43 protein-coding genes, 1 tRNA gene, 1 other RNA gene and 11 pseudogenes (1 of these 56 cut by a window edge) are annotated in these 57,671 nt (G+C 35.2%); 33 read left to right on the top strand and 23 right to left on the bottom strand.

The annotated features are described in order from the left end of the window. Positions 1-331: 331 nt before the first annotated feature. From NL281_RS04880 to pheS, 8 genes and pseudogenes are all read right to left on the bottom strand, one after another. Complete coding sequence (locus NL281_RS04880; protein WP_038249063.1) at positions 332-1,015, bottom strand: TenA family protein; 684 nt, start codon at positions 1,013-1,015, stop codon at positions 332-334. A gap of 126 nt (positions 1,016-1,141) precedes the next feature. Then, positions 1,142-1,987 (bottom strand): annotated as a pseudogene (metK, locus tag NL281_RS04875) (methionine adenosyltransferase); the annotation flags it as partial. Positions 1,988-2,215: 228 nt separating this feature from the next. Beyond that, positions 2,216-2,539: pseudogene (locus NL281_RS04870) on the bottom strand (S-adenosylmethionine synthetase N-terminal domain-containing protein); the annotation flags it as partial. Positions 2,540-2,596: 57 nt separating this feature from the next. After that, positions 2,597-2,673, bottom strand: a tRNA-Ile gene (locus tag NL281_RS04865). Positions 2,674-2,682: 9 nt separating this feature from the next. Next, the gene (gene rpmA / locus NL281_RS04860) at positions 2,683-2,952 is read right to left on the bottom strand and encodes a 50S ribosomal protein L27 (protein ID WP_006279564.1); all 270 of its coding nucleotides are present in this window, start codon (positions 2,950-2,952) and stop codon (positions 2,683-2,685) included. A 10-nt stretch (positions 2,953-2,962) separates the two neighbouring features. After that, positions 2,963-3,265, bottom strand: a complete 303-nt coding sequence (rplU, locus tag NL281_RS04855) for a 50S ribosomal protein L21 (protein WP_006279565.1) — start codon at positions 3,263-3,265, stop codon at positions 2,963-2,965. Positions 3,266-4,561: 1,296 nt separating this feature from the next. Beyond that, complete coding sequence (gene glmU / locus NL281_RS04850) at positions 4,562-5,854, bottom strand: bifunctional UDP-N-acetylglucosamine diphosphorylase/glucosamine-1-phosphate N-acetyltransferase GlmU (RefSeq protein WP_253303028.1); 1,293 nt, start codon at positions 5,852-5,854, stop codon at positions 4,562-4,564. Beyond that, complete coding sequence (gene pheS, locus NL281_RS04845) at positions 5,855-6,898, bottom strand: phenylalanine--tRNA ligase subunit alpha (RefSeq protein ID WP_253303027.1); 1,044 nt, start codon at positions 6,896-6,898, stop codon at positions 5,855-5,857. 146 nt (positions 6,899-7,044) lie between these two features. Between pheS and NL281_RS04840 the strand changes: the two genes are divergently transcribed. From NL281_RS04840 to ispG, 16 genes are all read left to right on the top strand, one after another. After that, positions 7,045-8,772: a hypothetical protein gene (locus NL281_RS04840; protein WP_253303026.1), complete on the top strand. Its 1,728-nt coding sequence runs from the start codon at positions 7,045-7,047 to the stop codon at positions 8,770-8,772. Positions 8,773-8,839: 67 nt separating this feature from the next. Further along, complete coding sequence (locus tag NL281_RS04835; protein ID WP_253303025.1) at positions 8,840-9,580, top strand: riboflavin synthase; 741 nt, start codon at positions 8,840-8,842, stop codon at positions 9,578-9,580. A 57-nt stretch (positions 9,581-9,637) separates the two neighbouring features. Further along, complete coding sequence (locus NL281_RS04830; protein ID WP_182318983.1) at positions 9,638-10,228, top strand: CvpA family protein; 591 nt, start codon at positions 9,638-9,640, stop codon at positions 10,226-10,228. A gap of 124 nt (positions 10,229-10,352) precedes the next feature. Next, positions 10,353-10,689, top strand: a transfer-messenger RNA (tmRNA) gene (gene ssrA, locus NL281_RS04825). Positions 10,690-10,712: 23 nt separating this feature from the next. Further along, on the top strand, positions 10,713-11,150 hold the full coding sequence (locus tag NL281_RS04820) for a ClpXP protease specificity-enhancing factor SspB (RefSeq protein ID WP_006279412.1): 438 nt from the start codon (positions 10,713-10,715) through the stop codon (positions 11,148-11,150). Positions 11,151-11,350: 200 nt separating this feature from the next. After that, positions 11,351-11,569, top strand: coding sequence for a hypothetical protein (locus tag NL281_RS04815; RefSeq protein WP_006279413.1), 219 nt, complete (start codon positions 11,351-11,353; stop codon positions 11,567-11,569). After that, on the top strand, positions 11,538-11,843 hold the full coding sequence (locus tag NL281_RS04810) for a type II toxin-antitoxin system RelE family toxin (protein ID WP_310732675.1): 306 nt from the start codon (positions 11,538-11,540) through the stop codon (positions 11,841-11,843). The genes NL281_RS04815 and NL281_RS04810 overlap by 32 nt, the downstream gene beginning before the upstream one ends. An 86-nt stretch (positions 11,844-11,929) precedes the next feature. Then, positions 11,930-12,163: a hypothetical protein gene (locus NL281_RS04805; RefSeq protein ID WP_370273913.1), complete on the top strand. Its 234-nt coding sequence runs from the start codon at positions 11,930-11,932 to the stop codon at positions 12,161-12,163. After that, on the top strand, positions 12,144-12,455 hold the full coding sequence (locus NL281_RS04800; RefSeq protein ID WP_253303024.1) for a type II toxin-antitoxin system RelE family toxin: 312 nt from the start codon (positions 12,144-12,146) through the stop codon (positions 12,453-12,455). Before NL281_RS04805 ends, NL281_RS04800 begins: the two co-directional genes overlap by 20 nt. Before the next feature lie 83 nt (positions 12,456-12,538). Beyond that, positions 12,539-12,760 (top strand): hypothetical protein, encoded by a 222-nt coding sequence (locus tag NL281_RS04795; protein WP_006279415.1) that lies wholly within the window; start codon positions 12,539-12,541, stop codon positions 12,758-12,760. Continuing rightward, the gene (locus NL281_RS04790; protein ID WP_015588829.1) at positions 12,751-13,026 is read left to right on the top strand and encodes a type II toxin-antitoxin system RelE family toxin; all 276 of its coding nucleotides are present in this window, start codon (positions 12,751-12,753) and stop codon (positions 13,024-13,026) included. Before NL281_RS04795 ends, NL281_RS04790 begins: the two co-directional genes overlap by 10 nt. Before the next feature lie 171 nt (positions 13,027-13,197). Further along, positions 13,198-13,473, top strand: coding sequence for a YggT family protein (locus NL281_RS04785; protein WP_253303023.1), 276 nt, complete (start codon positions 13,198-13,200; stop codon positions 13,471-13,473). Further along, a complete protein-coding gene (locus NL281_RS04780; protein WP_253303022.1) occupies positions 13,474-15,597 on the top strand; it encodes an FtsK/SpoIIIE family DNA translocase in 2,124 nt (707 codons plus the stop codon). Between the two features lie 154 nt (positions 15,598-15,751). Beyond that, positions 15,752-16,288 (top strand): hypothetical protein, encoded by a 537-nt coding sequence (locus tag NL281_RS04775; RefSeq protein WP_253303021.1) that lies wholly within the window; start codon positions 15,752-15,754, stop codon positions 16,286-16,288. 197 nt (positions 16,289-16,485) lie between these two features. After that, complete coding sequence (locus NL281_RS04770; protein WP_070356736.1) at positions 16,486-17,106, top strand: TRP75-related protein; 621 nt, start codon at positions 16,486-16,488, stop codon at positions 17,104-17,106. A gap of 25 nt (positions 17,107-17,131) precedes the next feature. Next, positions 17,132-18,412 carry a flavodoxin-dependent (E)-4-hydroxy-3-methylbut-2-enyl-diphosphate synthase gene (gene ispG / locus NL281_RS04765; RefSeq protein WP_253303020.1) on the top strand — a complete coding sequence of 427 codons (1,281 nt, stop codon included), beginning with the start codon at positions 17,132-17,134 and terminating at the stop codon, positions 18,410-18,412. A 186-nt stretch (positions 18,413-18,598) separates the two neighbouring features. Here ispG and NL281_RS09240 read toward each other — a convergent pair. Beyond that, positions 18,599-19,693: pseudogene (locus NL281_RS09240) on the bottom strand (IS3 family transposase). A gap of 1,008 nt (positions 19,694-20,701) precedes the next feature. On the opposite strand from NL281_RS09240, the gene NL281_RS04750 reads away from it, so the two are divergent. Beyond that, positions 20,702-21,658 carry an IS5 family transposase gene (locus NL281_RS04750; protein WP_253303019.1) on the top strand — a complete coding sequence of 319 codons (957 nt, stop codon included), beginning with the start codon at positions 20,702-20,704 and terminating at the stop codon, positions 21,656-21,658. A gap of 156 nt (positions 21,659-21,814) precedes the next feature. Here the strand turns inward: NL281_RS04750 and gyrB are convergent, their stop codons facing one another. From gyrB to NL281_RS04730, 4 genes are all read right to left on the bottom strand, one after another. After that, positions 21,815-24,202, bottom strand: coding sequence for a DNA topoisomerase (ATP-hydrolyzing) subunit B (gene gyrB / locus NL281_RS04745; protein ID WP_253303018.1), 2,388 nt, complete (start codon positions 24,200-24,202; stop codon positions 21,815-21,817). Between the two features lie 473 nt (positions 24,203-24,675). Further along, positions 24,676-25,284 carry an SCO family protein gene (locus tag NL281_RS04740; RefSeq protein WP_010962368.1) on the bottom strand — a complete coding sequence of 203 codons (609 nt, stop codon included), beginning with the start codon at positions 25,282-25,284 and terminating at the stop codon, positions 24,676-24,678. Between the two features lie 44 nt (positions 25,285-25,328). After that, positions 25,329-26,024: a DNA polymerase III subunit epsilon gene (dnaQ, locus tag NL281_RS04735; RefSeq protein WP_065094937.1), complete on the bottom strand. Its 696-nt coding sequence runs from the start codon at positions 26,022-26,024 to the stop codon at positions 25,329-25,331. Positions 26,025-26,041: 17 nt separating this feature from the next. Continuing rightward, positions 26,042-26,692, bottom strand: a complete 651-nt coding sequence (locus NL281_RS04730; RefSeq protein WP_010962367.1) for a Tim44/TimA family putative adaptor protein — start codon at positions 26,690-26,692, stop codon at positions 26,042-26,044. A gap of 164 nt (positions 26,693-26,856) precedes the next feature. Here NL281_RS04730 and secB point away from each other — a divergent pair, with 164 nt between their 5' ends. The 7 genes and pseudogenes from secB (at position 26,857) to NL281_RS04690 (ending at position 39,187) form a co-directional block, all read left to right on the top strand. Continuing rightward, positions 26,857-27,360: a protein-export chaperone SecB gene (gene secB, locus NL281_RS04725; protein WP_006279761.1), complete on the top strand. Its 504-nt coding sequence runs from the start codon at positions 26,857-26,859 to the stop codon at positions 27,358-27,360. A gap of 14 nt (positions 27,361-27,374) precedes the next feature. Next, entirely contained in the window at positions 27,375-29,960 is a 2,586-nt protein-coding gene (gene acnA, locus NL281_RS04720; protein WP_253303017.1) for an aconitate hydratase AcnA, read from the top strand. 134 nt (positions 29,961-30,094) lie between these two features. Then, positions 30,095-33,235, top strand: coding sequence for a bifunctional proline dehydrogenase/L-glutamate gamma-semialdehyde dehydrogenase PutA (putA, locus tag NL281_RS04715; RefSeq protein WP_253303016.1), 3,141 nt, complete (start codon positions 30,095-30,097; stop codon positions 33,233-33,235). Between the two features lie 272 nt (positions 33,236-33,507). Next, positions 33,508-34,576, top strand: a pseudogene (locus tag NL281_RS04710) (transposase); the annotation flags it as partial. A 1,216-nt stretch (positions 34,577-35,792) separates the two neighbouring features. Further along, positions 35,793-36,890: pseudogene (gene ltrA / locus NL281_RS09235) on the top strand (group II intron reverse transcriptase/maturase). Between the two features lie 106 nt (positions 36,891-36,996). Then, a pseudogene (locus tag NL281_RS04695) lies at positions 36,997-38,024 on the top strand (IS4 family transposase); the annotation flags it as partial. A 74-nt stretch (positions 38,025-38,098) separates the two neighbouring features. Further along, complete coding sequence (locus NL281_RS04690) at positions 38,099-39,187, top strand: IS481 family transposase (protein WP_253303703.1); 1,089 nt, start codon at positions 38,099-38,101, stop codon at positions 39,185-39,187. A 35-nt stretch (positions 39,188-39,222) separates the two neighbouring features. Here NL281_RS04690 and NL281_RS04685 read toward each other — a convergent pair. Then, positions 39,223-39,426, bottom strand: a pseudogene (locus tag NL281_RS04685) (IS5 family transposase); the annotation flags it as partial. Between the two features lie 230 nt (positions 39,427-39,656). Here NL281_RS04685 and tyrS point away from each other — a divergent pair. Then, positions 39,657-40,907 (top strand): tyrosine--tRNA ligase, encoded by a 1,251-nt coding sequence (gene tyrS, locus NL281_RS04680; RefSeq protein ID WP_007548582.1) that lies wholly within the window; start codon positions 39,657-39,659, stop codon positions 40,905-40,907. Between the two features lie 395 nt (positions 40,908-41,302). Next, positions 41,303-42,125 (top strand): annotated as a pseudogene (locus NL281_RS04675) (IS5 family transposase). A 590-nt stretch (positions 42,126-42,715) separates the two neighbouring features. On the opposite strand, the gene NL281_RS04670 reads toward NL281_RS04675, so the two are convergent. Both NL281_RS04670 and NL281_RS04665 read right to left on the bottom strand, forming a co-directional pair. Beyond that, positions 42,716-43,672: an IS5 family transposase gene (locus NL281_RS04670; RefSeq protein WP_253303014.1), complete on the bottom strand. Its 957-nt coding sequence runs from the start codon at positions 43,670-43,672 to the stop codon at positions 42,716-42,718. Then, positions 43,657-43,815: a hypothetical protein gene (locus NL281_RS04665; RefSeq protein ID WP_209472578.1), complete on the bottom strand. Its 159-nt coding sequence runs from the start codon at positions 43,813-43,815 to the stop codon at positions 43,657-43,659. The genes NL281_RS04670 and NL281_RS04665 overlap by 16 nt, the downstream gene beginning before the upstream one ends. Before the next feature lie 179 nt (positions 43,816-43,994). Between NL281_RS04665 and radA the strand changes: the two genes are divergently transcribed. Continuing rightward, positions 43,995-45,338 carry a DNA repair protein RadA gene (gene radA, locus NL281_RS04660; protein WP_253303013.1) on the top strand — a complete coding sequence of 448 codons (1,344 nt, stop codon included), beginning with the start codon at positions 43,995-43,997 and terminating at the stop codon, positions 45,336-45,338. Here radA and ftsY read toward each other — a convergent pair. Further along, positions 45,325-46,236 (bottom strand): signal recognition particle-docking protein FtsY, encoded by a 912-nt coding sequence (ftsY, locus tag NL281_RS04655; RefSeq protein ID WP_253303012.1) that lies wholly within the window; start codon positions 46,234-46,236, stop codon positions 45,325-45,327. The two genes, radA and ftsY, sit on opposite strands and share 14 nt — an antisense overlap. A 187-nt stretch (positions 46,237-46,423) precedes the next feature. Between ftsY and iscU the strand changes: the two genes are divergently transcribed. The 4 genes from iscU to NL281_RS08995 are packed head-to-tail and all read left to right on the top strand — an operon-like array spanning position 46,424 to position 49,629. After that, on the top strand, positions 46,424-46,807 hold the full coding sequence (gene iscU / locus NL281_RS04650) for a Fe-S cluster assembly scaffold IscU (RefSeq protein WP_253303011.1): 384 nt from the start codon (positions 46,424-46,426) through the stop codon (positions 46,805-46,807). A gap of 12 nt (positions 46,808-46,819) precedes the next feature. Continuing rightward, positions 46,820-47,233, top strand: coding sequence for a HesB/IscA family protein (locus NL281_RS04645; protein ID WP_038199190.1), 414 nt, complete (start codon positions 46,820-46,822; stop codon positions 47,231-47,233). After that, positions 47,226-47,678 carry an iron-sulfur cluster co-chaperone HscB C-terminal domain-containing protein gene (locus NL281_RS04640; RefSeq protein ID WP_370274063.1) on the top strand — a complete coding sequence of 151 codons (453 nt, stop codon included), beginning with the start codon at positions 47,226-47,228 and terminating at the stop codon, positions 47,676-47,678. The genes NL281_RS04645 and NL281_RS04640 overlap by 8 nt, the downstream gene beginning before the upstream one ends. Beyond that, a complete protein-coding gene (locus NL281_RS08995; RefSeq protein ID WP_253303009.1) occupies positions 47,656-49,629 on the top strand; it encodes an Hsp70 family protein in 1,974 nt (657 codons plus the stop codon). The genes NL281_RS04640 and NL281_RS08995 overlap by 23 nt, the downstream gene beginning before the upstream one ends. 7 nt (positions 49,630-49,636) lie before the next feature. On the opposite strand, the gene lepB is transcribed toward NL281_RS08995, so the two are convergent. The 4 genes and pseudogenes from lepB to NL281_RS04615 all read right to left on the bottom strand — a co-directional run bounded on the left by lepB (position 49,637) and on the right by NL281_RS04615 (position 54,879). Next, positions 49,637-50,383, bottom strand: a complete 747-nt coding sequence (gene lepB / locus NL281_RS04630) for a signal peptidase I (protein WP_077188309.1) — start codon at positions 50,381-50,383, stop codon at positions 49,637-49,639. A gap of 659 nt (positions 50,384-51,042) precedes the next feature. Further along, a pseudogene (locus tag NL281_RS04625) lies at positions 51,043-52,272 on the bottom strand (IS4 family transposase). A 106-nt stretch (positions 52,273-52,378) separates the two neighbouring features. Next, positions 52,379-53,476: pseudogene (gene ltrA, locus NL281_RS09230) on the bottom strand (group II intron reverse transcriptase/maturase). A gap of 1,103 nt (positions 53,477-54,579) precedes the next feature. Continuing rightward, the gene (locus NL281_RS04615) at positions 54,580-54,879 is read right to left on the bottom strand and encodes an NADH dehydrogenase ubiquinone Fe-S protein 4 (RefSeq protein WP_065094969.1); all 300 of its coding nucleotides are present in this window, start codon (positions 54,877-54,879) and stop codon (positions 54,580-54,582) included. 145 nt (positions 54,880-55,024) lie between these two features. On the opposite strand from NL281_RS04615, the gene NL281_RS04610 reads away from it, so the two are divergent. Continuing rightward, on the top strand, positions 55,025-55,636 hold the full coding sequence (locus NL281_RS04610; protein WP_010962412.1) for a 50S ribosomal protein L25/general stress protein Ctc: 612 nt from the start codon (positions 55,025-55,027) through the stop codon (positions 55,634-55,636). Further along, a complete protein-coding gene (gene pth / locus NL281_RS04605; RefSeq protein WP_006280288.1) occupies positions 55,636-56,184 on the top strand; it encodes an aminoacyl-tRNA hydrolase in 549 nt (182 codons plus the stop codon). Before NL281_RS04610 ends, pth begins: the two co-directional genes overlap by 1 nt. Positions 56,185-56,186: 2 nt before the next feature. Here the strand turns inward: pth and NL281_RS04600 are convergent, their stop codons facing one another. Both NL281_RS04600 and NL281_RS04595 read right to left on the bottom strand, forming a co-directional pair. After that, positions 56,187-57,149: an IS481-like element ISWpi4 family transposase gene (locus tag NL281_RS04600; protein ID WP_065094971.1), complete on the bottom strand. Its 963-nt coding sequence runs from the start codon at positions 57,147-57,149 to the stop codon at positions 56,187-56,189. A gap of 376 nt (positions 57,150-57,525) precedes the next feature. Continuing rightward, positions 57,526-57,671: pseudogene (locus tag NL281_RS04595) on the bottom strand (IS4 family transposase) (it continues 1,092 nt past the right edge of the window).

Genomic DNA, 57,671 nt, shown 5'->3' with positions numbered 1-57,671 from the left:
CTAGCTTTACTACGCTCGTTACCTTACGCAGCATAGTGGTTTGTTCCAGCCTGCTGGCTAGGCTTTGCCTGGGTTGGATTTTCACCAACTGGACTTTACGCACTTTGCTTGGCGCACGCATGTTTCACCTAAAAAGGACACATTTTAAACTTCTTTGTTGAAATAAAATAGAAACAAAAGTGCTGTTTATTGCACTCTTTGGATAATTTAATGATAAAAAATTTAGAGAGAAATTTTATACACTATCGCTGATATTTTTCCTTAAGTTGACGCCATTGACTGAACACTGTAGTTACCGATAAAAGATCAAGTTAACGTAAATAATCCGCTGCTAATATTCTTTGCTAGATATATTAGAGTAATATGCCTCATCCCAAAACATTATTTCTAATTCCAGCCCTTTCTTAAAAAACTCATACATCCTCTTTTTTTCACAGTCACTAGCTTTTTTATATAGCTTATTTGTAATATCAGTAACCTCATCAATTACAGCATTTACTGTTTCGCTACTATAAATGTTGATCCACTCTTTGTATTTGTTATTTTTAACCCCTTTAGTTGTTATCTCATTTACCATATGGCGTATAACGATTTGGTATATGTTAAAGCAAGAATAAGATGCTACTAAAGCTTCATTAACAGAATTGTGATATGCGGCACTCATGAAAAAGTCAGTAAAGGCAGAACAAGCTCTTGACTTTTTGTGATCATCAGATAGATCACAATCTTCAAAATATTTTTTATACTGTTCTCGAACATAAAATGCTCCTTGTGCCAAATTGATTAAACTACTCATCATTTCAATATCATCAACTCTAGCTGCAACAATTAAAAAAGCACGAGCGCAATCTATACAATACAGAAAATCCTGCTGAAGGTAGAATTTGAATTTTTCATAATCTAATGTATTATTTATCAATTCAACATTAAAAGGGTGTTCTTTTATTTTATCAATAAGATCAGAAAACTCTTTTACAATTACGTTGTACAGTTCTCCTTCTATTTCGTTATACACTTTATAAGCCTCACAATAAAAATTGAATATAAAAATTATTACTAATGTGGTATAATTATTATGAAAAAGCGTGCTATGCTTTAACAATAAGCTAGTATATAAATATGGGGCTGTAAATCAAAAATTTTAGCAATCTAAAGAAATTTTACTATTACCTTCTATATTGAATTCTCTACAAAGATCAGCAGACAAGTTCATGCTTTCCCAAGAAAATCCACCGTCCCTTTCCGACTGTTTACCAAAATGTCCATAACAGGCTGTACGTTTATATATAGGATGATTAAGCGATAAATGCTTGATTATGCCTTTTGTTGATAAATCTATATTATTCTCGATAAACTTTTTAATTACTCTTTCCTCTACCTTATTCGCACCAAATGTATCAATATAGAATGAAGTAGGTTTTGATACACCAATTGCATAAGAAAGCTGCACAAGACAACGTTCAGCCAAACCTGCAAAGACAATATTTTTAGCAAGATATCTTGCCATATAAGCCGCAGATCTATCAACTTTGGTTGCATCTTTTCCGGAAAACGCTCCTCCACCGTGTGGAATATAACCTCCATAAGTATCAACCATAATTTTTCGTCCGGTTAATCCACAATCACTAACCGGTCCACCAATAACAAATCTACCAGTTGGATTGACTAAGAGATTTTCCTCAGGACACATCCATCCTTCAGGTAAAGATGAAACTATGTAAGGGTAAATTATTTCTTTTACTTTTGATTGATCCAAATCCTCAGGGTGCTGTATTGAGACAATAATACTTTCAGCACGTACCGGGAGGTTATTCTCATATGCCAAAGTGATTTGTGACTTTGCATCTGGACCAAGTTTTGCTTCTTTAACTGCGCTCATGATATTTTTCAGAATCGAGTGTGCATAAAAAATGGGTGCCGGCATAAGGTTTTCTGTCTCTGTTGTTGCATAGCCATACATTATGCCCTGATCTCCAGCACCTTGATCCAACCCTTACTATTACCCACAAATATAAATGTTTGTTGCATAGCTCTTAATGGCATAACTTTTGCTTGAAATAACTGTTTATATGGTGCAATTTACAGCTTTTAGTTGCTAAAATTATAACTCTTAGTTTAATAATTTTAATCTAATAAGCTTTCAGGTTAATAAAATTAAATTATTTGAGTAAATACAATACTATGTTTTTATTTGTGGGTAATAGTAAGGATCCAACCCTATTGCAATGTCATTTGATTGCTCATGCAGCAATATATTTACTTTCACTTTTCTCCAGTGGAACCCATCGTGCTTGTAACCAATATCTTTTATTGTATTCCGTACAATACTTTCAATCCTGCTATTTTTGATGTTAGGCCCAAACACTTCCCCAGCTATAATAACGTTATCTTTGGTGACTAAAGTCTCTATTGCAGCTCGCGCAAAAGGATCAGTAAAAAGGTACTCATCAAGTATTGCATCTGAAATTTGATCTGCTACTTTATCTGGATGACCAGCCGCCACTGATTCACTGGTTACTAAATTTTTATATAAACTCATGTTTTTGCTTATACAATATCAAAACCGCTATAGAAAACACAGTTAGTAACTACTAAATGGTGGGTCTGGGAAGAGTTGAACCTCCGACCTCACGCTTATCAGGCGTGCGCTCTAACCACCTGAGCTACAGACCCATGATTTATTCAAGCTGAAGCTTTCATATTATCTGTAGGCACGATATCAATAAAAGTCTTTTTATTTGCTGACCTTCTAAAGCTGACCCAGCCTTCTATTTTAGCAAAAATCGTATGATCTTTACCTATACCAACATTCTTTCCAGGATGGAATTTTGTGCCTCTTTGGCGCACAATTATGTTACCAGGAATAACCTTCCCATTCTTCTTTATTCCTAACCTACGACCCGCTGAATCTCTACCATTACAGGAACTACCACCTGATTTTTTAGTTGCCATATCTTACCTCTTACTTTTGAAGACTAATTTCATTTATACGAAGAACAGTTATATACTGCCTATGACCAGTTTTCCTACGGTAATTTTTTCTTCTTTTCTTCTTAAAGATTATAATTTTTTCCCCCCTGCACTGCTCCAACACTTCAGCTTTAACAGTAGCATTAGATGAATAAGATAAGCCATTATTTGAAATACAAATCACCTTATTGATTTCCACCTCTTTTTTTTCTTCAGCTTCTAACTTCTCTACCTTTATTATACTACCTTCTTTTACTAAATATTGCTTTCCACCAGTCTCAATTACTGCAAACATGATAAATATAAATTATTGTTATTAACTTTAATCGTAAACGATGTCATATACGCTGTCAATATAAATAAAAAGCATGACTTAACGTTCTTTTTGAGCTACTAAAATACTTCTATCTGTTTTCATCTTTTATCTACCTTTTCTCAGACAGTAGACTTCTTGCATAACCTAAGCAGAAAAAAGGCAAATAGTTATTATAGCTCTAAGTTTACCGACACCGTCATGCAAGTAGCCCCTTCTCCTGTCATCCGAGTAGCTGACACTGGTTTACCTTATGATGATGTCATGAAAGTAGCTGACACTGGAATGGCTTTGTTGCATCGCTACTTATGAAAGGCTAACTATAGTTAGCCTTATAAGTAACCTATTGAAAATCTTGTTTTTTTGCAATCAATCTGATCAAATTTAAGAATAGTAATTTATTATTTACATTAATAAATTTAATTCTATTGAAAATAGCTAAAGCATTGAAATTCTTGAATTTTAGCCGGATTAGTGAGTGGTAGTGAAATTTCTTTTACTCAAATTTAGGTATTCACTGACCGTTCTTGTTATAAATACCAGAATAATAAGCTACTGATATTCTCCATCTTTTTTATCTTTAATCCATCATAGCTAGCGATGCAACAAAGCCCACTGGAATCCAGCCTTTTCATCCAAGACGGCAGCGCCTCCTTCTTCTGTCATCCCAGTGCCCAGACACTGGGATAGCACTGGAATGACACCTTCCTGCCCAATTCATGTTGCTATAAATATTAAGAAATTTACCAAGCGAAAAAAAAGGCAAAAGAAGCCCCGTGGTTATTGTCCGCTTTAAAATATTGGCGTTTTTTATGTTTTAAACGCTTGACAAGCGAAATTCAGCTGCTTTTAATTGCAACTAACCTACGCTGCAAATGTTTAAGAAATTTACTAAGCAGAAAAAAAGACAAAGGACCCCCGAGTTAGCTAGTCTTTTACTATCTCTGTCGAGTATTGGCATTTTTTGATGTCTTGTAACGCTTTATAAGCGCGTTCAGCTTATTTAGATAAAAATCTAGATGTAGATGAAGTTTTGTAAAGACATACAGTATCTATATACTGCAAAAAATTAAACATAAGACGCCGATACATTAAGTAATCCTTACCTTTTAATCTGCAGATTGGCGAAAGCAAATACAATAGCTTCACTGTTATGATAAGGGGGCTGGCGGAGTTTGTCAAGGAAGTTTTTTTGTTTCTATTCCCAATAAAAGTTTGTTATATGGTTATGCAAGAAGTCTAATATTAAAAATGACACAACAACATAATTAAATTAGACTACTTTATTCTCTTAGTTACTTGCTTTTCTCTTGCTATTGCAAGGCTTTTTTCTGGTACATCCTCAACTATAACACTACCTGCTGCAATTACAGATTCATCATGAATATTAAGCGGCGCAATTAGTGAGCTATTGGCGCCAACAAAGCAATTGCTCCCTATATTCGTTTCATGTTTATTTTTCCCATCATAATTACAAACAATAGTGCCTGCTCCTATATTACTCTCCTGCCCTACTTTAGCATTTCCTATATAACTTAAGTGTTTTATTCTAGTGTTTTGACCAACTTCACTTATTTTCACTTCCACAAAATTTCCTATTTTTGCCTTATTACCAATTGTTGTGTTTCCGCGTATTCTGGTAAATGGACCGACCTCAGCATTACTTTTAATTAAGCAATTTTCTAAATGCGAAAATGGCAGTATTTTCGCACCAGACTCTATTTTCACTCCAGTACCGAAAAAAACATATGGGTAAATAACTGAATCTCTGGCAATTTGCGTATCAAGAGAAAAGAAAACAGTCTCTGGTGCAACAAGCGTTACTCCGGAGTCGGTAAAAATTTTTCTTTTATTTTCTTGAAAGTAAAACTCAGCTTTTATAAGGTCATTTCTGTTATTTATTCCCGTTGCTTCTTCTCCACCGGTAATAACGTAACCGACATTTAAATTACTCTTCACTGCAATGGAAACTATATCGGTCAAGTAATATTCATGAGTTGAGCTATTGCACTCTATTTTCTCCACCAATTCACGTAAATTCTTTGCACATGCAACCATTATTCCAGCATTTGCAAGAAATTCTTCATGATTATTTTTATCACTCTTTGCTTCTACGATTTCTCTTAAGGAACCATTCTCAATAATTAACCTACCGTATTCTTTATTGCTTGTCCTAAAACCTAGGCAAACTAGAGCCTTGCCTTCTAAATAACTAATCATTTTAGTTATTGTGCTGCTTTTTATGAGCGGAGTATCCCCATACTGCACAACAACTATGCTTGAATCTGGCAATTCTCTTAGGTTTCTCATCGCAGTTTTGACCGCATCTCCCGTGCCAAGTGTTGATTCTTGTGTAATTAACTGTATATCCTCAAAGCACTTTAGTCTTTCAATTAAAGGCTGATCAACTACAACAGCAATATTTTCAGGATTTAACTGTTTTGCATTATAAATGACATGCTGAAGCATGGAAAAATTGCCTATTTCGTGCAGAACCTTAGGCAAATCTGAATTCATCCGCCTGCCATGCCCGGCAGCAAGTATGATAAAAGTATGAGCTTTATTTATCACTTATCTTAAAGATGAAAAATGAAAACCATAATGATCAAGCCAACTGATTTTGTTATCGTAAAAGCTTCTTAGGTCGCTGATTTGATATTTTAGCATCGCAAGCCTTTCTATACCAATGCCAAACGCAAAACCGTTGTATTTAGTATGGTCTATTCCAACATTTTGAAATACATTTGGATGCACCATACCACATCCAAGCACTTCTATCCATTTACTACCTTTATAACTTATGTCCACTTCCGCAGAAGGCTCGGTAAAAGGGAAAAAACTATTACGAAAACGTATCTTCAGCCCTTTATCGCCAAAGAACTTATTAAGGAAGTGATGAATAGTAAATTTTAACTGGCCCATATTGACATTCTCATCGACATATAACCCCTCTATTTGATGGAACATAGGGGTGTGAGTTGCATCAAAGTCGTTTCTGTATACTCTACCTGCGGCTACTATTTTAATTGGGAATTTTTTTGTTTTTTCCATGGTTCTAATCTGTACAGATGAGGTGTGAGTGCGCAGTACCATTCTTTTATCATCTATTTTATTCTTTAAGTAGAAGGTATCTTGCTCCTCTCGTGCAGGATGATGACTTGGAGTATTCAGTGCATCAAATACATGAAATTCATCTTCAATGTCAGGGCCATCAACTGCCTTAAAACCCATATGTGCAAAAATAAGCTTTACTTCATTTAGAACCTTACTGAGTGGATGGACCTTGCCCATTTTTTCTGGTCTAACGGGCAACGTGATATCAACCGCCTCGTTCTGCAATTTAAAGCTAACTTCTTCGGCTTTTAGTATATTTTCCTTATTCATTATAAGCTGATCTAGCTTATTACGTAAAACGTTGATAATTTCGCCTAAATTACGCTTTTTCTCTGCATTTTCTATCTTTTTTAAGTTATCAAAATACGCTCTAACTACACCCTTTTTTCCCAAATATAATAGTCTAACTTTTTCTAAATCTTGCAAAAAAGAAGCATTCTCAATTTCGGAAACTGCTTTATCTTCAAGTGAAAGTATGTCATCTAATAACTCTTTATTCATCTTAAAAACGCTGGCTTAAACTTTCATTATAGTGAAATTTTAAATATCATCAACAATTCGAAAAATTGCCCTATTCTGATTATTAATTTATTGACTGATTAATCTTTTTTATTTACCTTTGCGTTGATGAATTCACTGTATCAACTATGCACAACAGTAACACTGAAACTAAGAATAAGTATAAAATAGAGGATTTACCTAAGCTCTTTAAGGAAAAATCCAAAAACATAAGTAAAGCATTTTCTAGCGAAACAATTAAGATCAGTGCTATTCGCTCGAGAAGTATTGAAAGCAATATACAAAAATTTTCATTTGAGCTAACAGCAACAGATAAAGACACCTTTAATATAAGATTATTTCGAATAAACCCTTTAATTGATTTTTTCAAAATCTGTCTTCCTCAGGAAAAAAATTTTACAGTCAACATGAAAGTGCCGAAAGAAAGCAGTGAATTATATAATAACCACTGTAAAACTAACAGTTACAAAACTGTAGAAGAATTCATAAATAATGCTCCATCTCAAATTCTCTTACAAGGAGTAACAATAACACTACAAACAGATGTTAAAGACATTAACTTAGATAATTTGCACCAAATAGGGTCATTTTTAAATGAAAAGCTAAAACATGCAGAAAAAACTGAAAATGAGGAACGGAGTCAAGTTACACTACAAGTAAAAGAAGCAGAAAATAAAAACAGACAAGAACAGAGTGAAACTGAGCAAAAAAACGCACAAAATAGACAAATTGTACTATTTACAGGCTCGTTTGGCTTTAACATAGCAAGCAAAGTAAATTGTAAAGCTCCAGTGGTTACTGCTGCAATAAAAGCTAATATACCAAAATATAGAATCTTCCTTCCCTTATCTAATTTTTTTAATGATGTAATAAGGTTATCCCTTTTAAGAACACCAAAACTTTCTATACAGAGCAACAATATACCATTTGGTGTCATTCCAGCGCTTGACCAGAAAAAAAGAGACATGGATCCAAGTAGTATAGGAAATCTAATACCTCAAGAAGCAGAACAGAATGTAGGTCAAACTACTTCGCACACAGAGTATTTTAAAGCTAATAGAAAAAAATCGAAAAAGCAAGCTCAAGAACTACCAGAAGAAGAAAAACAACCTACCATAAAACAAGCACGAAATGATGCTAGAGTAGCTATGATAGATAACCAAATTGAGCACAGGGGAAAAAAACTCGATGAAATATTTATTGAAGTGATAAATGGATACAAAGATCAAGATCCAGAAACATTTCGCAATGTTTTTAACTCAATATTCAATATTATTTATTTTCAAGACAAACAATTACATGAAATCTTAGAGCCAGGCGAAATAACAGAAGTATTACAGATACTCGAAAGGCCACAACCTCTTAGTAACTCACTTTTAGGTAAAGAATATTTACAAAAACAAGTATATAGAAAAAAAGAGCAATTGCTTAAATTAGTTTCAGGTGTTTATATACAACAACCTTCTCCACAACATGAAAATACTCCTCATAAATCTACAAACCCTTTACCAATTAAAGATCCTTCACCAGCAACAAATGAAGCTAAAACTCTACCACCTACTAACATTGCACTCAAATCACCGTTAAAAACTGTATTTTCCTCAAAAAAGGCTTATTTTTGTCTATTTATAACAGTAGCATCTGCATCAACACTTTGCTTATGGCATTTTCCATCAGGAAAAGTGTCAATGTTAAAAGGATTAGTGCCACCAGAAAAAAGAGAAAGTATTGGGCTAGCATTGAACATAGGGTTACCAATATTAACTGCATTATGTGTTTTGAGTTTAGCTTACTTTATATATTCTGAGTATTCTATAGAATCTATTGAACAGAACAAATCTCCTTCTCGCATTTAAACTTATCCAAAATGTAAACAAGTTGTCCTAAGAGATCTTTCATGGTAAAATTATTTATTTTCACCATATGTTTAAAGGGATTATTACGGATATTGGAACTATAACTGATACTACCACTCACCCCAACTCTGATCAAATTTTCCATATCAAAACACAAAATTTATCCTCTATAAGTAAAGGAGATTCAATAGCTTGCTCTGGTGCGTGTTTAACTGTTGTTGATATAATGAGCGATATATTTACAGTCCAAGTGTCTCAAGAAACTATGAAGGTTGCTAACTTAAATACGTGGAAAATAGGGAAAAAAATAAACCTAGAACAAACAATGAGATTAAGTGATAAGATCGATGGCCACCTGGTTCAGGGTCATGTTGATGGGATAGTAAAAATTTTAACAATTAATCAAAATTTAGATTCTCATGAAATCAAGCTATCGTGCTCACAAGAATTAATTAAATTTGTTGCAAAAAAAGGCTCCGTTACACTAAATGGGGTTTCCCTCACAGTGAACTCAGTTATCACCAGACCCCTTTCGAAATTTGTTTGTGGTGAGAAATTTTTAGGAGAAGCACAGGCGAGCACCGCAGAATACTTAAATGTATTTGAGGAGCACAGTCAAGCTTTGACAACAAAATTGCCATCAGAAATCGAATTTCAAAAGGGGTCTGCCGAATTTACAGTAAATATAATTCCCTACACATGGGAAAATACAACTTTTCAGTACAACAAAGTAAATGATTATTTGAATTTAGAAATTGACATGATCGCTAGGTATTTAGATCAATTGATGCAGCATAAATACAATTAATTTTACAACCTTGTTATTTACAACTATTATATCTTGAAAACCATATAGATATAAAACATGCTTTTCGATAGCCTAATTATCTTCATTGTTGTCCTATGCGTAATAATCTCGGTAACTAGAGGCTTTATAAAAGAGCTATGCGCACTAATGTTTCTATTTTTATCGGTCTTTCTGACAGCTAATCACTATGATTTTTTCACTCCAAATTATAGTAAATATTTTGATTCTAAAGTTACACTAAACATACTTTCTACAATCTCTGTATTTATTATACTTAATCTTATATTCATGATAATAAATAACTGGCTAATGTACATATTATCACCCATAAGGTTGGGGTTTATCGATAGAGTTACTGGAATCTTTCTCGGAGTGCTTAAAGGAATATTGCTCTCTTATGTATTATTTTTTGCTGTGCACTTATATTGCTACACAGTATATGACAAAAAAGAGGGAGAGTATAAAATAGAAGCAGAAGACATATTGCCTAATTGGATAATAAATTCACACTCTTATCAGGCTTTATTTGTGACAGCAGAAGAAGTAATTGACATGTATGTACCAGAGTCGTTGATACTAAAAATAAAAGAGATCGGTGGAGAAATGGTTGATCAAGAAAAACCTAAAAACAATAAAAAAGAAGAGTAAATATTTATTTATAAATATTTTCATTGGGAGTATTCAAAAAGCCATATGTGTCAGGTTAAGAGCACAGAATTTTTTACTGGAAATATTAATTTTGTTTTAGCAATAAATCAACTTAAGGTCATAATATCTTGACATTTATTTAATGTTGCTATATAATAGCTATGTACATTTTGTGTACTATAGCAATAAAATTACCTTGTAATAGGTGTATTGGACCCGAGGGCAGTACTCGGCGTCTCCACCATGTTTTTTAATTTATACGGGGACGAATAAGGATCGACATGCATAGTAAAGATGGTAGCTTTGCTCGGTTAGACACCACCGCTAAGAGTTCATAATTTAAATGCAAACGATAACTTTGCTGCTGGTAGTAATGAATGTTGTGTTGCTGCTTAATTTAGCACAACCAATTTATTACTAAAGCACGGTTCAGGGAACGCCGGGTAACAGAAGTTCCCCCAAAATTTACGTATGTGAAAGTTATATGGAGCAAACAGATTACAAAAAACTGCTTAATTCTGCTAAGTTTCAAGTTATCAAAAAGACTTTAGATGTTATATCAGGTAATGGTTTTATCCCTCACTTAGAAATATTATTTTTCACATATTTTAATGGTGTGACCATGCCAGATCGTTTGAAAAAGTCATACCCTACTCAAATGCTTATTATATTACAGCATCAATTCTATGATTTAAAAGTTTCTGAGGATAAATTTAGCGTCAGTTTGAGTTTTCAAGGAAAACAAGAGCGAATTACTATACCGTTTTTTGCTATTAGTGAGTTTCGTGATAAAATTTCAGGAGATGTTTTAATATTTGACAAAATCAGTATCGACTCTGATAAAGAATACAAAAGTGAAAAATGTACTGAAAAACTATCAAACGGTAGTATTATATCCATAGATCAACTGCGTGATGAGTAACTGCTCATCTTTATAAACAAAAAATATTAATAGAAAAAAGTGGTCTAACTTAAGTAATAGAATAGAGGGTAGATAAATATGCTAAATCTTTAATTATTTATTAACGCAGGTGGCAAAATTTTTCTTACATATCATCAACTTCCTTTATTGAAAAATTCAGAAAAATGTTGTATAATTATTAGTAGACTTTGGTAAAACATATGACAGATTCAGGAATTAGTATAACTTTTGACCCAAAAACTTCACATAACCTTACTAAGTTAGCTGAAATCACCAAGGAATCCGTTCAAGAACTAGCAAAAAGGTTAGTCATCGAAGGAATCGAGTGCGAAGTAGAAGATATTGCGTTATATAAAACTATTAAGGAATGTGAGGATGTAGACTGGAATACAGTACTATCTGAAAGGGAGAGGACATAAACTGAAATACGATATTGTCTACTCAAAAAACTTTACTGAAAGAGATTTTCTAAATCTTCCAAAAACAATAAGATCAAGGATTACAAAAGCGATAAACGAGCGGCTTACAACTGATCCAATTAAATTTGGTAAACCATTACGTGGCAGGCTAAAAGGGTATAGAAGAATAAGGGTTAGTGATTATCGAATTATTTATACTGTAAATATTGCAAAACATAAGGTATTTGTTGCTACAGCAGGACATAGAGACACCATTTATGAGAAGGCTACTTGATAAACATTAAATATATTTTTATACAGCCCTCCTTCCTTTATTGAAAAATTAAAAAAAATGTTGTAAAATAGCTATAGTAGTAGACTTTGGTAAAACTTATGGTAAATTCAAAAGTTAGTGTAACTTTCAACCCAGAAACTTCGCAGCATCTTGTTGAACTAGCTAGAGCCACCAAGCAGTCTGTTCAAAAATTAACAGAAAAGCTAGTCAAGGAAGCAATCGAACTTGAAGCGGAAGATATTGCATTTTCCAAAATTATTAGGGAGTTAAATTCTGATGATGCAGAAGAAGTAGAGGATAGTGAAGACATCTGGAAATAAGCAATACACCATTAAATATCTAAAGCATGTTCTTAAAAGAAATTTGCCTTCCTTGCCGGAAGATGTAAAGCCAAGTATTAAAGATGCAATAAAAGAGTATCTTGAGACTGATCCTATTGGTAACGGTGTGTTGCTACGCAAGAGATTAAAGGAACATAGAAGAATAAAAGTTGCTGATGATTATCGTATTGTCTACCGTGTAAATATTGTAAAACGTATAGTAATTATTGTTTCAATAGGACACAGGGACAATATTTACAAGCAGGCAATATTGGACCTACTGAAACATTAAATATATTTTTATACACCACTCCTTTCTTTATTGAAAAATTAAAAAAAATGTTGTATAATTATTAGTGGACTTTGGTAAAACATATGGCAAATTCAGGCATTAACATAGCTCTTAGCGAAGAAACTTTAAAGCATCTTGCTGAATTATCTGAATTTACTAAACAGCCCGTTCAAGAATTAGCAGGAAAACTATTTAGAGAAGCAGTTGAGCTTGAAATGGAGGATTTTTTAGTATCTAAAATTTCTGATGAGCGTGATGTTGAAGGTGCAGAAACAGTTGATTTTGAAGATATTAAGTGGGATTAGAGCGTTACAAGGTTAAGTCTCTAAAGAGTGTTGTTGAAAAAGATTTACCAAACCTTCCAAAGACAATAAGGCTAAGAGTTCAAAAGGCTATAAAAGAACGTCTTACAGTTGACCCAATAAATTTTGGTGAACCACTACATCATAACTTAAAAGGATGTAGAAGGCTAAGAGTTGGTGACTATCGTGTAATTTACAGAGTAAATCAATTAGATCATATAGTAACTATCACAGAGATAGGACATAGAGATGATATTTATAAGAAATAAATATCAACATTAATATATATTATACACCCCTCCTTCCTTGTCCATTCTCTACTTTAGGTGGCTTTGCGCAGCTCAAAAAATGAAGTTTTTTTTGGTTCAGCAAAAACAACATTTTGAGTTTGAAAAGGCTAAATACTTGTCTTTTATATAACTTTCGTGTAATAGATATGTATGCATCCAATCATATATCTACTCAATACGTTAATTGATCTTTATAGCTTCATTCTAATATGTTGGGTTGTCCTAAACTGGCTGGTTAAACTTAATATGGTGAACATATATAATGAAACTGTCAGTAGCATAATGCACATCTTGCAATTGACATATCCACCACTAAAGATTATTAGAAGATATATACCACCGTTCAACGGATTAGATTTATCTATAATGATATTGCTAATAACAATTCACTTTGTAAAATATACAGTAGCTTACTACTTTAGGTAGATGTTAAAAAAATATCTAAAATCAGCAATATATCTATCCCTTTTAATATATATATATATATCAGTTTTTAGCTATAACTATAAAGATCCTTCCTTAAACACGGCTACAAATGAGGAAGTGACAAATTTAGGTGGAATAGTAGGTTCATATTTAGCTGATATATTGGTTCAATTTCTTGGATTAACTAGTGTTACAATAGCTACAACCATAGTTTACTTGTTGATCTTCAGGCCAGCAAAAATACTGCTGAAAATTCTCTATTTAATATTAATCAATTTAGGGGTATGTGCTATATTACCACAACTTTCGCTAGGCATCACAGCAAGGTACAGACACAGTGGAATAATAGGGAATGCACTCGTTAATAACTGCCTGTTTTATGTATTTGTGATAGTAACATTAATAGGTCTTGTAGGATCTGTTGGTTGGAAGAGAACAATTTACTCTCTATTCTTCTTATGTAAAAAAATAGCTTGCTTATTTGTAAATGTTCCATTCTTCAGATCACATAAAACTGCTGAATATTCAGTTGCACCATTAGTAGTAGAAGAAAAACATAAAACTAAAATCACTACTAAACAACAACCAAAAGAAAGACAGAAAAAAGCTACCGAAGAAATTTTTAAACCTTCCAGTGAGTTCGAATTTCCAAGCATTCATTTACTTTCCAAAGCAGAGGAGTCTTTGCAGAGAAAACAGCTGAATGAAATGGAGAGCAATAAAAATTTATCTCTGCTGGAACAAGTCCTGAGTGATTTTGGCGTGCAAGGAAAAATTATCAGTGTATGCTATGGGCCGGTTGTGACTTTATACAAACTTGAACCACAAGCTGGTACGAAATCTGCAAGAGTAATTGGCCTTGCAGATGACATTGCACGTTCGATGAGTGCACTCTCTGCACGTATTTCAATAATTCGTGGGCAAAATGCTATGGGAATAGAGTTGCCGAACAAGGAACGGGAAATTGTAATGCTGCGTGATTTGCTTGAATCACCAGAATACCAAAATGCAAACTTAAATCTTCCAATTGCGCTTGGCAAAGAAATAAGTGGAAAACCAGTTATTGCAGATCTAACTAAAATGCCTCACTTGCTCGTTGCTGGAACCACAGGGTCTGGTAAATCAGTTGCGATTAACACTATGATTCTTTCACTCGTTTATCGATTAAGTCCTGACGAATGCAAGATGATAATGATCGACCCCAAAATGCTTGAGCTTTCAATATATGATGCAATACCACATCTAATAACGCCAGTAGTAACAGAGCCAAAAAAGGCTGTAGTCGCTCTTAAGTGGATAGTGAAAGAAATGGAAAACCGCTATCGCATGATGTCGTATTTGAATGTACGCAATGTTATAAACTATAATCAAAAAATCACAGAAGCGATGAATAGTGGAATAGAATTGGAGCGCGTTGTGCAGATTGGCTTTAACTCAACAACAGGCAAACCTCTGTTTGAAAAAATACCAATCAAGATGGAAACATTTCCATATATTGTAGTGATCGTGGATGAAATGGCAGATTTGATGCTTGTTGCCGGCAAAGAAATAGAGTGCTCTATTCAACGCTTAGCTCAGATGGCTCGTGCTGCAGGAATACACATCATAATGGCAACACAACGCCCATCTGTGGATGTGATCACAGGTGTGATAAAGGCGAACTTTCCAACGAGAATCAGTTTTGCTGTTACTTCTAAGATAGATAGCCGTACAATACTTGGCGAACAAGGGGCTGAACAATTGCTCGGCATGGGTGACATGCTCTATATGGCCTCTGGTGGTAAGATCATTCGAGTTCACGGCCCATTTGTAAGTGATAATGAGGTGCAAGATATAGTTGATCATCTGAAAATGCAAGGTGAGCCAAACTACATGGAGGAAATCACTAAAGAAGATGAAAATTCTTCTACAGAGTCACACGATGAAACGGAGGATGAAGAAAATGACCTCTATAACCAAGCAGTGGCCATCATTCAAAGAGATCAAAAAGTTTCAACCAGTTACATTCAAAGGCAGCTTAGAATAGGCTATAACAGAGCAGCAAACATCGTTGAAAGAATGGAAAAGGAAGGTATTGTCAGCGCTCCAAATTACTCAGGGAAAAGAGAGATATTGGTTGAATAACAATCTTGTAATACCTTAATTTAAGTTTTCGCACTTTCAAAAAGCAAGTCAAACAAAATTATTAAAAGGTCAATACATAATGACAGTTAATTTAATAATAATTTAAACATTGGGAATGTAAAATTATAATATATTAATTAACTAGGGGGTTAAAATGGTAAAAGGAATTTTGTGCAATTGGTTAGGTGTAACAGAATTGCAAGAAAGTCAAAAAATCGATGCTGAGCAGTTTGAAAAAGTTTTTGGTGCATTAAAAGAATGGCAAGAAGCTCAAAAGATAGATGCTAAACAGTTTGAAGAGGTATTTAGTGCATTAAAAGAATGGCAAGAAGCTCAAAAGATAGATGTTGAGCAGTTTGAAAAAGTTTTTAGTGCATTAGAAGACAAGATTGGTACTAAGCAGTTTCAAGCTATGCAAGAGCACTTAAACGGCCTGCAAGAAAAAGTGGAAACACTTGCAGAGGCAGTAGCAGATCAACAAAAAATAATGGCAATTTGTATCATAGTCAGTGCTGTTGCCGCAATAGCAATAACTAGTTTTGTTGCATTCTGTATCTATCAGGGAGTTAAGCTTGATAAAGAGAAGAAAAACGACTTATCTAAAGGTACGCCAGACGCAAAACTTAGTAATGTAGATACTACCGATGGTACTGAAAAACTACAGAATAACTTAAAAGTTGCAAACATATAGCTGCATAACACTTTTCTTGAAAAGGTGTTACGCAACTTGTAACACCTTACTCTTCTCTTAGTCTGCGTAGGTTTTTTTGATAGCAAACATATCACTTTTTAGAAAAATATTTGTATTGTAAAGTTAGTAAAGATTCTGGTTTACTTAAAGTTTGTTAATTGCTATCTTTTAAAACACGATGTTTACTATAGCACCATATGCTTAGGGTTTTTTCTAAAATTTTATTTATATTAATGTTTTTGGTTTCTAGCTTTTTTACTGTGCATAGTGCTGAAGCTAAATCTAAGCTCAGTAAGAGATACATACCTCCTGGTAACCCTGGTGGTGCAAACTTTCATACAGATGAGGATTTTGCTGAGTCATATAAACTGTATGAGAAGCGTAGGGAATTGCTCAAGAAAAAAAAATTACAAGATCGAGCTATAAATAAAGAAGATCTAATCAAAAAATTAAAAGAGAAAAAAATTGCTAGTCTTGATAATGAGCCAAATGACATGGAAGCTTGCATAGTCGACGATGAAGAGAGCACTATGATAAATCAGCATGGTATTAATATCGCACGTTTAAGGGGTGCTGTATTTATAGATCAAGAGTCAGTTTTCCAGTATGAAAATAAGCAGCATGAAAGTGAACAACAAGAAGAGAAGAAAGTTACTTCAACACGAGAAAAGAAAGTTTCTCCTATAAATGTCACTATAAAAGAAACTCCATCAAGAAGAACGTGCTCACATGATTCTATTGCTAATTTGGATAACGTAGATGCTTATAGTTTGAATGGTTCAAGTTCATTTGGCAGTGTAGCTGACACAGTAAAATAGTATCACAATATTGGCCATTAATAATATGCTAGATAAAGACCTGATATTGAATGATAATACATATGAATTATCGCAGATTTCCAGGCACAAAACTCATGTTGTAGAAGTTGGAAAAGTAAAGATAGGCGGAAATAATCCTGTGGTTGTACAATCTATGGCGCTTGGCGTGCATATAGATGCTGATAATATAAAAAGTAGCGCAAAACATTATGCAAAAGAGATAATAGAACTAGCGCGTACAGGTTCAGAATTGGTGCGAATTGCCTTGAACTCAGAGGAGGTAGCAAGAGCAATACCTTATATAGTAGAAGAGATAAATAAAGAAGGTTTTGACGGTAAAATATTGGTAGGCTGCGGTCAATATGAGCTAGATAAATTAGTTCAAGATTATCCAGACAACATCAAAATGCTGGGTAAAATTAGAATCAATCCAGGCAATATAGGCTTTGGCGACAAACGTGATGAGAAGTTTGAAAGGGTGATAGAGTATGCAATAATGCACGATCTTCCGGTTAGAATTGGGGTAAATTGGGGTAGTCTTGATAAATACCTTTTGCAAAAATTGATGGATGAAAACTCTTCGCTTAGTAATTCAAGGCCTTCTGATGTTATACTGCGCAAAGCACTTGTAATGTCTGCTCTTGATAGTGCAAAAAAAGCTGAAGAAATTGGTCTAAATTCAAACAAAATAATCATTTCATGTAAAGTTAGCAAAGTACAAGATTTAATTTTAGTTTATATGGCACTTGCAAAATCTTCCAACTATGCGCTGCATTTGGGTTTAACTGAGGCTGGTATGGGCAATAAAGGTGTGGTAAATACCGCAGCAGGGCTTACTTATTTATTGCAAAATGGCATTGGAGATACAATACGGGCTTCTTTGACTCAACGTCCTGGTGAATCGCGTACTAATGAAGTGGTGGTGTGTCAGGAAATATTGCAGTCTATAGGCTTGCGACACTTTAACCCTCAGGTTAATTCATGTCCTGGTTGTGGGCGCACGAGTAGCGATCGTTTTCGTATATTAACTGAAGAGGTGAATGGCTATATAAAAACTCATATGCCGATGTGGAAGAAAAAAAATCCAGGTGTAGAGCATATGAACATTGCTGTTATGGGATGCATAGTAAATGGTCCTGGAGAAAGCAAACACGCAAATTTGGGAATCAGCTTACCTGGATATGGAGAAAAACCTGTTTCAGCAGTCTACAAAAACGGCAAATATTTCAAAACTTTACAAGGTGATAATGTCTCTGAAGAATTTAAGGCAATTATTGATAATTATGTGAAGAAGCATTACACGTAACCTTTCACGGTTAATTAATAGATAAATCGCAAATAAAAAAGAAAATTAAACCTTGTTTTTCTTTTTTCGTTGGGAATGTTCAAAAAAGTGTGTCAAACCGAAAAAAAAGTAATAAATTGATATAAAAAAAATGGAGGTTTGACTGACCTTACCCAGAAAAAGTGGAGAGAAAGTTTGGAATGTTTTTCACAAAGAGAATGATGAATCAAAATGCTCAGGAATGCAATAGTTAATAGTGACGTTGTTTGTTATAAAAAATTTCTATATATTCAAATATAGCAGTTTTGATATGCTGTTTAGAGTGCCGAGAGGTGTCTATTGGTAACTCCCTTTTTAGAGAACTGAAGAAGCTTTCCACAACAGAATTGTCGTAACAACAACCTTTATAACTCATCTATGTTTTTTATGGATAAGAGATATTGATAACCTTGCGAAGTATATTGTGAACCTTGGTCACTGTGCAGCAGTAGATTTTTAACAGGTTTACGCCTATTAATGGCCATTAATAAAGAGTTCATAACCAATTGTTTATTTATTGCACTACTCATTAACTACCATACGTGAGAATTATTGCTGCCAAATATAGCCATCCTTCTTTGGTTTTGATGTAAGTAATCCCATACTTTATTTGGTTGATCGACAATAAAGTTTTGGTCTAATATATTGGGAGCTACGACTCTACTGTCCGTTTGTTGTTTCTTAATTTTAAATTTTCTTCTCAATATAGCCTGAATACCATTTTTCTGCATAATACTTTGCACTGTTTTTAAGTTGCAACTTTTACCCAAAGCCTTCAATTCAGCATGAATTTTAGGAGCTCCATATCTACATTTAGAAACTTGATATATTTTTTGAATAGCTGCGAGTAGCTCTTTATTTGCTGATTCTCTACTGCTTATTTTTCTTGTGGTCCACTTATAGTAGCCACTAGCAGAAAATCCTACATAATTCCTGTACTTTATAGCAGTTACTATGCTCTTTTATAAAAAAATATTTTACTCTTTTTGACTGGCCAGGGCTTTTTTTTAAATGTCTCTTTCCCTTGTTACTCTTGCTTTGTAAATCAAACCTCTCTTTGTCGTAAGGAGCCATGTTACCTCTACCTGGAAATGCATCTGCTGCCGACTTTTTTTCGTTGTGTTTCTTTATCCATTTTCCTAATAAACCACCCTTTATTCCTAAATCCTTTGCTATTTTTGTAATTGTTTGACCTGCCTTTCTTTGTTCATTTGCCAGTTTAACAGCTTCCAATTTGAATTCTGCCGTATATTCTCTTGCCATTTCTAATCCTCCAAAATTTTATTTTACCCGAAAAAACTCCTTTCTTTCTCTCCACTTTTTCTGGGTAAGGTCACTTGGCAACAGTTGCTCTACTTTCTCCTTCATCCAATGCTTCCATTGCTTTTTTCCTTAAGTCGTAACTATACGCTGCTGGCATACAAACCCCTCTACCATAAATCCATTCTTACCTTATTGGGATTATTATGAGAAGAGCTATAACTCTATGGGAGGGAAGCAAAATCTGGGATTCGGCCTTAATGGCATTAGCGTTGCATCAGCTTCACCCTCCCTGTGAGGTATTTTAGCTCTAATGCCTCACATCATAAAGATACAAGTGTCAAGCTACTTGGATGACAGGGGAGGGAGGCACTGGGATGACAGGAGAAGGTAGTGGGATGACACCCTGACAACCGTCATCCCGCTGCTTGTTAGCGGGATCTAGAGATACCGCGAATGAATCGCGGCATGACGTAGGACTGCTTTCATTCCAGTGCTTGACACTGGAATGGCTTTGTTGCATCGCTAGCTATGATGGATTAAAGATAAAAAAGGTGGAGAATATCAGTAGCTTATTATTCTGGTATTTATAACAAGAACGGTCAGTGAATACCTAAATTTGAGTAAAAGAAATTTCACTACCACTCACTAATCCGGCTAAAATTCAAGAATTTCAATGCTTTAGCTATTTTCAATAGAATTAAATTTATTAATGTAAATAATAAATTACTATTCTTAAATTTGATCAGATTGATTGCAAAAAAACAAGATTTTCAATAGGTTACTTATAATCCTAACTATAGTTAGCCTTTCATAAGTAGCGATGCAACAAAGCCCACTGGAATCCAGCCTTTCTGCAATCTCATCGAAAACGTTGTAACCACTTTCTATGCTAGTTTGCTTGTGAGCAACCTGGATTCCAGTGGGCTTTGTTGCATAGCAACTGAAAAAATCTGGTGGCTACTGACAAAATTCATTATAAAATAGCCATTTAACCTTGAAAGAAAAAATATGCCACAAAAAATGAGGGTCAGTAACCATAGCGAATATAACAAATTTCTAGAAAAAAGAGGAAATATTTTTCATTATATCAACAAAGCCATAGAAAAGTGGTACGAGAATGGTCCAAAAATACCAGGTGGCAACAATATTTATAGCGATAAAGTTGTAATTTTGGTGCACATAATAACTTGTTTATTTAGAATAGGCCTGAGGCAAACAGTTGGGTTTATAGCAGGATACCTTGAGCAAATTGGGAAAAATTTGCAAGTTATCAGCTATTCACAATCATCAAGAAGGTTTAAGAAACTCAATATTAAGATCAATGATTGCAGAATTGATAAAAATAATATGGAAGATATCGAAATTACTATAGACAGTACAGGAATTAGTATATACAACAACACTCCTGGTCATAGCAAAGAAAATAGCGAAGATAGAAAGTATCGCAGCTATGAACAGACAAGAAAATTGCATGTAATGTTGAATACAAACAGCAAAAAAGCCATAGCTGTAAAATACAGTAACGGTGTCTACTCTGATCACTATGGAGCTTGTGATTTGCTAAAAGAAGTCGATTTTCAGTATGTCATAAAAGTACTATATGCAGATAGGGCATATGACAGAGAAAAGCTCTATAAGCTGTGTAATCAATATGGTATAAAAACGAAAATTCCTCCGAAAAACAACGCAGCAGAGCATCCAAAATTGGATTATATGCTTGATAGAAATGCCGCTATTCAGTTAATGAAATTACATGGTGAGAATGGTATAAAAAGATGGAAAGAAGAAGTAAATTACGGAAAAAGATCGTATATTGAAGGATTTTTCTCAAGGTTGAAGCGAATATTTGGGTTTAGTTTTAGGAGCAAATCTGAGATTAATCGTGAGAAGGAACTGCTACTCAAGTGTTATTTGCTTAACAAATTTACTGAAATAGGCATGGCTAAGTTTGAGATAGCTTCATGAATTTATTGTACGTTACCTACTATCCGAAGAGCGATACAACAAAGCCATTCCAGTGTCAAGCACTGGAATGACACCGTTATAAAGGAACCAGTATCAGCTACTTGAATGACACAGTCTTTGCTTAAACCCGTAACGTTCGTACATTTTGCTAAAAGTTCAAATATCAACATCATGCACATTAAGTGCATTGCTATTAATAAAATCACGGCGTGGTTCAACTATATCACCCATTAATATTGAAAATATGGAATCAGCTTCTTCACAATCTTTTATTTCAACCTTTAATAAAGTTCTAGCCTCAGGATTTAACGTAGTATCCCATAGCTGATCAGCATTCATTTCACCAAGACCTTTAAATCTCTGCAGAGTTAAACCTTTTTTACCATAGTCCATTATTATTTTTGCAAGCGTACTTGGAGAAGTGATTCTTATTTCAGTTTCTTGTGACTTTAAAAATGAATCACCATTAAATAAATTACTTATACCATCAAGCAAACTTAATATGTTTTGCATATCTTTGCCTTCAAGCATACTAAGTGCAAATATATATTTGTCTGCCAATCCTTGAAACAATTTAGAGATATGAATTTCTTTTTCTTCATCTTTTATTTCCACTTCCCAAGTGTATTCGCTGTACATTAACTTCAAATACTTTAATATCTCATCAGCCGATGATAGAGCATTCTTTTTACTTAAAATTAGCAATGACTCTAAGAGATTTTGTGGTATTTCTCTATCATAATTTTTGCTAATATTAGAAGTGCTAACGCATTTATTCAAAATAAGGCGCAAGTTGTTAAATTCTGTAGCTGTACCACTTAGTGTTAATCTTTTAACTGCTGAGTTTATTATATACTCTTCAAAAGTTTCGTCATCTTTAATATAAGTGTCTTTGGCATTCTTTGTAACTTTATAGAGGGGTGGCTGTGCTATGTATAAGTAACCTTTTTCAATAACTTCACGCATATGTCTAAAAAAGAAAGTTAGAATCAAAGTTCTTATATGTGAACCATCAACATCTGCATCTGTCATGATGATAATTTTATGATATCTAGCTTTTTCAATATCGAAGTGTTCACTCCCTATTCCAGCACCAATTGCAGTAATTAAAGAGCCTATTTCTGCAGATGAAAAAATACGATCTAAACTTACACGTTCTACGTTTAGAATTTTTCCTCTTAAGGCAAGCACTGCTTGTGTTTTACGATTACGCCCCTGCTTTGCAGTACCACCTGCTGAATTACCCTCTACTATAAATAATTCCGATAACTCAGGAGCTTTTTCCTGACAATCAGCAAGCTTTCCTGGCAGAGTTGCAATATCAATATTGTTTTTGCTTTTAACTAGCTCGCGCGCTTTTCTTGCAGCTTCTCTTCCTTTTGCTGACCTGATTGCTCTTTCTACTATGCTTGCTGCCAATTTGGGATCAGTTTCAAGGATTGTGCTCAATTTATCAGAAACTATACTTTCTACAACTGCACGTGCTTCAGAACTAACTAGTTTATCTTTTGTTTGTGAAGAAAACTTAGGATCAGGCATCTTAAGAGATAAAACACAAGTTAAACCTTCTCTAACGTCCTCTCCAGTTAAATTTACTTTTGCTTTCTTTAAAAACCCTTCATTAGTTGCATAGGTATTGATACATCTAGTTAGTGCAGATCTAAATCCTGCCAAATGCGTACCACCATCTCGTTGCCGTATATTATTAGTGAAACACAACATATTCTCATAGTAGGAATCATTCCATTCCATCGATATTTCCAAGCTGATGCCAAGATCTTCTGCATCTCCTTTCATACTGGCAATTTTAGTTACATGTGTCTTATTCTTATCTAAATACTGCACAAAATTTGCTGTACCAAAATTGTCTTTAGATTGATTGCTCTGATTGAAATGAGATTCTGTATATGGTTCATTGTGCAGATCACGTAAAGTAATGTCGATATTTGAATTTAAAAATGCTAATTCTCTTATACGACTTTCAAGCGTTGAGTAACTGAAATTAATGCCATTAAAAGTCTCTGTTGATGGCATGAACGTGACTTTAGTTCCTCTTTTGTTTGTATTTTCGTTGACTACCTTTAAAGGTTCAATAGACTCACCATCTTCAAAACGCATAAAGTATTCTTTCTTATTGCGCCAAATAATTAATTCCAACCAGCTTGATAATGCATTCACAACTGAGATTCCAACACCATGTAATCCCCCAGAAACTTTATAGGTATTGCTGTCAAATTTACCACCAGCATGGAGTTGAGTCATTATTACCTCTGCTGCTGATATTCCTTCTTCTTCATGAATGTCAGTTGGAATGCCACGACCATTATCAGTTACAGATACTGAACCATCTTTATTTATGCTAACTTCAATTTGATCACAATATCCAGCTAAAGATTCATCTATTGCGTTATCAACAACCTCATATACCATGTGGTGCAAGCCAGATCCATCGTCAGTGTCACCAATGTACATACCTGGACGTTTCCTTACAGCATCAAGACCCCTTAAGATTTTTATTGCATCGGCATTATAACTATTTTCCATGGTATTGCTTCGTTTATGAATGTTAATTAATATTACATTCATATATGCTGATTAGCAACATTTTTAAACTGATAACCCATATTAAAAGCACAACTTTACGAATGTTTATTTTTGAAGACAGCAAATAGTGTCATTCCAATGTGTCTTCCATAACTGTACGAACATTCATTTTTGAAGGTAAATTGCACAACAGATGATGTCATTCCAGTGCTTGACACTGGAATCCAGAAATTTTGCTTATAACTGAGCTGATGAGCTAAAGGTAGTTGTCTTACGCTAAAACAAACGTTTTTAATTAAGTTGCATAGAAGCTGGATCCCAGTGTCTGGGCACTGGGATGACACCCCACTGGTGGGAATTGCTCCCAAACTACAACGTTCGTACAGTTGTGTGTGTCTTCCCATGGAGATTGCTCTCAAATCATAATGCTCATGCAGTTGCATGCTCGACTAATTAACAGAAAAATCTATAATTCAGTTTACGTATTTTCTTATCTCAGCCAAAATCTTATCAGATTGACTTTCGTCTGAATTTAAATCAGCTGCAAAGTGTGTAACATATTTTCCTCCAGGGCCAATAAGGTACATTATTGAAGAATGGTTGATTTCTTCTTCTCCACCAACTTTGCTAGCATATACTTTATACTTTGCAATTACTTCGTCTATTTTTTCTCTTTCACCAGTTAACATTTGTATTCTGTGGTCAAATTGCTGCTGAAATTCTTTAAGTCTTTCCGTGCTATCGCGCTCAGGATCGACTGTGATGAAGAATGTTTGTAGCTTGTTGTTAGTTTTCTCATCTAACTTTGCAAGTGTTTCTGAAATTATTCCAAGGTTCATAGGGCAAATTCTTTTGCATGAGGAAAACCCAAAGAAAATCATCATGTATTTATCTTTAAAATCACTACTGCGCAAGATCTGTCCGTCCTGATTAATTAAAGAAAAATCTCCGCCTATCTTAACTTCTGCGTTGTGAATCGCTGCTGGGGCAAATATGCCTTTTTTAGTGAAATAACAATAACCTAAAAAAACAACTGCTAATGCTGCTAGCACATTAGATAATAATCTTATAAACCTTACCATTAGAATGCTCTCAGTAAAATTGAATTGTATCTTTATTGGTTAACCTATTCAATATATTTATTCCAAAGTGTATTGTTAATTTTGTCTAACAGTTTCTTATGTTCATCAATTTCTTCACTATTTGGTAAATGTTCTCTGGGAGTTAGATTACGTACTTTATGCTGAACGAATGTGGAGTTACTGTCCTGATTGCATTCATTATCAAACAGAAAGGTTTGTAACCCTCCTGTAAGTTCAACATATACCTTTGCAAGCAATTGAGCATCAACTAGTGCTCCGTGCAATTCTCTATTCTCTAGCGATATATCAAAACGCTTACATAATGCATTCAAAGAAGCAGGTGATCCTGCGAATTTTTTCCTCGCAAGAGGTAATGTATCTAGCACTCTGTCTGAGGAAATTAACCCAGCATTCAGCTTGCTTAACTCCATGTTAAGGAACTTAACATCGAATTCAGCGTTGTGAATTACCAAAATATCATTAGATATAAAGTCAAGAAATTCAAGTGCAACATCTGAAAATAATGGTTTATCTTCTAAAAATTCTTCACTAATACCGTGAATCTTAAACGAGTGATAAGGTATATCTCTTTCTGGGTTAAGGTACCGATGGAATACCTTACCTGTTGGAATGCGGTTAATTAATTCCACACACCCTATTTCAATAATTCGATGACCAGATTCAGTGTCAAGACCTGTCGTTTCAGTGTCAAGTACTATTTCGCGTAGCTTGCTTTCCATTTCAAATAAAACTCATCTTACTTATCATTTGTCTTATCGTTACTTGTCTTTTTATAGTGAATAGAAACAAGCAACCAGCTTGGGTCTGATGAATTAACATTTTTTTTGAATTGCCATACATCCTCAACTTTATTAATAGTGGATGTACTACCTGATATTATATCTCCTTCATTGTTCTTAACGAAGTTAATTTGCTCTGAAAGGAAATATACTGCAATAAACACTGCGTTTTTTACTAGCTTTATTTCTAAAATCTTTTGTGAAACGATAGAAACAATTATAGACTCGTGCACCTCTTTACGATGTTTAATCTTCTCTGCAAAATTATCATATAAGTCTTTATCGAGAAGTGGTTTTAACTGAGACAAATTTCCTTGATTGAAACATTTTATTATTAATTCAAAAGCTATGCTTGAACCTTCTATAAAGTGGGAAATAGAAAAATCTTTGTTTTTTTTTAATATTTGTTTATAAGTAACTTTTATTGAATTTTCATCATTGCTATCAATGTAACCCTCAATGTTTTCTACTACATCTTCTCTACTTCGGCTTACATCCAATACATTAGTTAGCTTTTTTAGGTTGAGGTTGGCTGACCTTCCTAAAGAATTATACAAACGTGAAAAAATGAACGCCGCTAATAAAGCATATATTACAAGCTCTATCATAGTAACTCAACTCCTTGGCATATAAAGTATCCGAACATTATTAATTATTAATGAAAATATGTTTTTCATATCAACTTATAATCAGGTTTGCTATTCGTTTGTAAATGAATATATTATATAAGAAAGTATTAAATATCTCAACTTAATTAAAGGAGACGTAAGAAATGCCACAACAAAAAATGAGAATTCACGGTCAATATGTTAAAGATCTATCATTTGAGAATCCGAATTCGCCATTCCTTTCTTCTAGTAAAGCTCCAGATATTAATGTAATGGTTAATATCAATTCAGCAAAATTAGAAGGGACGAAAAACAAAGAAGAAGTGAATGAAGAAAAATCTTTCCATGAAATTACTTTGCATATAGAAGTCAAAGCAACGGTAAAAGATGAAGGCATAAAGGATGGCGTAGCTTTCATTTGTGAAACGAAATATTGTGGCATTTTTTCAATAGAAAATTTAAAAGAGTTGAGTGAGGAAGAAGTAAGACAAGCTTTGTTTATTGGTGGACCTACTTTTCTTTTTCCTTTTGCAAGAGAAATAATTGCAAGAGTTACAAGTAGTGGTGGATTTCCCCCACTGATGCTAGATCCTATAGATTTTGAAACTATGTATGAGCAGCAAGGTCAACAACAAAAAAGTAACGGTAGTAATTCCAATTTTAACTAATATAGTGTGATAGGATGAACAATTCTTTAAACGCAAAAACGACTTTAAACATTGACGGGAAGTCATACAACTATTTTAGCCTAAGTAGTGCTAGTGAATTTTTAGGGACAGATGTAACTAAATTGCCCTGCTCACTTAAGGTGCTGCTTGAAAATTTATTGCGTAATGAAGATGGAGTAAACGTAAAGCTGGATGACATAAGAGTACTAGCAGACTGCGTTAATAAACACACTAATCACGAAATTAGCTATAAACCAGCAAGGGTGTTGATGCAAGATTTTACAGGGGTTCCTGCTGTTGTTGATCTAGCTTCAATGCGGAGCTATGTTAAGAAAAATGGAGGAAACCCGAGCAACATAAATCCTTCTGTACCGGTTGATCTTGTGATTGACCATTCTGTTCAAGTAGATAATTATGGAAGTGTTTCCGCATTCAGTAAGAATGTTGAGCTAGAAGTAAAAAGAAATTTGGAGAGATATCAATTTTTAAAGTGGGGAGAATCGTCCTTCACAAATTTTAGAGTAGTGCCGCCTGGCACAGGGATTTGCCACCAAGTGAATCTTGAATATTTAGCGCAAGTTGTGTGTAATAATGATGGAGTCATGTATCCTGATACTTTAGTTGGTACTGACAGCCATACTACAATGGTTAACGGATTATCAGTTCTTGGTTGGGGTGTTGGAGGCATAGAAGCTGAGTCTGTGATGCTTGGTCAACCAATTAGTATGGTGATTCCAGAAGTAGTTGGATTTAAATTAATTGGCAGATTGTCGGAAGGAGTAACTGCGACCGATTTAGTGCTGACGGTTACCAATATCCTAAGAACAAAAGGCGTTGTTGGTAAGTTTGTAGAATTTTATGGTGATGGTTTAGATTATTTATCTTTGGCAGATAGAGCCACTATAGCAAACATGGCCCCGGAGTATGGTGCAACTTGTGGATTTTTTCCAATTGATCAGAAAACACTCGATTATTTACATTTAACAGGGCGACCAGAAGAGCTGATCAAATTAGTTGAAGTCTATTCAAAAGAGCAGGGATTGTGGCGCAGCAATGACGAATTAGCATTTTTTGACACACTAGAGCTTGATTTATCAAGCGTGAAGCCAGTAATGGCTGGTCCCAAAAGACCACAAGATAAGGTTTTTCTTTCACAAGTGGCAGAGTCTTTTTCTAAATCATTTTCAGTTAATGAGTCAAAGGAAAGCGATAAACTCCAAGATGGAAGTGTAGTTATTGCAGCAATAACAAGCTGCACTAATACTTCTAATCCAAGTGTGATGATTGCTGCAGGTCTTGTAGCTCGTAATGCAATTAAACTTGGATTAAAATCAAAGCCTTGGGTTAAAACTTCTCTTGCTCCAGGGTCACAAGTTGTAACAGAATATTTAGAAAAGTCTGGATTGCAGGTAGATCTAAATGCTTTGGGTTTTAATCTAGTTGGATATGGTTGCACAACTTGCATTGGGAATTCTGGTCCACTTAATAAAGATATAGAAGATGGCATTAAAAACAAAAACTTAACCGTTGCTGCAGTTTTATCTGGCAATCGTAACTTTGAAGGAAGAATTCATCCGTTAGTCAAAGCTAATTACTTGGCATCTCCGCCACTTGTTGTTGCATATGCACTTGCTGGTACTGTGCAAACTGATTTGACAAAATATTCAATATGCAAAGATAAGAATGGAAATGATGTCTATCTCAAAGATATATGGCCAACAAACAATGAAATCGAAGATTGCGTTAAAAGTGTGGTAACACGTGAGATGTTCATACAAAAGTATAAGGATGTTTTTTCTGGTGATGAACATTGGCGAAAGATAAAGTGTGAAAAAAGTGAAATCTATAATTGGGATGCAAACAGCACTTACATACAAGATCCGCCCTATTTTGATAATTTATCACCTAAAAATAATAAAATCGATATAAAAGGTGCACAAATATTGGCAATGTTTGGCGATAGCGTAACTACTGATCATATTTCCCCTGCTGGAAATATTGCCTCAAGTAGTCCTGCAGGTATATATTTAAAAAATCTTGGAATTGAGCCACAGGACTTTAATTCGTATGGGTCTCGTCGTGGTAACCACAATGTAATGATGCGTGGGACTTTTGCTAACATTAGAATAAAAAATGAAATGGTAAGCATCGAAGGCGGCTATACAAAATATATTCCTTCTCAAGAAACTATGTCGATTTTTGATGCAGCAATGCGTTACAAGGAAGCTCTCATCATTGTGGCAGGAAAGGAGTATGGCACAGGTTCAAGTAGGGATTGGGCAGCAAAGGGTACTTTATTGTTGGAGATTAAAGTTGTAATTGCAGAAAGCTTTGAGCGTATACATAGGTCCAACTTAGTTGGTATGGGTGTTCTTCCACTTGTATTTCAAAATGGAATAACCAGAAAGATATTTGATGGTAGCGAGGTAATAAGCATAAAAGGTGAAATAGTGCCGAGTGGAAATCTAGAATGTATCATCAAAAGAAAGAATAATTCAAGGCAATCAATTCAACTCAAATGCTGTGTACAAACCGCAACTGAGACTAAATACTTGATGTGTGGTGGAGTGTTGAGCTACATACTTGCACAATCTTTTTGATTTAGTGAAGTTATTGCATGGACTTCTTTTAGCCAGCCCTGATCCCTTTGTAAATAGCAATTTGCTCTGCGCAAAGTTATGATATAATTTCACCATACATATGGTGTCGGAGTATTTTTTGGAGATAATTATATATGATAAGCTCTATACAAGAACCTAATGAACTCAGAAAACGTTTACAAGGATTTTATCGTACTGATGAAAAGAGTTATATACGTTATCTTGTAGAAAAAGCAGAGCTTTCGGCTGATTCAAAAAATAGAATTTATAATATTGCAAAACAAGTTATTGAAAAAATCAAACACAATAAATTAAGTATTGTAGATTCCTTTATGCAGCAATACTCGCTTTCCAATGATGAAGGAATAGCATTGATGTGCCTTGCTGAATCGCTACTTAGAATACCAGATGATTATACAATAGACGAAATAATCAAAGATAAAATTGCCAATCAGGAATGGAATAAATATTTAGGGCACTCTTCTTCGTTGTTTGTCAATGCTTCCACATGGAGCTTGATGATAGGTAGCAGTATATTGAGAGATAATGAAGGCGATTCGAAGTTCTATTACGCAATTTCTAAGTTACTTAAGAATTTAGGAGAACCGATCATTCGCAAAGCAGTAAAACAAGCAATGTCTATGCTTGGTAATCATTTTGTTGTTGGAGAAACCATAGAAGAAGCTTTAAGGTATGCAAAACTAGATGACAATAGTAAGTTTTTATACTCTTTTGATATGCTTGGCGAAACTGCTCACACAGCTGAAGATGCAGAAGAGTATTTTAATTCATACATGCACTCAATAAAAGCTATAGGTGAATCCACTGAAATAAATGATTGTTTTAAATCGCATGGAGTTTCAATCAAATTGTCTGCGTTACATCCACGTTATGAATTTGGTCAATTCGATAATATAGCTGAAGAGTTGAGAGCTAAACTGCTAGAGCTTTGTCATGAAGCAAAAAAATACAACATTTCATTATGCATAGATGCAGAAGAAACAGAAAGGCTTGAAATGTCCTTAATCTTGTTTGAACAATTACGGCTTGATGAATCACTTTCTGAGTGGGAAGGGCTTGGCTTGGCTGTGCAAGCATATCAAAAGCGCGCTTTATCTGTTCTTGACTTTGTTGAAGATGTTGCTATCCGATCAAAGCACAAAATTATGGTGAGGCTTGTAAAAGGTGCATATTGGGATTCAGAAATCAAGCGTACGCAAGAATTGGGATTAAATGATTACTCAGTATTTACAAGAAAAAGCTATACTGACGTATCTTACCTCGTGTGCGCACAGAAACTTTTGAGTAAACCAAACAGCTTTTACCCATGCTTTGGAACTCATAACGTCTATACTTTTGCTTCTATCATGGAACTTGCTGATAAAAACCACCCTGGATTTGAATTTCAACGCTTACATGGAATGGCAAAAGACTTATATGATTATGCAATGTCAGAGCTTGCAACAAATGTTAGCTGTCGTGTCTACGCACCCGTTGGGGAACATAGTGACTTGTTGCCTTATCTTATAAGACGCCTTCTTGAAAATGGAGCTAATAGTTCGTTTGTTAATCAAATAAGTGATCCTAACGTTAAAATCGATGAGTTAATTTCAGATCCACTGGAAAAAGCTATAAATTTTAATTATGAACCTCATCCAGGCATTCCATTACCACAAGATATTTTGGGACCAGAAAGAAAAAATTCCTTGGGGATGGATATTAGTGATTCTGTGATAGTCTCACAATTTGCAGATGATATAAAGGGTTTTAGTGAAAAAAAGTGGCAAATTGGACCAATAATTGATGGAAAAGCACTATTTGATAATGCTGAATTTATCGAAGTAGTGAATCCTGCACATTTGGAAAATGTAATTGGAGAAGTGTCAAGTGCAACAAGCGATCAAGCTTTAAACGCTCTTGAAATAGCACACAGTGCTTTTGCTAAGTGGCAGAATGTTTCAGCAGAAGAGCGCGCTAAATGCCTTGAAAAAGCTGCAGATTTGCTTGAGGAAAGGATGAAAGAGTTAATTTACATTCTGATTGTGGAAGCAGGAAAAATTTTATCCGATGCAATAGCAGAAGTAAGAGAGGCAATCGACTTTCTGCGTTATTATGCAATGATAGCAAAAAATGAACTGAGCGACTGGAAAAAATTGCCGGGCCCAACAGGTGAAGATAACTTCATCTTTTTTGAAGGCAGAGGAGTTTTCTTATGCATATCACCGTGGAATTTTCCGCTCGCTATCTTCATTGGGCAGGTCTCAGCTGCACTTGCAGCAGGTAATGCAGTGCTGGCAAAACCGGCAGAGCAAACGCCGATTATTGCCTACGAAGCTGTTAAGATACTACATGAAGCTGGGATACCAAAGAATGTGTTACACCTCATTCCTGGGGATGGTGGATATTTAGGCAAAATATTAGTTCCAGACAATAGAATTGCCGGAGTAGCTTTTACTGGCTCAACACAAACTGCTCAAATAATCAATAAAATGCTTGCAAATAGGGATGGTCCTATTGTGCCACTTATTGCTGAAACAGGAGGGCTCAATGCTATGATAGTTGATAGCTCTGCTCTTTTAGAGCAAGTGGCTATGGATGCTTTGCTTTCTGCGTTTCGTAGCAGTGGTCAACGCTGTTCTGCACTTAGAGTGCTGTTTATTCAAGAGGACATAGCAGAGAAGCAGATAAAAATGATATGCGGTGCAGCGCAAGAACTCAAGATTGGTGACCCAATACAACTTAGTACTGATATTGGTCCAATAATTGACAAAGCATCTATCGATATGCTAACTCAACATACGCAAAAAATGTCAGAGGACGAAGATTCAAATCTGTTATTTAAAGTACCCATGGATACAAATTCTCATAATGGTTATTTCTTTCCTCCATATATTTATGAAATACAAAAAATTTCGCAATTAAAGCAAGAAGTATTTGGTCCTATTTTACATATCATACGTTTTAACAAGTCACAATTAAATGAAGTTATAAGTGATATAAATAGTACTGGATATGGACTCACGTTTTCTTTGCAGAGTCGTATACAAAGTCAAATTGATACTATAAGTAAAAAAATATCAGTTGGAAATGTCTACATCAACCGTAACCAGATAGGTGCAGCAGTTGGGATACAACCATTTGGTGGTAGAGGACTATCTGGCACTGGGCCAAAAGCTGGTGGTCCTCATTATTTACAGCGTTTTTCTACAGAAAAAGTTGTAAGTGTTAACACTACAGCATTTGGTGGTAACACTACACTTATGTGTTTGGATTAATTTGCGGGCCCTAATTTTTCTTACCCCTAAACTAGACGTTCGTGCAGTTATGTACACAGCGCTAAAATCCGAAAAGGACCAGCTCATGCACTGAAATAAATCGTATCCGTTCAGGCAATGGCGTCAACTTAAGGAAAAATATCAGCGATAGTGTATAAAATTTCTCTCTAAATTTTTTATCATTAAATTATCCAAAGAGTGCAAGGGACAGCACTTTTGTTTCTATTTTATTGCAACAAAAAAGTTTAAAATGTGTCTTTTTTAGGTGAGGCATGCAAAAAGGAAAAGATCTTATCTTACAAATTAAAAATGCAATATACTCGAAAACTTTTCAGAAAATCCATTGTGTTGAGTTTTACACGAACAAGAAAACTTCCTTTTTCGACAGTATTTTCTATGATTTTAAAGTTAGTTAAAAAAAGTTTGGGAATAGAATGTGAACTTATGGAGCCATTGACATGTACCCTCAAAGCAAGCTTTTTCTAAAGCAAGGTATAAGATTTGCCATACAGGCTTTCAAGAATTTAAGCATCCAAACAGCCTATCAGGATGAACCTGAGTTGGAGAGGCTATAGACTTATTGCAGCAGATGGTTCTGGTATGAGATTACCCAGCTCTGAGGAAATTGTATCCGAGTTTGGCCGCTTTAAACCAAATGGAACAACAGGCACAATGCCACCATTGGCAATTTGTTTGTTGATTTGTGTACTTCGCTGATTTGTAGTGCTCGTCTTGCGGCTTGGAATATAGGTGAACAAACGTTGGCGGAAGAGCAATTACCCGAAGTTATCACTCAAATGCGTTTATTAAATCAAGAGAAATTATTATTTATCTATGATCGTCTTCAGTAAAATTCATTCAGCAGCATTATGATTTGGAAGTAGATTTTATTTTTCGCTTGCAAAAAAGAAATTATAGTAAGCTATGGGAACGCTGGCGAATTAGATTTTGATTTTATATTAGAAAATGAAAAGCTAAAAAATAAAATGAAAGGACAGAAAGTAAGAGTTATAGTGCTGACATTAGCCAACTGAGAAACAGAGTTTTTGACCGAGACTTTGGAGCAAAGCTTATGTGTTAAGGTGACACATAGAGGAGTGCTATAAACGACTCAAAGTAGGAGCAGAGTTAGAGAATTTTTCTGGAGAGGCTGTATTACAAGAATTTTGGGCAAACTTGGTCATGTGCAATATATTATCGCTTCATATGTGTGATGCACAAGGGCCTTGGAACCCAGATCAAATTACTGAGTATCGTTTAAATTTTTCAGTTTTATTTGGTGTAATGAGGCAGAAACTCTATCAGGTACTTATTGCGCCAAAAAACTTTCAAGCCCTTTTTAAGTATACGCGCTAAAGTTAAAATCTTACTATTACCCACAAATAAAAACATAGTATTGTATTTACTCAAATAATTTAATTTTATTAACCTGAAAGCTTATTAGATTAAAATTATTAAACTAAGAGTTATAATTTTAGCAACTAAAAGCTGTAAATTGCACCATATAAACAGTTATTTCAAGCAAAAGTTATGCCATTAAGAGCTATGCAACAAACATTTATATTTGTGGGTAATAGTAAGAGTTAAAATCCGACCGGGACAGCCGCAATAAAGTAGATAAGCCTAAACGCCATCATGTCTTTAGGAGAGTTTGCTAATGAAAGTTCTTAAGTTGACGTCATTGTCCGTTCAGGCAATGGCGTCAACTTAAGGAAAAATATCAGCGATAGTGTATAAAATTTCTCTCTAAATTTTTTATCATTAAATTATCCAAAGAGTGCAATAAACAGCACTTTTGTTTCTGTTTTATTTCAACAAAGAAGTCTAAAATGTGTCCTTTTTAGGTGAAACATGCGTGCGCCAAGCAAAGTGCGTAAAGTCCAGTTGGTGAAAATCCAACCCAGGCAAAGCCTAGCCAGCAGGCTGGAACAAACCACTATGCTGCGTAAGGTAACGAGCGTAGTAAAGCTAGTGGAATGGACAACACAGGGTACAACGAAAGTGAAGGTATTGAGTCCCGAAATTCTCGATGTCATAGAGGTCGACACGTTGCATATAGTGGAAGACAGCAAGAAGGGTAACAATAGGGCAAGTTATCACTCACTCTATCGGGATCTGAGGCCGTATCACGTGTTGAGATGGAGTTTACGTAAACTTGGGAGATCCTTTGTATTCCTATTAAGGTACGTTGGAACAAGTCAACAAAGGCGAGTACTGACGGAAGATATAAAGGAAGTCGGACTGATTGATAGTACTCAGAGTGTGGGAAAGCCACATACAAGGGGAAGCGGTCAGCAATATAGTGACTGGTTTAGGAATTGCTATGCCAATACAACGGAGGTTGGAATAACGTGCAAAGAAAACTAAATCAGATAGCAGTAAGAGCCAGGCAAGATAAACGATTGAAATTTAATCGTTAATTCATCTGATAAACGCAGAGAATCTTGCTGAATGTTATAAAGAGCTAAAGCATAACAAAGCATGCGGTATAGACCAGGTGACAGTAGAAGCTTATGGAGAAAATCTTGAAGAGAAGCTCAACACTCTGGTGGATAGTATGAAAAGAAAGCGATATCAACCGCAACCAGTGAAAAGAGTATATATACCAAAAGCTGGAAGCAAAGAGAAACGCGGGCTTGGAGTACCGTCTACAGAAGATAAGTTAGTCCAGATAATGCTGAAGAAGATATTAGAAAATATTTATGAAGCTAACTTTCTGGATAACTCATATGGTTTTCGTCCTGGTAGAAGCTGTCATCAAGCGGTAAATGCACTAAATAAAGCAGTTATGTACAGACCAACTAACTATGTAGTAGAAGTTGATATCAAGAAATTCTTTGATAATGTCCAGCACAAATGGCTAATGAGATGCTTGAGAGAACGGATAACAGACCCAAACATACTGTGGTTAGTAAAACGATTTCTTAAGGCAGGAGTAGTCGAAGCAGGACATTATGAAGCAACTGAACTAGGCACACCTCAGGGGGGAATAGTAAGTCCTATACTAGCTAATATATAGTTGCATTATGTGCTGGATTTGTGGTTTGAAAAGAAATTCAAGCTAAGATCTAAAGGTTATATGGAGCTAGTTAGGTATGCAGACGATCACCTGATTTGCTGCGAAAGAGAAAAAGATGCTAGAGAACTCTTAGAGTCACTGAAACAAAGGCTAGGAAAATTTGGACTGGAAATATCTGAAGACAAAACAAGAATAGTAAAGTTTGGCAAAAAGGAGTGGCAACAAGGAATAAGGGAGAAACGAAAAACGGAAAGTTTCAACTTTCTAGGATTCACCCATTATGGTACAAGGAGTCGTAAAGGTAGAGTAATGGTAGGTCATAAAACCTCGAAAGAAAATCTATCTAGAAAACTTAAAGAAATCAAAGAATGGGTGAAAAAGATCCGAAATAAAGTTCACCTTAAAGATTGGTGGTCAATACTTAAAGCAAAACTAACAGGACACTATAACTACTTCGGAGTTAGCGGAAATTACCGGTGGTTGAATAAATTCTTCTGGCGGGTAATCAAGCTAGCGTATAAATGGATAAACCGACGTAGTCAGAAGAAGAGTATGAATTCAAAGCAATTTATACACTATCTACAAGTTAATCCATTACCAAAACCAAGAATATGCTACTCATTATATACAAAATAGGAAATGCTGTGAATACTACATTGTGGAGCCGTGTGCGGGAAAGCTGCAAGCACGGTTCTGGTGGGGGAGTCATAGCGATAAAACTTAATCAGGAGGATTTAAAACTATGACTTCTACCAAACAAAAAGGAAAAAATTTTATTCTACAAATTAAAAATATAATATACTCGAAAGCTTTTCAGAGAATCCATTGTGTTGAGTTTTACACGAACAAGAAAACTTCCTTTTTCGGCAGTATTTTCTATGATTTTAAAGTTAGTTAAAAAAAGTTTGGGAATAGAATGTGAACTTATGGAGCCATTGACATGTACCCTCAAAGCAAGCTTTTTCTAAAGCAAGATATAAGATTTGTCATACAGGTTTTAAAGAATTTAAGCATCCAAACAGCCTATCAAGATGAGCCTGAGTTGGAGAGGCTATAGGCTTATTGCAGCAGATGGTTCTGGTATGAGATTACCGAGCTCTGAAGAAATTGTATCCGAGTTTGGCCGCTTTAAACCAAATGGAACAACAGGCACAATGCCACCATTGGCAATTTGTTTGTTGATTTATGTACTTCGCTGATTTGCAGTGCTCGCCTTGCGGCTTGGAATGTGGGTGAGCAAACGTTAGCAGAAGAACAATTACCTGAAGTCGTTACTCAAATGCGTTCATTAAATCAAGATAGATTATTATTTATCTACGACCGTCTTCATTAAAATTCATTCAGCAGCATTATGAATTGAAAGTAGACTTTATTTTTCGCTTGCAAAAAAGAAATTATAGCAAGCTATGGGAACGAATTTCATCTGGTGAATTAGATTTTGATTTTGTGCTAGAAAATAAAACGAAAAGCCAAAAAGTAAGAGTAATAGTGCTGACATTAGCCAACGGAGAAACAGAGGTATTGGTTACTTCACTTTTTGATCGAGAAAAATTTACTTTGGAAGATATCAGCAAAGCTTATGTATTAAGGTGGCATATAGAGGAGTGCTATAAACGACTCAAAATAGGTGCAGAGTTAGAGAATTTTTCTGGCGTAAATTTAGAGGCTGTATTACAAGAATTTTGGGCAAACTTAGTCATGTGTAATATATTGTCGCTTCATATGTGTGATGCACAAGGGCCTTGGAATCCAGATCAAATTGCTGAGTATCTGTATTAAACAAGACTTGATCTGACACTTTAAAAAAGTAAGTTATAAAATAATAAAAGAAAGGAGTGTTAGAAATGAGTACAATACAAACAAAAATACTAAAACCAAAGCTAGGGTTATTAGAACTAGCAAAACAACTAGGAAATGTATCTCAAGCATGCAAAGTGATGGGATACTCAAGAGATACATTTTATCGATTCAAAGAGTTGTACGAAAATGGAGGAGAAGAAGCATTACATGAGATAAGTAAGAAAAAACCTCTATTAGCGAATAGAGTTTCCGACGATATAGAAAGAGCAGCGATTGGTATAGCAACAGAATTTCCAGCATATGGGCAAGAAAGAGCTGCAAATGAACTGAGAAAAAGAGGTATAATAATTTCTCAGGGAGGAGTGAGATCTATATGGCTGAGAAATGATCTTGAAACTTTCAAGAAAAGACTTAAAGCACTGGAAGCAAAAGTAGCTCAAGATGGAATTATATTAACCGAAGAGCAACTTGCAGCTTTAGAAAAAGTTAAAGAACAAAGAGAAGCACATGGTGAAATTGACACCGAACATTCAGGTTATTTGGGTTCTCAAGATACCTATTATGTAGGTAATATAAAAGGTATAGGAAGAATCTACCAGCAGACCTTCATTGATACTTATTCTCGAGTAGCATTTGCCAAGCTTTATACAGACAAAACGGCTATTACTGCTGCTGACTTGCTGAATGATAGAGTGATACCATTTTTTGATGAGCAAAATGTGCCATTATTGCGTATCCTTACAGACCGAGGAACAGAGTATTGTGGTAAGCCTGAAAATCACGCTTATCAGCTTTATTTGGGAATCGAAAATATCGATCATTCTAGGACCAAAGCCAATTCTCCACAGACTAATGGCATATGTGAAAGGTTTCATAGAACTATGCAAGATGAGTGTTACAATATTATCTTCAGAAAGAAAATCTACAATTCTTTGGAAGGTCTACAGATTGATGTTGATTATTGGTTGCGTTCTTACAATGAAACAAGACCGCATTCAGGTAAATATTGCTATGGTAAGACGCCTATGCAGACTTTTCTTGATAGCAAACATGTTGCTTTTCAGAAAAATATTAGTAGCATTACACAAGAGACTGATATTAGTTTTGACTACCTCAATTCTTCTGTCAGTTAATTCTTGTCTGTCAGATTAAGTCTTGTCTTTTACAGTCTTAAACCAATTCTAAAGAAACTGACGATTATATGCACCAAAATCACAACTTTATCACTATAAATATAGTTGCCGCCCTGCATTTTTGGACAATTCTCGTACCAATTTTCTATGGCGTCATTGATATAACAAAAAATGCTTCCTCTTTCTTGGAGAAATTTGTTATATTCATGGCAGTTACTGACTCTCATTTTTTGTGGCATATTTTTTCTTCAACAGTTAAATGGCTATTTATAATGAATTTTGTCAGTAACTGCCAGTTCTTTTCACTTGAACGATGCAACAAAGCCCACTGGAATCCAGTTTTTCATGCAATTTCATCGAAAACGTTGTATAGTGTGCTTGTTTATAATTAAGTTCCAGTGTCTGGGCACTGGCTTCTCTATTAGGGTTACCTTCGGCATTAATGACAGGATAGACTGGGGTTTATAAAATGAAACACGCATCTGAATTTTTAAATTTCATCCAAGAAAGAGGGTACCTATACCAATGCACAAACATTGAAGGACTAGATCAATTATTATTGCAGAGCAATTATATAGTTGCATACATTGGGTTTGATTGCACAGCACCAAGTCTTCATGCTGGTCACCTAATTCAGATTATGATGCTCTGTCACCTACAAAAATTTGGTTATAAGCCGATAGTCTTACTTGGAGGTGGCACAACAAAAATTGGTGACCCATCCTTCAAAGATAAAGCAAGAAGCATCTTGCCTGTAGAGAACATCAATCAAAATACATCCAGTATAAGGAGAATATTAGAGAAAATGGTGTCTTTTAATGACAGCAAGACTGGTGCAATGATAGTAAATAACGCAGATTGGTTGGATAACATAAAATACATAGATTTTTTGCGTGATATAGGAGCTTATTTTTCTGTAAATCGTATGCTAAGTTTTGATAGTGTGAAAACCAGGCTGGATAGAGAGCAAACCTTAAGCTTTCTGGAATTTAATTACATGCTATTGCAAGCTTACGACTTTATTGAATTAAACAAAAAATATGATTGTCGTCTGCAGATTGGAGGGTCAGACCAGTGGGGAAATATAGTAAACGGAATTGAACTTGGAAAAAAGTTGAATTTACCTGAGCTATTTGGCCTTACCATGCCTCTTTTATTAAATGCACAAGGAAAAAAAATGGGCAAAACTGAAAGTGGAGCAGTGTGGCTTGATGATAATATGCTAAAGCCTTACGACTACTGGCAATATTTTCGCAACGTTGATGATCAAGATGTTGGACGTTTTTTAAGATTGCTCACTGATGTGCCAATTGATGAGATTAGAAAATTAGAGTCTTTAAAGGATCAAGAAATAAATGAAGCAAAAAAGGTCTTGGCAACAGAAGTGACAAAAATATGTCATGGTGACAAAGAAGCGGAACTTGCACAATTTGCTGCAATTTCTGCTTTTGAGAATGAAGATAGCTCACTACTTCCTGATTACATCATAAAAAAAGAACAAGTTGCAAGCGGCATATCCTTAGTAGACCTACTACATGACACCGGTTTTGAACCTTCAAAAGGCGCTGCAAAGCGTTTAATACAGGGCAACGGATGCAAGATTAATGATAATGTTGTAAACAATATTGATCATGTAATAAATTTCGAAAGCTTTAAAGATCAGCCATTTATAAAATTATCTGCAGGAAAGAAACGCCATATAAAAGTTGTGGTAGATTAGGTCTCGAAGTAAGAAAACAAATTTTATACAAGTGAGAAATTAGATATGGAGCAAATTTTCAAAATTCGAGAATTATGTATAAAACAACTGGAAAGATAGTAGAAAGCGAAATTCTATTATATATAGCTAAAGTGGCTTAGGTTTACCTACAATTTGAAAAACAACAAATTCGTCATTCCGCTACTCATTAGCGGAATCTATACCGCGAATGAATCCATAACTGTACGGACATTGCAATTTGGGCCTACCAGGAGGGCAATGCCTCTTATCCAAGTACCCTCTTCTTGTCATCCCAGTGCTTGACACTGGGATCCAGGAATTTTATTAAGTTGGTAAGAGGTTGTCCACAAACCAAGGAATACGTAGTATATAAAGAAAGAATATTGAGGTAAGAGATGAGGAAAAAATATCCAACAGATTTAAGTAAAAGGGAATGGGCAAGAATAGAAAAACACTTCAGAGTATCGTACAAGAAAGGAGGAAGGCCACCAAAATACAGTAAGTGTGAGATAGTAGATGCAATTCTTTATATACTGCGCACAGGATGTCAATGGCGCTATTTACCACACGATTTTCCGCCGTGGAAGGCTGTGCATGAACAGTTTAGAAGATGGAAAAAGCAGGGAATTTTTGAGAAAATGAACTATGATATCACTAAATATAGTAGGTCAAAAATGGGAAGCCGAGCGCATGCATAGTGGACAGTCAATCGGTAAAAACCACGGAAAAAGGGGGGTCAAAGGTTATGATGGTGCGAAAAAGGTAAAGGGGAGAAAAAGACATATAATCACAGATACTCAAGGATTTGTGCTTGGTTGCTATGTAGGAGCTGCAAGCGAAAATGACAGAGATGGGGTGAAGATGGCATTGGACAATATGAAGGAAAAATACAGCAATATTAAGAAAATGTGGGCTGATATGGGATACCAAGGAAAAGATTTAAAGGATTACGTAAAGAGAGAATATGGGATAGATATTGAAATTGTCAAAAGGCCTCCATGTAGGTTTTGGGTGCATAAAGATACACCACTAGAACTATTGCCACAACGGGATCCTGGATTTTCAGTACAGCCGAGAAGGTGGGTGGTAGAGAGGACTTTTGCTTGGATCAATAGAAATAGAAGGCTATCAAAGGAGTACGATTTACTTACAACATCTACTGAAAGTTTCATATATCTGGCTATGAGTAAAGTTATGTTAAGTAGGGAATATGCTTGATTTACTGGTTTGTGGACAACCTCTTACATAACCATATAACATTGGGAATAGAAACAAAAAACTTGCTTGACACCCTTCGCCAGCCCCCTTATCATAAAACTGAAGCTATTGTATTTGCTTTCGCCAATCTGCAGATTAAAAGGTAAGGATTACTTAATGTATCGGCGTCTTATGTTTAATTTTTTGCAGTACATAGATGCTGTATGTCTTTACAAAACTTCATCTACATCTAGATTTTTATCTAAATAAGCTGAACGCGCTTATAAAGCGTTACAAGACATCAAAAAATGCCAATACTTGACAGAGATAGTAAAAGACTAGCTAACTCGGGGATTTTTTGTCTTTTTTTTCGTTTGGTAAATTTCTTAAACATTTATAGCTAACATGAACTGGGCAGCGCGTGACGCTGATTTACTTTATAACGGTGTCATCTCAGTGCCCAGACACTGGGATCCAGCCTTTTTATAATCATCAAAACGTTGTATTTTAACATAAAACGGCTACTTTTATGCTTACCAACTTAATAAAATTCCTGGATCCCAGTGGGCTTTGTTGCATCACACTTTATGAGATGGTGATTTATGGTAAATTCATGTAACTATCTCAAATTTAGCCATACCAATATCAGTGAATTTATTAAGCAAATAGCATTTGATTAGCAGTTCTTTTTCTCGATTTATCTCAGATTTATTCCTAAAACTAAATCCGAATATTTGCTTTAATCTTGAGAAAAACCCTTCAATATAAGATCTTTTCCCATAATTTACTTCTTTTTTCCATTCTTTCATGCCATCTTCACCGTATAATTTTATTAACCTAATAGCAGCATTCCTGTCAGACATATAATCTATTTCTGGATGTTCTGCCGCATTGTTTATTGGTGGAATTTTTGTCTTTATATCATATTTGTTACACAACTTATAAAACTTGTGCCTATCACATGCTCTATCTGCATATAGTGCTTTTATGGCATGCTGAAAATCAACTTCTTTTAGCAAATCACAAGCTCCATAGTGATCAGAGTAGACACCGTTACTGTATTTTACAGCTATGGCTTTTTTGTTGTTTATATTCAACATTACGTGCAATTTTCTCGTTTGCTCATAGCCACGATATTTTCTGTCAGTGCTATTTTCCTTGCTGTGACCAGGAGTGTTGTTGTATATACTAATTCCTGTACTGTCTATAGCAATTTCGATATCTTCCATATTATTTTTATCAATTCTGCAATCATTTATCTTAATATTAAGTTTCTTAAACCTTCTTGATGCTTGTGAATAGCTGATAACTGCCAAATCTCTTCCTATTTGTTGCAAATACCCTTTTATAAACCCGACTGTTTGTCTTAAACCAATTCTAAAGAAACTGACGATTATATGCACCAAAATCACAACTTTATCACTATAAATATAGTTGCCGCCCTGCATTTTTGGACAATTCTCGTACCAATTTTCTATGGCGTCATTGATATAACAAAAAATGCTTCCTCTTTCTTGGAGAAATTTGTTATATTCATGGCAGTTACTGACTCTCATTTTTTGTGGCATATTTTTTCTTCAACAGTTAAATGGCTATTTATAATGAATTTTGTCAGTAACTGCCAGTTCTTTTCACTTGAGCGATGCAACAAAGCCATCCCAGTGTCACGCACTGGGATGACATCATCCTTTTTTTGGGATTCCAGCGTCACGCGCTGGAATGACAGGAGAAGGGGCTACTTTGATCCTTGAGGGTGCAATTATTGTGCATGAATTTAAATGGTACAACTTATGACAATTATCTTCGCACCACAACGCTTGTGGAACTCAACATTTACTCGCCTATTTGGCTAATTTTTATTACAATTACAACAAAATAATTTTAGCTTTGATGAAAACTGTATATGTATGTCAATTCTGTGGTCATAGCACTGGCAGGTGGGTAGGGAAGTGTATTGCATGTGACAATTGGGATACAGTTGTTGAAGAAATAGCAGTAAAAACGGGCAAAAGAAGTATATCTGCGCCAATTTTAATAAAGACGTTATCGGGTAGCGAAATTATCACTCCAAGTCGTTTTTTAACAGGAATAGAAGAATTAGATAGAGTTTTTGGTGGGGGTATCGTTCAAGGTGCTAGCATTTTAATTGGTGGCGAACCTGGAATTGGGAAATCCACCCTTTTGCTTAGAATTGCAGCTAATGTTGTGCAACTTTCCTCTTTTGAATGTCTTTATGTATCTGGCGAGGAATCTTTAGAGCAAGTGAGCCTCAGAGCAAAGCGTCTTAAGATAGATGAACCTAAAATCAAGCTTTTGTCTACAGTGTCTTTAACTGATGTGGTAGCAACAATAAAGGAAAATAAAAGTATTAAATTCTTAGTAATTGACTCTATACAAACAATGTATGATAGCAGAATTACATCAGCACCAGGAACTGTAACTCAGGTCCGCACTTGCGCTCATGAATTAACCATTCTTGCGAAACAATATGGTATTTCTCTCTTAATAGTTGGTCATATAACTAAGGATGGACAAATAGCTGGACCTAAAACTTTGGAGCATATGGTGGATACGGTATTATATTTTGAAGGTGAAAATAGCAATCAATACCGCATTTTACGCACTATTAAAAATAGATTTGGCCCTGCAAATGAAATTGGTGTTTTTGAGATGTCTGAAGCAGGACTTGTGCCTGTTGATAACCCATCATCATTGTTTCTGATGGCCCATGACAGAGAAGTAGTTGGCAGCGCCGTATTTGCAGGAATTGAAGGTTCAAGACCAATTTTAATGGAAGTGCAAGCATTAATAGCAGGGACTAATATGGCAACCCCAAGAAGGGCAGTAGTTGGGTGGGATATTAATCGATTGGCTATGATCATCGCGGTGCTAAATGCTCGTTGCAAAATGTTTTTGCATGATAAAGAGGTATACCTAAACATTGCAGGGGGACTCAAAATACAGGAACCATCGGCTGATCTTGCTGTTGCTGCTTCCCTTATTTCAAGTGTAGTAAATTTACCGCTGCCAACTTCTTCAATAATCTGCGGTGAAGTTGCACTTTCAGGAGAAATTAGGAATGTCTCGCATGCTGATCTCAGACTAAAAGAAGCACAAAAGTTAGGATTCAAAAAAGCAATTATGCCTAAAAATGGCAATTATTCTTCTCATGATATTGAGATAATTAAGCTTGGTCATGTAAGGGAATTAAGAGAAGTCTTTAATTACAATTAAATAATGCTTCAGCAAATTCTTTACTAGTAAACTCCCTTAAGTCCTCTATATTTTCGCCAATTCCTATAGCATGTAACTTTACCTTATAAGCTTCTGCAAGTCCAATTACTACTCCGCCCTTAGCGGTGCCATCTAGCTTTGTTACGATTAGCCCGGTAACATTGACCATCTTACTAAATGCCTCTAATTGGCTATAAGCATTTTGGCCGGTAGTTGCATCAAGAACTAAGATAACGTCATGAGGGGCAGTGTCATCCAATTTCTTTATCGTTCTATATATTTTTGATAATTCCTCCATAAGGTTCACATTATTTTGCAGCCTTCCTGCTGTGTCAATTAGAACAACATCAACGCTATCTTTCATAGCTTGACTTACAGCTCTATATGCCACACTCGCAGAATCGCTACCGTACTCTCCAGTAACGATAGAACAACCAGAGCGTTCTGCCCAAATGTTTAATTGTTCACTAGCAGCAGCTCTAAATGTATCGCATGCAACAAGCATAACGGACTTTCCCATCTCCTTATATTTATATGCGAGCTTACCTATAGTTGTGGTTTTACCATTACCGTTTACTCCGCATACCATTATTATGTGGGGTTTTTTATCCAAAACTAACGGCTGCACGACTGGATTTAATATAGCTTCTATTTCATTCACTAATTGCTGCGTGATAATATTATACTCAACTTCCTTGTCAAACTTGATGCTTGTGAGCCTATCGATAATCAACTTAGAAGTTTTATGACCAATATCCATGCTAATTAGCAATTCTTCTAGCTCATCTAAAAGCGACTGATCTAATTTTTTTTTGCCAGAAAAAATACTTTTCACCCCGTCGCTAAAGCGAGAAGAAGTTTTTAACAAGCCTTTATAAAGGTTACTAAACAAACTCAAGGGAATACTCCTTTTTAAATTATAAACTTAATACAGAGAATGACATGCACTACGTGAATTTGTAAAGTAAAATGCACTCACAAACCACATATTTTACTTTGCAAAAATTACTCTTTTTGAGTGTATTTTACTTTAGTTTTTAACCTAAATATGTTATAATGTAAAATAGCAGTTTATAGGTAATTTTATGAGTTATAATGAGAAAATTTTAGATCATTATGAAAATCCAAGGAATGTTGGCTCTCTGGATAAAAATGATCCAAATGTTGGTACTGGTTTAGTTGGTGCACCATCGTGCGGTGATGTAATGAAATTGCAGATAAAGGTCAATGACAAAGGTGTTATTGAAGATGCAAAATTTAAAACTTTTGGTTGTGGTTCTGCCATTGCTTCAAGTTCCTTGTTAACAGAGATGATAAAGGGAAGAACCATCAGTGACGTTACACAGATAAAGAATACTCAAATAGTGGAAGAGTTGTCTTTACCTCCAGTGAAGATACACTGTTCGGTACTTGCTGAAGATGCTATAAAGGCTGCTATTCATAACTATCAAAGTAAACAAAAGAATTAAGAAGCTACGAACATGGGTGAATATCAAGAAGTAGGCGGAGGTGAAACTGTAAAAAAGAATAAAAAACTTATCACTATAACTGCGGAAGCAGTAGAAAGGATAAGGTATTTATTGGACCAAAAGAAGCATACTAACCTTGAGAAACCGGAAGAAGCAATAGGAATAAGAGTGCTAATTAAGCAAAAAGGATGTTCTGGTTTAAAATATGATATTGAATATGCATATGATACTCGTCCTTTAGAGTCGGTAATTGAAGAAAACTGTAGTGATGGCCAAAAAGTTAAAGTGTTGATCGACCCAAAATCCGTCATGTTTATTCTTGGCTCTGAAATGGATTATGTAGAAGAAAAATTTTCATCGGGTTTTGTTTTCAAAAATCCTAATGAGAAAGGAAAATGTGGTTGTGGAGAGAGTTTTCATGTCTAGCAACTATTTTGCATTGTTTGAAATTGAACCAGCTTTCAATATCAGCTTTGATGAGTTAGAGAAAAAATATATCGAGCTAAGCAGGACTGATATAAATGAAAGACAGTCCCAAAACATGGAAAATATTAACAGAGCTTATCAGATACTAAAGTCACCGCTAAAACGTGCTGAGCATTTGTTGAATCTTTTTGGTGTGGCAAAGGATCATCCGAATTCTGAAATATTAAATGAATCAATAGAAATAAGAGAGTACTTACTAGACTGCAACGATCTACAATTTGCAAGCAGGATGATTGATGAAAAAATAAAAGGTTGCATTAAAAACCTAATTAACACTTTTGCTGTAAAGAATTTTGATGGAGCTGCTACACAAGTCTTAAGATTGAAATATTTATATAAGTCATTTGAGGAGGTGAAAAAAAATGCAACCAATTCAAATTTCTGAACCAAATTCAAATGAAGTAGTTTTTGGTATAGATCTTGGTACTACCAATTCTTTAATTGCCATGGTAAATAAAGCTGGCAATGTGGAGATATTTAAAGATAAGCAGGGAAGAGAGCTACTGCCTTCTGCTCTTTCATATGAAAATAATACATTGAAAACTGGCTACGATGTCGGTCAAAATGCAATCTACTCAATAAAGCGTTTAATGGGTAAAAGTGTTGAAGAATTAAATAAAGAAGGCCTCAATTTTGAAATAGATCATGAAAGCGAAAAAGTTATTAGAATAAAATGCGCAGAGGAAAAGTATCTTACTCCTATTGAGATTTCTGCTGAGATATTAAAAGCTTTATGTGAGAGGGTAAAAAAGTCTAAGGGACTGGAAGTAAAAAAAGCAGTGATTACTGTGCCAGCTTACTTTGACGATTCAGCACGTAACGCAACTAAATATGCGGCAAAATTAGCTGGCATAGAAGTTCTTCGCCTCGTTAACGAGCCAACCGCTGCAGCGCTTTCTTACTCCATTGAAAAGAACAATAGCAGTGGAATATATGCAGTGTATGACCTTGGTGGCGGAACGTTCGATATTTCGATATTGAAATTGCACCAAGGAGTGTTTCAAGTCCTTGCGGTTGGTGGTGACACCAACCTCGGCGGTGATGATTTTGATCATTTGCTGAGTTCAATTGTGATTGATAAGTATAGAGAGAAAGTATCAAATATCATTCCAGCGCTTGACGCGCAACTGTACGAACGTTGTGATGTAAGTATGATTTCCATTAAGAAAGATGTCATCCCAGTGCCCAGACACTGGGATCCAGAAAATTTAATTGCAAATGAGCACACCAGGCAATTGTATAGTAAGAACTGGATTCCAGTGTCAAGCACTGGAATGACACCACCTGCTGCGCAAACTACCTGCAAATTGCAACGTTCGTATGCTGAAGCGCGTGACGCTGGAATCTACAATATGCGTACTGTGAAGGAATATCTGAGCAAAAATACTGTAGGCACTTTTAAATTCAACATTAACGGCGAATTATTTGAATGCGAAATTACTAGAGAAGAATTCGAGCAGGCAATCAGTTCTTTGGTCAATAAGACTATCAATATAGTCACTTGTACTATAAGCGATATAGATCTTAAAATTGATGATATAAAAGGAGTAATTTTAGTTGGTGGTGCAACTAGAACACCATTGGTTCAAAATTCACTAGTCAAACTCTTTGGAAATAAAGTACTAAATGACGTGGATCCAGATAAAGCAGTTGCCATTGGGGCAGCTCTGCAGGCTCATGATTTAATTTCGAGCTCAAAAGATAGGAATATTCTCCTGGATGTTCTACCTTTATCACTTGGCATAGAAACTATGGGAGGCATAGTTGAAAAAATCATACCAAGAAATACGCCACTACCAGTTTCAGAAATAAAAGAGTTTACAACTTATGTCGATGGACAAACAGCAATGAAAATTCATGTTTGTCAGGGAGAACGTGAAATGATAGAGGATAACAAATCTCTAGCGCAGTTTGAACTAAAAGGTATACCGCCACTACCTGCAGGTTCTGCAAGAGTTGAAATAGAATTCACAGTTAACGTTGACGGAATCTTGACTGTTACTGCAAGAGAAAAAACCACCAGAATCGAGCAGACAGTTGAAGTAAATTCAAGTTTTGGCTTGAGTGAAGCTGATGTTCAAAATATGGTTAACCAGTCAATAAACAGCTTTGATGAAGATATGAAGGCTCGTTCCCTTGCAGGCGCTAAAATTAATGGAAATAAACTCATACACTTGGTTGAAAACAATAATAACCTTTCCACTGATCAAAAGTTGAAAAACCTATTACAAAACGCAAAAAACGCTTTACAAGGCAATGACTTGAATGAAATTAACAACGCTATCGCCGAGTTAGAAAATTCTTCTTTAGAGTTGTGTGAATTAACAAATAGGTAGAAAAAGCTTACACAACCTTGTGCAATACTCTATTTAATCTCAGAGCGACAGGTAGTCTGAAGTTAAATGGTAACCAATCGACCTTTCCTAATTTAAATGATAAACCAACTATGCTTACACGCCCAATGATATTTTCCATTGGTACAAAACCAACTTCAGGAAACCTGCTATCCAAAGAATTATTTCTATTGTCTCCCATAACAAAAAATTGATCGTTAGGTACATAATAAACCGGAGTGTTATATGATAGCTTATTAGAAATGTTATCTACCAAAATCTCATGCTCCTTGCCACTTAAAAGCGTTTCTATATATCTTGGTATGTTACGATTCGACTCATAATCAAAAAAACTTTCAATTTGCCTTCGCTCTACTTTCTGATCATTTAGGTATAATTCTCCCTCTATCATTTGCACTTTGTCACCTGGTGTTCCTATTACTCGCTTAACAAACCTGATGCTGTCATTTCTTGTGGGTTTGAAAACTACTATGTCGCCACGCTTTGGAGGGGTATAAAAAATCCTGCCGCTAAAAATGTTTGGAGAAAATGGAAAGGAGTGTTTACTGTAACCGTATGAATATTTACTAGTAAAAATGTAATCCCCTTCAAGTAGGGTGCTTTTCATTGAACCAGAAGGTATATGAAATGGCTCGAATAAAAAACTACGTATTGATAGCGCAATCAACAGTAAAAAAAACAATGAAGATAAAAATCTTCCCGTTCTTATCACCCAGTTTTTGCTTAGTTCTTCCAACTTTTCCAACTTTGTTTTTCTTATAGATTAAGCTTATTATAATACATAAATTAAAAAATGGTAATATGAAATTTTACTTGTGAATGTTATTCCTCTATTCAAAACAATTTTGAAAAGGCGGTTCATTTCTTTCAACGGTGTCATCCAAGTAGCGTGACACATAACTGTACGAACATTGCAATTTGCAGGTGGCAGATGAAAGTAGCTGATGCACATCTGTACGAACATTTGCTTTTGTTAAGGTAATATGGTGTTATGAAAGTAGCTGACACTGGAATGGCTTTGTTGCATCGCTACTTATGAAAGGCTAACTATAGTTAGGATTATAAGCAACCTATTGAAAATCTTGTTTTTTTGCAATCAATCTGATCAAATTTAAGAATAGTAATTTGTTATTTATATTAATAAATTTAATTCTATTGAAAATAGCTAAAGCATTGAAATTCTTGAATTTTAGCCAGATTAGTGAGTGGTAGTGAAATTTCTTTTACTCAAATTTAGGTATTCACTGACCGTTCTTGTTATAAATACCAGAATAATAAGCTACTGATATTCCCTATCTTTTTTATCTTTAATCCATCATAGCTAGCGATGCAACAAAGCCCACTGGAATCCAGGTTGTAACCGTTCACGCAATGGCGTCAACTTAAGAACTTTCATTAGCAAACTCTCCTAAAGACATGATGGCGTTTGGGCTTATCTACCTTATCGCGGCTATACAATCGTCCCGGTCGGATTTTAACTTTAGCGCGTATACTTGCTCTATCAAAAAGGGCTTGAAAGTTTTTTGGCGCAATAAGTACCTGATAGAGTTTCTGCCTCATTACACCAAATAAAACCGAAAAATTTAAACGATACTCAGCAATTTGATCTGGATTCCAAGGCCCTTGTGCATCACACATATGAAGCGACAATATATTACACATGACTAAGTTTGCCCAAAATTCTTGTAATACAGCCTCTAAATTTACGCCAGAAAAATTCTCTAATTCTGCACCTATTTTGAGTCGTTTATAGCACTCCTCTATATGCCACCTTAACACATAAGCTTTGCTGATATCTTCCAAAATAAATTTTACTCGGTCAAAAAGTGAAGTAATCAATACCTCTGTTTCTCAGTTGGCTAATGTCAGCACTATAACTCTTACTTTCTGTCCTTTCATTTTATTTTTTAGCTTTTCATTTTCTAATATAAAATCGAAATCTAATTCGCCAGCGTTCCCATAGCTTGCTATAATTTCTTTTTTGCAAGCGAAAAATAAAATCTACTTCCAAATCATAATGCTGCTGAATGAATTTTACTGAAGACGATCATAGATAAATAATAATTTCTTTTGATTTAATGAACGCATTTGAGTGATAACTTCGGGTAATTGCTCTTCCGCCAACGTTTGTTCACCTATATTCCAAGCCGCAAGACGAGCACTACAAATCAGCGAAGTACACAAATCAACAAACAAATTGCCAATGGTGGCATTGTGCCTGTTGTTCCATTTGGTTTAAAGCGGCCAAACTCGGATACAATTTCCTCAGAGCTGGGTAATCTCATACCAGAACCATCTGCTGCAATAAGTCTATAGCCTCTCCAACTCAGGTTCATCCTGATAGGCTGTTTGGATGCTTAAATTCTTGAAAGCCTGTATGGCAAATCTTATACCTTGCTTTAGAAAAAGCTTGCTTTGAGGGTACATGTCAATGGCTCCATAAGTTCACATTCTATTCCCAAACTTTTTTTAACTAACTTTAAAATCATAGAAAATACTGTCGAAAAAGGAAGTTTTCTTGTTCGTGTAAAACTCAACACAATGGATTCTCTGAAAAGCTTTCGAGTATATTATATTTTTAATTTGTAGAATAAAATTTTTTCCTTTTTGTTTGGTAGAAGTCATAGTTTTAAATCCTCCTGATTAAGTTTTATCGCTATGACTCCCCCACCAGAACCGTGCTTGCAGCTTTCCCGCACACGGCTCCACAATGTAGTATTCACAGCATTTCCTATTTTGTATATAATGAGTAGCATATTCTTGGTTTTGGTAATGGATTAACTTGTAGATAGTGTATAAATTGCTTTGAATTCATACTCTTCTTCTGACTACGTCGGTTTATCCATTTATACGCTAGCTTGATTACCCGCCAGAAGAATTTATTCAACCACCGGTAATTTCCGCTAACTCCGAAGTAGTTATAGTGTCCTGTTAGTTTTGCTTTAAGTATTGACCACCAATCTTTAAGGTGAACTTTATTTCGGATCTTTTTCACCCATTCTTTGATTTCTTTAAGTTTTCTAGATAGATTTTCTTTCGAGGTTTTATGACCTACCATTACTCTACCTTTACGACTCCTTGTACCATAATGGGTGAATCCTAGAAAGTTGAAACTTTCCGTTTTTCGTTTCTCCCTTATTCCTTGTTGCCACTCCTTTTTGCCAAACTTTACTATTCTTGTTTTGTCTTCAGATATTTCCAGTCCAAATTTTCCTAGCCTTTGTTTCAGTGACTCTAAGAGTTCTCTAGCATCTTTTTCTCTTTCGCAGCAAATCAGGTGATCGTCTGCATACCTAACTAGCTCCATATAACCTTTAGATCTTAGCTTGAATTTCTTTTCAAACCACAAATCCAGCACATAATGCAACTATATATTAGCTAGTATAGGACTTACTATTCCCCCCTGAGGTGTGCCTAGTTCAGTTGCTTCATAATGTCCTGCTTCGACTACTCCTGCCTTAAGAAATCGTTTTACTAACCACAGTATGTTTGGGTCTGTTATCCGTTCTCTCAAGCATCTCATTAGCCATTTGTGCTGGACATTATCAAAGAATTTCTTGATATCAACTTCTACTACATAGTTAGTTGGTCTGTACATAACTGCTTTATTTAGTGCATTTACCGCTTGATGACAGCTTCTACCAGGACGAAAACCATATGAGTTATCCAGAAAGTTAGCTTCATAAATATTTTCTAATATCTTCTTCAGCATTATCTGGACTAACTTATCTTCTGTAGACGGTACTCCAAGCCCGCGTTTCTCTTTGCTTCCAGCTTTTGGTATATATACTCTTTTCACTGGTTGCGGTTGATATCGCTTTCTTTTCATACTATCCACCAGAGTGTTGAGCTTCTCTTCAAGATTTTCTCCATAAGCTTCTACTGTCACCTGGTCTATACCGCATGCTTTGTTATGCTTTAGCTCTTTATAACATTCAGCAAGATTCTCTGCGTTTATCAGATGAATTAACGATTAAATTTCAATCGTTTATCTTGCCTGGCTCTTACTGCTATCTGATTTAGTTTTCTTTGCACGTTATTCCAACCTCCGTTGTATTGGCATAGCAATTCCTAAACCAGTCACTATATTGCTGACCGCTTCCCCTTGTATGTGGCTTTCCCACACTCTGAGTACTATCAATCAGTCCGACTTCCTTTATATCTTCCGTCAGTACTCGCCTTTGTTGACTTGTTCCAACGTACCTTAATAGGAATACAAAGGATCTCCCAAGTTTACGTAAACTCCATCTCAACACGTGATACGGCCTCAGATCCCGATAGAGTGAGTGATAACTTGCCCTATTGTTACCCTTCTTGCTGTCTTCCACTATATGCAACGTGTCGACCTCTATGACATCGAGAATTTCGGGACTCAATACCTTCACTTTCGTTGTACCCTGTGTTGTCCATTCCACTAGCTTTACTACGCTCGTTACCTTACGCAGCATAGTGGTTTGTTCCAGCCTGCTGGCTAGGCTTTGCCTGGGTTGGATTTTCACCAACTGGACTTTACGCACTTTGCTTGGCGCACGCATGTTTCACCTAAAAAGGACACATTTTAGACTTCTTTGTTGAAATAAAACAGAAACAAAAGTGCTGTTTATTGCACTCTTTGGATAATTTAATGATAAAAAATTTAGAGAGAAATTTTATACACTATCGCTGATATTTTTCCTTAAGTTGACGCCATTGTCCGTTCAGGATAGCGGCAAGACCATAGAGTAAAAGTGAGTTTACAACAAATGGTGTCATCCCAGTGCTTGACACTGGGATCCAGTCTTTCCATAATCATCAAAAACATTGTATTTTAACGTAAAACAGCTATTTTTATGCTTACCAACTTAATAAAATTCCTGGATCCCAGTGTCTGGGCACTGGGATGACAAAGGAGAGCAGTGTCAGCTACTTGCATAACACCATTTGTTGTGCAACTTACTTTAGTATGAAATTGCTTGCGTAAGATTTTGGCAGCCTCTTAACATTTTTTGGCATTTCAATTATGTATTTAACGTTGCGTTTTTTTGCGTAGAATACTGCTTTTTCAAGAGAATCAAACTTTAATACAATCTGTTTTTTTGGATCTTTTGAGCCAACCCACCCCATTAAAGGTTCAATGTAGTAAGAGCCAGATTCAATTTTCAGGTGCCAGAAATTTGTATTACCTAAACCAGATTGTGTTGCAGTTCTTGTTGGTCTATAAATCCTAAAAACTACTTTATCGTCAATGCCCATAGTTCTTGTTAAATAAGCTTAAATATATATCTAAATAAATCCTTTCACAAACAATTAGTATGAAAGAATGAAGTTTGAAATAAATATTTTTATGTTATATTATTATTAAATTATATTAAAAGGATTAGCTGAATAGGAGTAACCGATGACGCAACAGGAAATAGTAACAATTAATGCAGAGTTACGTGATATAACAAAAACAAAAGCGATGCATTCTCTAAGGAAGAAAGGAAACATCCCTGGAATCATATATGGAAAGGGCCATGATAATGTAAATTTGACATTGTCTGCAAAGGAATTCACAAAGCAATATAAGTCAGGCTCTCTTTCTGCACATTTGATAGAGCTGAATATTTCGGGCAAAAAGGAATATGCTCTTGTTCGCGATATCCAATTGCATGTAGTAAAGGATACTGTGCAACATGTTGATTTTCAGTTTGTTGATAAAGGCAGTGAAATTAAAATAGACATACCTCTATCATTTGTGAATGAAAGTAAAGCTCCAGGAATCAAATTAGGTGGAGTGCTTAATGTTTTGTGTCGTTCTATTGCTGTTAAATGCTCTCCTGATAAAATACCTCAGGTTATTGAAGTTGATTTATCCGGTAAAATGATTGGCCAGTCTATACATATTAATGATGTAAAATTACCAGAAGGTGTTAAGTTTGTAGCTCATGAAGAAGAAAATTTTACCATTGTTACAATTTCTGCTGCCGATAGTGACGTTGAAGAACCTCAAGCAGAAACAGAGGAATAGTGCACCTGATAGTTGGGCTTGGTAATCCTGGCAGTCAATATGAGCTAACTCATCATAATATCGGCTTCATCACCGTTGATGCAATCTGCAAATATTGGGGTTTTCAGTTGTTCTCTAAAAAAGCCGATTATCTGATAACCTCTGGCATGATTAATGATAATAAAATCATGTTAATAAAGCCTTATTCATTTATGAATAATTCAGGCATCCCTGTTGCAAAAATACGAAACTTTTACAAATTATCGCTAGATAATATCGTTGTCATACATGATGACGCTGATTTGGAACTTGGAAGAATAAAAGTAAAGAAAGGTGGTAGTTCTGCTGGACATAATGGACTTAAATCCATAGATAGTTTTATTGGCAACGATTATTGGCGCTTGAGATTTGGAGTGGGTAGACCTGAAGATCAAAGAAGCTTAGCAGATTATGTGTTATCAAAATTTTCAAATTTTGATAATGTTACTCCCTTAGTGGAAAAAATAGCAAAAAATATACACTTAATGCTGCAAGGAGATAATACAGCTTTTATCAATTTGATTGTATAATATTACGAAACACAGGGAGTGTATGGTCCCAGAGTGTGATGGTGTGGATTTAGTATGAACAATTCAGGAGATTTTGTCCACTGTAAAGATATAAACTCAAAAGGTGTAAGACCCTTAAGAGTTTTGAGTCTTTTAGCATAATTGTAGGCCATAACAAAGTCATAAAGATGCTCTTTGAGTTGCTGGTGAGACTGATAGTAATACTTCTTAACAGTGGCATTCTTTAAAGTTTTGTTCATACGCTCAACTTGCCCATTTGTCCAAGGATGGCTAACTTTTGTTAGACGGTGTTCAATGTCATTTTCTTCACAAGCTCTATCAAATATATGTTGAAAAGCGTATTTATGGCGTTTTTGGTTGGTAAATTGTATACTGTTATCTGTCAAAATAGTGTGGATTTTATATGGTAAAATTTTAATCAAATTACGTAGAAACTCAGCAGCTATAGGTTTTGTAGCACTTTTATGCAACTCAACATACGTAAATTTGGATGTTCTATCTATTGCAACAAACAAATATAACTTTCCTTCTTCTGTTCTGACTTCTGCAATATCAATATGGAAATAGCCTATAGGATATTGTTTGAATTTCTTTTTTGGTTTAACTTCGCCATCAACATCTGGTAGTCTGCTAATGCTGTGCCTCTGTAAGCAACGATGTAGACTAGAGCGAGTCAAGTGTGGGATTGAGGTTTGCAAAGCGTAGAGACAATCATCTAATGGCAATAGAGTATGCTTACGAAATGCAACAATTACAGCCTCCTCTTCTAAAGTTAAAACAGTTGATCTTGCATGCTTCGGACCCATATCAGCGTCTTTGGCAAAAGACCGTTTTCTCCATTTAATGATAGTTTTTGGATTAAGGTTATAGTACCTGGAGAGTTTTGCTATGCTCTCTTTACTATTTTGTATTGCTCTACGAATTGTCTCTGTTGTTTTGGCGCACCCATGTAATATTTGTCCCATAATTCCTCCTTTGATGGTATTGTTTTCTCATATTTTATCATACCATCACACTCTGGGACCATACATCCCCCCTCCCCCCCTAATTCCTATATCAAACCTTTCTTTACTAGATTATATAGTCAATATAAAAAGCCATATAAAATTGCTTCCACTGCTGCCATGAGGAAATTGCTTATTCTTGCTAACTCTTTAGTCAGAGATGACAGGGTTTTTACTGAGGAATATAACTCTCTGTCTGTTTCTATCTAAGAGCCAGCATAGCTGTGGATAAGCACGTTTATACAGATAAAAGTACTTATCCACAGCTACATCAATTTTTCTATTGACTTTTAACACAACTGCTGAACAGACAATGGCGTCAACTTAAGAACTTTCATTAGCAAACTCTCCTAAAGACATGATGGCGTTTGGGCTTATCTACCTTATCGCGGCTATACAATCGTCCCGGTCGGATTTTAACTTTAGCGCGTATACTTGCTCTATCAAAAAGGGCTTGAAAGTTTTTTGGCGCAATAAGTACCT

The sequence above is a fragment of the Wolbachia endosymbiont of Phyllotreta cruciferae genome (assembly GCF_918697765.1).
GTDB lineage: Bacteria > Pseudomonadota > Alphaproteobacteria > Rickettsiales > Anaplasmataceae > Wolbachia > Wolbachia pipientis.
Note: the sequence above shows the minus strand (reverse complement) of the source record. Positions and strands in the feature narration are given on the sequence as shown.

What these genes read in the sequence shown, in the direction of transcription:
- rpmA (WP_006279564.1), bottom strand. Translation starts at nt 2,952, where the DNA reads ATGGCAACTAAAAAATCAGGTGGTAGTTCCTGTAATGGTAGAGATTCA.
- rplU (WP_006279565.1), bottom strand. Translation starts at nt 3,265, where the DNA reads ATGTTTGCAGTAATTGAGACTGGTGGAAAGCAATATTTAGTAAAAGAA.
- pheS (WP_253303027.1), bottom strand. Translation starts at nt 6,898, where the DNA reads ATGAATAAAGAGTTATTAGATGACATACTTTCACTTGAAGATAAAGCA.
- NL281_RS04840 (WP_253303026.1), top strand. Translation starts at nt 7,045, where the DNA reads ATGCACAACAGTAACACTGAAACTAAGAATAAGTATAAAATAGAGGAT.
- NL281_RS04835 (WP_253303025.1), top strand. Translation starts at nt 8,840, where the DNA reads ATGTTTAAAGGGATTATTACGGATATTGGAACTATAACTGATACTACC.
- NL281_RS04830 (WP_182318983.1), top strand. Translation starts at nt 9,638, where the DNA reads ATGCTTTTCGATAGCCTAATTATCTTCATTGTTGTCCTATGCGTAATA.
- NL281_RS04820 (WP_006279412.1), top strand. Translation starts at nt 10,713, where the DNA reads ATGGAGCAAACAGATTACAAAAAACTGCTTAATTCTGCTAAGTTTCAA.
- NL281_RS04815 (WP_006279413.1), top strand. Translation starts at nt 11,351, where the DNA reads ATGACAGATTCAGGAATTAGTATAACTTTTGACCCAAAAACTTCACAT.
- NL281_RS04795 (WP_006279415.1), top strand. Translation starts at nt 12,539, where the DNA reads ATGGCAAATTCAGGCATTAACATAGCTCTTAGCGAAGAAACTTTAAAG.
- NL281_RS04785 (WP_253303023.1), top strand. Translation starts at nt 13,198, where the DNA reads ATGCATCCAATCATATATCTACTCAATACGTTAATTGATCTTTATAGC.
- NL281_RS04780 (WP_253303022.1), top strand. Translation starts at nt 13,474, where the DNA reads ATGTTAAAAAAATATCTAAAATCAGCAATATATCTATCCCTTTTAATA.
- NL281_RS04775 (WP_253303021.1), top strand. Translation starts at nt 15,752, where the DNA reads ATGGTAAAAGGAATTTTGTGCAATTGGTTAGGTGTAACAGAATTGCAA.
- NL281_RS04770 (WP_070356736.1), top strand. Translation starts at nt 16,486, where the DNA reads ATGCTTAGGGTTTTTTCTAAAATTTTATTTATATTAATGTTTTTGGTT.
- ispG (WP_253303020.1), top strand. Translation starts at nt 17,132, where the DNA reads ATGCTAGATAAAGACCTGATATTGAATGATAATACATATGAATTATCG.
- NL281_RS04750 (WP_253303019.1), top strand. Translation starts at nt 20,702, where the DNA reads ATGCCACAAAAAATGAGGGTCAGTAACCATAGCGAATATAACAAATTT.
- gyrB (WP_253303018.1), bottom strand. Translation starts at nt 24,202, where the DNA reads ATGGAAAATAGTTATAATGCCGATGCAATAAAAATCTTAAGGGGTCTT.
- NL281_RS04740 (WP_010962368.1), bottom strand. Translation starts at nt 25,284, where the DNA reads ATGGTAAGGTTTATAAGATTATTATCTAATGTGCTAGCAGCATTAGCA.
- dnaQ (WP_065094937.1), bottom strand. Translation starts at nt 26,024, where the DNA reads ATGGAAAGCAAGCTACGCGAAATAGTACTTGACACTGAAACGACAGGT.
- NL281_RS04730 (WP_010962367.1), bottom strand. Translation starts at nt 26,692, where the DNA reads ATGATAGAGCTTGTAATATATGCTTTATTAGCGGCGTTCATTTTTTCA.
- secB (WP_006279761.1), top strand. Translation starts at nt 26,857, where the DNA reads ATGCCACAACAAAAAATGAGAATTCACGGTCAATATGTTAAAGATCTA.
- acnA (WP_253303017.1), top strand. Translation starts at nt 27,375, where the DNA reads ATGAACAATTCTTTAAACGCAAAAACGACTTTAAACATTGACGGGAAG.
- putA (WP_253303016.1), top strand. Translation starts at nt 30,095, where the DNA reads ATGATAAGCTCTATACAAGAACCTAATGAACTCAGAAAACGTTTACAA.
- NL281_RS04690 (WP_253303703.1), top strand. Translation starts at nt 38,099, where the DNA reads ATGAGTACAATACAAACAAAAATACTAAAACCAAAGCTAGGGTTATTA.
- tyrS (WP_007548582.1), top strand. Translation starts at nt 39,657, where the DNA reads ATGAAACACGCATCTGAATTTTTAAATTTCATCCAAGAAAGAGGGTAC.
- NL281_RS04670 (WP_253303014.1), bottom strand. Translation starts at nt 43,672, where the DNA reads ATGCCACAAAAAATGAGAGTCAGTAACTGCCATGAATATAACAAATTT.
- radA (WP_253303013.1), top strand. Translation starts at nt 43,995, where the DNA reads ATGAAAACTGTATATGTATGTCAATTCTGTGGTCATAGCACTGGCAGG.
- iscU (WP_253303011.1), top strand. Translation starts at nt 46,424, where the DNA reads ATGAGTTATAATGAGAAAATTTTAGATCATTATGAAAATCCAAGGAAT.
- NL281_RS04645 (WP_038199190.1), top strand. Translation starts at nt 46,820, where the DNA reads ATGGGTGAATATCAAGAAGTAGGCGGAGGTGAAACTGTAAAAAAGAAT.
- NL281_RS04640 (WP_370274063.1), top strand. Translation starts at nt 47,226, where the DNA reads ATGTCTAGCAACTATTTTGCATTGTTTGAAATTGAACCAGCTTTCAAT.
- NL281_RS08995 (WP_253303009.1), top strand. Translation starts at nt 47,656, where the DNA reads ATGCAACCAATTCAAATTTCTGAACCAAATTCAAATGAAGTAGTTTTT.
- NL281_RS04615 (WP_065094969.1), bottom strand. Translation starts at nt 54,879, where the DNA reads ATGGGCATTGACGATAAAGTAGTTTTTAGGATTTATAGACCAACAAGA.
- NL281_RS04610 (WP_010962412.1), top strand. Translation starts at nt 55,025, where the DNA reads ATGACGCAACAGGAAATAGTAACAATTAATGCAGAGTTACGTGATATA.
- NL281_RS04600 (WP_065094971.1), bottom strand. Translation starts at nt 57,149, where the DNA reads ATGGGACAAATATTACATGGGTGCGCCAAAACAACAGAGACAATTCGT.